The following is a 55,346-nucleotide window of genomic DNA, read 5'->3' as shown; positions in this document are numbered from 1 at the left end:
CGCCTGCACGCGCTGCGCCTTGCTGGCGTCGTCCAGCGACTCGTCGGCCTCAACCGCAGCGACCATCTTTTCCAGGTTGCCACCGAGCACGATGTCGGTGCCGCGGCCAGCCATGTTGGTGGCAATGGTGATGGCGCCAGGGCGCCCCGCCTGGACGATGATGTCCGCTTCTCGGGCGTGCTGCTTGGCGTTGAGCACCTCGTGCGGCAGCTTTTCGGCAGTCAGCAGACCGGAGATGATTTCCGAGTTCTCGATCGAGGACGTGCCCACCAGCACCGGCTGGCCACGCTCGTGGCACTCGCGGATGTCCTGAATCGCCGCAACGTACTTTTCCTTGGTGGTCTTGTACACGCGGTCGAGCTGATCGACGCGCTGGCTGGGGCGGTTCGGCGGGATCACCACGGTCTCCAGACCGTAAATTTCCTGGAATTCGTAGGCCTCCGTGTCGGCGGTACCGGTCATGCCCGACAGCTTGCCGTACAGACGGAAGTAGTTCTGAAAGGTGATCGAAGCCAGCGTCTGGTTCTCGGGCTGGATCGCGACGCCTTCCTTGGCCTCCACCGCCTGGTGCAGGCCGTCGCTCCAGCGGCGACCGGACATCAGCCGGCCGGTGAACTCGTCCACGATGACGATCTCGCCGTTCTGCACCACATAGTGCTGGTCACGGTGGTAGAGGTGATGAGCCTTGAGCGACGTCACCAGGTGGTGCATCAAAGCGATGTTCGCAGGGTCGTACAGCGAAGCGCCCTCTGGCAACAGACCCGCCTGGCTGAGCAGGCGCTCGGCATTTTCGTGCCCCTGTTCGGTCATGTGGATGGAGTGTGCTTTCTCGTCCACCGTGAAGTCGCCCGGCTTGATCACGCCTTCGCCGGTGCGGGGATCGGCCTCGCCTTCCTGGCGGGTCAGGTGCGGCACCAATTGCTTGATGGCGGTATAGACCGGCGTCTGATCCTCGGCCTGGCCACTGATGATCAGCGGCGTACGGGCTTCGTCGATCAGGATCGAGTCCACCTCGTCGACGATCGCAAAATTCAGTCCCCGCTGCACGCGGTCCTTGGCCTCGTGCACCATGTTGTCGCGCAAGTAGTCAAAGCCGTACTCATTGTTGGTGCCGTAGGTGATGTCGGCGCCGTACGCGGCTTGCTTTTCCTCACGCGGTGCCTGGGGCAGGTTGATGCCGACCGACAGCCCGAGAAAGTTGTAAAGCCGCCCCATCCACTGGGCATCGCGGCTCGCCAGGTAATCGTTCACGGTCACGACGTGAACGCCTTTGCCCGACAGCGCATTGAGGTAGACCGGCAGCGTGGCGGTCAGTGTCTTGCCTTCACCGGTTCGCATCTCGGCGATTTTCCCGGAGTGCAGCGCAATACCACCAACCAGTTGCACATCGAAGTGACGCATCTTCATCACGCGCTTGCTTGCCTCGCGCACCACAGCGAATGCCTCGGGAAGGATCGCATCGAGGGTGGCGCCGTCGGCCAGGCGGCGCTTGAACACCTCCGTCTGCGCTGTCAACTCGTCGTCGCTGAGCTTCTCGAATTGAGGCTCCAGACCGTTGATGCGTTCCACCGTTTTGCGGTAGGTCTTGAGCAGACGGTCGTTGCGGCTACCGAACAGTTTGGTGAGGAAATTTGTGGCCATAAGTGCGGACCGGCAGCAGGCATGGAAATGCCAGGCAGGCGAAATGATCGAACAACTCCTGCCAGCCGTATCGGCTTGCACGGGCACGCGGAAGGTGCCGGCAAACGCTGCTGTTTCAAGAGCAAAGCCGCAATTTTACCCGGCGGTTTCGGAGGCTGATCAGGGCCTTCGCGGGTTGCCTGGAACCAGTTGAGCCGCCGCGAGTGTCTCTCCTGCAGCCAGGAACCGGGATGGGTCCTGTGGTACGCCCGACACCCACACCTCGAAGTGCAGATGCGGACCCGTCGATCGCCCCGTGGAGCCCACCGCGGCGATGACCTGACCACGCTTGACGATATCCCCCTTCTTGACGAGCACCCGAGACGCATGGGCGTAGCGGGTGATCAGGTCATTGCCATGATCCACTTCTACCATGTTGCCGTAGGCAGGGTGCATGTCCTGAACCACCACCACGCCTCCTGCGGCAGCCAAGATGGGTGTTCCGGTGTCTGCGGGGAAATCCAGTCCCGTGTGCAGGGCTGAGCGCCCGGTGATGGGGTCAATTCGGAACCCAAATGGCGAGCCAATGCGGCCACCCGCTACCGGCTCTTCGGTAGGGACAAGCGTGCGCTGTATCTTCTGGTCGAACAGTCGCGACTCGATCACCGTCAGCCAATCCACGCCCGCGCCACTGACTCTGTCTAGTTGGTTCATCGCAGACATCAGCTCAGGCAGCGTGATATCCCGCCCGGACACCAGGGCTCCGCCGGATCCCGGTTGTACCTTGAGTTCTTCGGGCTTCAGCCCAGCGAGTCCGGCCACACGCTCCCCCAGCGACTCGATCTGGAGCATGCGTGCCTGCATTTCGCCGAGCTTGCGCGCCATGGCGTCCAGGTTCTCTCGCATGTACAGCTCTTTGGAGTCGACATCTCCCTGAGTCACCAGACGGGCAACCGAGTTGAAGCCGGGCCACTCCTGACGCACCCCATGCAGGAACACCCAGTGGTATGCGGCCACAGAGCCCAGCATGACCAGTATCGACAAGAGAATGCCAGAAAAGGCCAGCTTGAGGCCGCTCAAATGGAGCGCTTGGCTTTTGGCCAGCCAGGCATCCGTGATAATGATGTGCACTGTCAGACCACCTCTTTCAACGGCAGCGAAGTGTTGCCAAACCTGCCAAGCATGAGCACCGCCTACCGGTACAACAGACGCGTGTTCAGCCTCGAACAGGCTGTTGGCGAAGAACCCACATTGGCACTTCTGCAGGAGCGCATTCGCGCGTCCCGGAACTGCTTGGTAGCGGTTACGGCATTGATACCAGCACCGCTGCGTTCACAGGTTCAACCTGGCCCGCTGGCGGACGGTGAGTGGTGTTTGCTGGTCAGCAGCGCCGCCGCATCAACCAAACTTCGCCAACTCCTGCCATCCATGCGGCAGCGTCTGGCCCAAAACGGAATGGAGATTACCTCCATTCGTTTGAAAATCCAAACACCAAGACACTGAAGTCCCCGGATGGTGCCGCTTGTCTGACTCGAACAGACGACCTATCGCTTACAAGGCGAGTGCTCTACCAACTGAGCTAAAGCGGCTTCTGGATGAAAATTCTACTTGACGCGCTTGAGTTGAGGCCGACCACCACTGCGACCCGCTCCATCTGGTGGAAGCTCCGTTCCGCCGTCTTCGGATCCAACAGGCATCGGAACCGACCGGAGTAAAGACACGCGATCAGCCGCCGCCTGCTCACCAGGATCCGGCGTCATCTGCAAAGGATCCTCGGTGGCCGCTTGCAGCTCATCCGGCGGAGGAAAAGCCATGCCCTGACCGTTCTCTCGCGCGTAAATCGCGATCACATGGGTCGTCGGCACCACCACGTCTCGTGGAACGCCACCAAACCGCGCCTTGAACTCGATGAACTCATTGCCCAAGCGCAAACCATTGGTCGCGTCAAAGCTCACGTTGAGCACGATCTCGCGGTTGCGAACGTACTCCATCGGAACATTCACTGACCCATCCACACGCACGGCGATATGGGGCGAATACCCGTTGTCAGTGCACCACTCGTGCAAGGCACGTATGAGGTAGGGACGGGTCGAGGTTGATTCCATGTCGTCACGAATCATCGCTGAAGGCTCGCCTCAAGCGAGGCAGAACCTCATCACTTGCGCATGACCTTCTCGGATGGCGTCAGTGCCTCAATGTAGGCAGGACGAGAAAAAATCCGCTCGGCGTATTTCAGCAGAGGCGCAGCGTTCTTGCTCAACTCGATGCCGTAGAAATCCAGACGCCAGAGCAACGGGGCGATCGCCACATCCAGCATCGAGAAGTTGTCCCCCAGCATGAACTTGTTCTTGAGGAACACCGGCGCAAGCTGCGTCAGACGATCGCGAATGTGGGCACGTGCTTTTTCGAGCGCCTTCTCGTTGCCCTTGCTGCTCCGAGACTCGAGCACGGACACGTGGGTGAACAGCTCCTTTTCGAAGTTCAGCAGAAACAGCCGAACACGGGCGCGATCCACCGGATCGCCGGGCATCAGCTGGGGATGCGGGAATCGTTCATCAATGTATTCATTGATGATGTTCGATTCATACAGAATCAGGTCGCGCTCCACCAGGATCGGCACCTGTCCATAGGGATTCATGACACTGATGTCTTCTGGCTTGTTGTAGAGGTCCACATCGCGGATCTCGAAATCCATGCCCTTCTCGAAAAGCACGAAGCGGCAGCGGTGAGAATAGGGGCAGGTGGTGCCCGAGTACAAAACCATCATGTGGGAGTCTCCTAAGACAAAACAGTGGTTTGCTAGCCCGCGAACCCGCGGAACCGCAAACCACTGCAAATTTCATGGGTGACCCCGATACAGCTTCGGGGCCCCTGCATGCTCGATTTACTTGACGTCTTTCCAGAACGAAGCGTTCAGTCGCCAAGCCACGATGGTAAATGCCGCCAGGAAAAGAAGCACCCAGACGCCAATGCGCACCCGGCTGTTCTGTGCCGGTTCAGCCATCCACTGCAGGTAGGCCACCAGGTCACCGACGTTTTGATCGTACTGCTCTTGTGACATGGTGCCGGCCTTGCCGGGCTCCCAACTCTTGAACAGCTCGACTTGCTGACCGTGGCTCTCGTGTTTTTCGAAGACAGGCTTGCGTTCGCCCTGCAGCTCCCACAGCGGGTGTGGCATGCCGATGTTCGGGAACACCAGGTTGTTCCAGCCCGTGGGCTTGGTTTCGTCGCGGTAATAGCTGCGCAGCAGGGTGTAGATGTAGTCGGCACCAGTGCCGGCGCCGCTGGAGCGCGAGCGCGCCACCAAGGTCAGGTCGGGTGGATTGGCGCCGAACCAAGCCTTCGCCTGCTTGGGATCGATGGCCGCCTTCATCGTGTCACCGATCTTGTCGGTCGTGAAGGTCAGATTTTCGGCAATCTGCTTGTCGGTCAGGCCGATATCGCGCAGACGGTTGTAACGCATGAACGAGGCCGAATGGCAGCTCAGGCAGTAGTTGACGAACAGCTTGGCACCGTTTTGCAGCGCCGCCATGTCGTTCGTACGGGCTGGCGCCTTGTCCAGCGGAAAGCCAGAGCCAGCGGCCATGGCGACCCCGCTCAGACCGAAGGCCAGCATCAGGCCCAGAAACATCTTTTTCATGTTGGTGATTCTCCGGATCGCACTCAGTGGGGCTTGAAAGTGACGCGGCTGGGCACTTGCTTGAACTCGCCCAGGCGACTCCACCACGGCATCAGAAGGAAGAAGCCGAAGTAGAACAGCGTGCCAACCTGAGAAACACGCTCACCCACGGGGGACGGAGGCTGCACACCCAGGTATCCCAGAATGAGGAAGTTGATCACGAAGACGGTGTAGAGCCACTTGTTCCAGCTCGGGCGGTAACGTATCGACTTGACCGGGCTGTTGTCCAGCCACGGCAGGAAGAACAGGATGATCACAGCGCCACCCATGGTCACGACGCCCCAGAACTTGGCATCGATGGCCAGCATCAGCACCACGGTGACCGCAGCGGCACCCAGCACCACCAACTTGAACATCGCCGCAAGCTTGGACTTGAGCACGGCGAACAGGGCGGCAGCCAGCACGCAGGCGATCAGCGCATACATCATCTCGCTGGTGATAGCGCGCAGCATCGAGTAGAAGGGCGTGAAATACCAGACCGGCGCAATGTGCAGCGGCGTGACCAGCGGGTCCGCGGGGATGAAGTTGTTGAACTCCAGAAAGTAGCCGCCAAACTCCGGCGCGAAGAACACAATGGCCGAGAACACCATCAGGAACATCGACACACCGAAGATGTCGTGCACCGTGTAGTACGGATGGAACGGAACACCATCGGCCGGAGCGGACACCGACCAGCGATTGCCCTTGGGGCCCGCCTTGATTTCCACACCGTCGGGATTGTTGGAACCCACATCGTGGAGCGCCATCAAGTGGGCGACCACAAGGCCCAGCAGCACCAGCGGCACGGCGATCACATGGAAGCTGAAGAAGCGGTTGAGCGTGGCGTCACCGACCACATAGTCTCCACGGATCAGCAGCGCCAGATCGGGGCCCACAAACGGAATGGCAGAGAACAGGTTCACGATCACCTGCGCACCCCAGTAAGACATCTGACCCCACGGCAGCAGGTAGCCCATGAAAGCCTCAGCCATCAGCACCAGGAAGATGCCGCAGCCGAACAGCCACACCAGCTCGCGCGGCTTGCGGTAGGACCCGTAGATCAGGCCTCGGAACATGTGCAGGTACACGACCACAAAGAAGGCGGAAGCCCCCGTGGAGTGCATGTAACGGATCAGCCAGCCCCATGGCACGTCGCGCATGATGTATTCGACCGAGGCGAACGCCACCGGCACACCAGCCGCATTGAGGTTGGCGTCGGGCTTGTAGTGCATCACCAGGAAGATGCCCGTGACGATCTGGATCACCAGCACAAGCATTGCCAGCGAGCCGAAGATATACCACCAGTTGAAGTTCTTCGGCGCGTAGTACTCGGCCATGTCGCGCTTGTAGATGTAGAAGGCGGACGGGAGCCGGTTCTCGAACCAGTTCGTGACCTTCTGGACAACGGGCGCGTCGGGGGAAATTTCTTTGAATTCAGCCATGGATGCCTCTGTGGGGTCGTGTTGCCTGCTGAGCGCAGGTCAGGCCTTTTTCTCTTCGCCGATCAACAGCGTGGTGTCGGACGTGTAGTAGTGCGGAGGCACTTCAAGGTTGTCCGGTGCCGGCTTGTTCTTGAACACGCGCCCCGCAAGGTCGAACGTCGAGCCGTGGCAGGCACAGAGGAAACCACCCACCCAGTCATCGGGCAGCGAGGGCTGAGGGCCAGGCGTGAACTTGTCGCCAGGCGAACATCCCAGGTGCGTGCAGATACCCACACCGACGAAGACCTCCGGCTTGATTGAACGGTGGCGGTTCTTGGCGTATTCAGGCGTCGGGTAGGCCTTGCGTTCAGAAGTCGGGTCGGCCAGCTGAGGCTCGACCTTCTCGAGAGCCGCCAGTTGCTCGGGACTGCGACGCATGATCCACACAGGCTTGCCGCGCCATTCGACCACGCGCTTCTCACCTGGCTGCAAGGTGGAGATGTCCACTTCGACCGCAGCACCCGCAGCCTTTGCGCGCTCGGACGGCTGAAAACTGCTGACAAAGGGGACGGCGACGGCGGCTGCTCCCACGCCACCCATGGCGGCGGAGGTGATCAGCCAGGTACGGCGGCTGTTGTCCACAGACGCAGCGACGGTTGCTTCACTCATGGGGATCTTTCAAGGAAGTTCAAGACGTGGCCCACTAGGGTCAACCCTGCATTGTACCGGAGCGTTACAAGCCGATTTTTCACTGGTCCAGACACGACAAGTCAACCACCTTGCGAGCATCGGGCCTCACTGCCGCCGTCAGCAAAAGGTAATACAAATGTGTTCTGTGCGAGAATTATTTTTCTTGGTCCAAGGGGCCATCGTTTTGTGGAACGACCATTGAAGGAGTTCATCGAATGGCCATGTTGCAAGAGTTCAAAGAATTCGCCCTCAAAGGCAACGTCATGGATCTGGCTGTAGGCGTGATCATTGGTGGCGCCTTCGGAAAGATCGTGGACTCGATCGTGGGCGACCTGATCATGCCCATCGTCAGCAAGGTTTTCGGGGGCCTTGACTTCTCCAACTACTACATTGCCCTGGCGGGCCAGGCCGCAGGCCTTCCGCTGGCAGAGGCAAAAAAAGCGGGGGCGGTGCTCGCCTACGGCAACTTCATCACCATCGCGCTGAACTTCGTGATTCTGGCGTTCATCATTTTCATGATGGTCAAGCAGATGAACCGCATGCGCAAAGAGGCGCCTCCGGCGGCACCGGCCCCGACGCCGGAAGAAGTGGTTCTGCTGAGGGAAATCAGGGACAGCCTGCGCAAGTGAGCCAGCAGCCCAACCCGGGGCGGCCGACGACCCGAACCCAAGACATCCGCAGCCGTTAGGACGGGCTCAAACGGCTCATCTCGATGGCCGCATCCACCGCCTCCAGCAGGCTTGCGGCACTCGCCCGTCCGGTACCGGCCAAATCGAAGGCGGTGCCATGGTCGGGGCTGGTACGAACCATGGGCAAGCCCAGGGTGGTGTTGACACCATGCTCCAGGCCCAGAAGCTTGACCGGAATCAGCCCTTGGTCGTGGTACATCGCCACCACCACATCGAACTCACCTTGGCGAGCCCTCATGAACACGGTGTCGGGCGCGTGCGGGCCGCTGACCTTCAATCCATCGGCACGGGCACGATCCACAGCCGGCTGCAGGATCTCGATTTCTTCCCGACCGAACAGGCCGCCCTCGCCGGCATGAGGATTCAATCCCGCAACGGCGATGCGAACATCTGGCATACCGCAGCGGCGATAGTGCGCTGCCGTGATGCGGATGGTGTCCATCACGCGTTCGGTGGTGACAGCCTCAAGCGCCTGCCGCAACGACATATGGATGCTCACCAGCACGGTGGCCAGCCCAGGCGCACTGAGCATCATGCGCACCGGCATCTCGCTCACAGGCACACCCGCGTGTTCGGCCGCCAGGGCTTGAAGGAACTCTGTGTGCCCCGGGTGCGGCAACCCTGCGACGGCCAGAGACTCCTTGTGCACAGGTGCGGTGACCAATGCCCTCGCCTGACCCGTCAACACCCACCGTGCGGCAGCAGCAATGCTGTCAGCTGCGGCACGGCCGGCTTCGGCGCTGATTCGACCCCATTGCACCAAGGCGCCCGGCGCACAGGTCTGTATCAGTGCAAGCCCCTGGCGAGAAGCATGAGCCCATTCCCCGGGGCCACCGAGCACCACCACGTCCAGCGGCGCCCCCCCACACTGCGGCCGGACCACATCCGCTGCGCGCCGCAGGGTGGCCTCGTCACCGGCCACCACCACCTGCCCCCGGAGATCGGGGCGTTCCAGAAGGGCACGAACCACGATCTCGGGCCCGATCCCAGCGGGGTCTCCCATGGTGATCACAAGCGGGCGGTGACGCCCGGGACTCTCGAAAACAGGAGTGGTCACAGTGTTACGCGGGGTTGGGAATGTCGATGAACTGATGCTCAATGCCGAGCAGCTCCGCCACGTGACCAGCCACCGCTGGCGCGCCGTAGCGCTCCGACGCGTGGTGACCACAGGCGATATAGGCCACACCAGCCTCCCGCGCGTAGTGCGTCTGGGGCTCGGATATCTCCCCCGTGATAAACACGTCGGCGCCAGCAGCGATGGCCGCCTCGAAATAGCCTTGGGCACCGCCCGTGCAGATCGCCACGCGCTCCACACGGCGCCCCGGATCGCCGACCAGCAGCGCGGCGCGTCCCAAGGCACTCTCGATGTCCTTGAGCAGTTCGGCAGCCGGCGCTGGCGCGCGCAACCCCAGGAAACCCAGCGACTGGTCGCCAAAGCGCCCTTCCCCTGCATCCAGCACGCGCACACCGATTCGGCGTGCCAGCTGCGCGTTGTTGCCCAGCTCGGCATGTGCATCCAGCGGCAGGTGATACGCCAGCAGGTTGATGTCGTGCGACAGCAGGCGCGCCAGACGCTGCTTCATCCAGCCCGTCACCCGCCCGTCCTGACCACGCCAGAACAGTCCATGGTGCACGAACAGGGCATCTGCACTGGCGTCGATGGCTGCATCGATGAACGCCAGGCTGGCGGTCACCCCGCTGACCAGCTTGCGCACCCGCACCCGGCCCTCCACCTGAAGACCGTTGGGTCCGTAGTCCTTGAAAAGCGCAGGTTGCAGGAGGCGGTCGCAGGCTGCGAGCAGTTCGTCGCGCGAGACGCCTTGACCGGGAGATGTATCGGGTGGCATGGAGGCAGTGATATCAGAACCGGCCGCCAGGGACATCCTGGCGACCGTGTCCTATTCTGTCATCGCCCACCCGGGGACGCTGCCGCGACAGGCGCTGCTCAGCCGCGCTTGCGCTCGGCCCGCTCGGACTCCACCATCTTGCGGTTGAAGAACCGGTAGAACCAGATCGCCATGCCGATCATGAAAGCGATGCCTGCGATACTGAAAAGACCATAGTCGGTGGAAAAAAGATCTGCAATGGCTTTCATCGTGTGCTCCAGTCCTCTGTGACAACAGACGGCCATTGCATCCCCAAGCCACGCCATACGCATTGATCTGCATCAATCGGCTTGAACCGGCGAGCCACGTGGTCATATACGTGACAATGTCAGCAGGGATGCCGCGAAACGCTCCCGAGCGCCCGTTCCTTTTGCACCCGTTCACCATGAAACGCATCTGGCTCCTCTTTGCCCAAACCGTCACTGTTGCGGTGGCTGTCCTTTTTGTCGTGGGCACGCTCAAACCCCACTGGCTGGACCGACGCAATGTGCTGCCTGCGGTGGTGCCGGTGATTGAATCGCCCGGAACTCTCTCTGGCGAACCGTCGCCCAACAGCTTCAGGGAAGCGGCCAAGCGGGCCTCCCCTGCGGTCGTGAGCATCAACACCAGCAAGGCCCCCGATCAGGCGCAGATGGCCGACCCCTGGTTCCGATTCTTCTTTGGAGAGCAGGGACAGGGACAACCTCAGGCCGGACTGGGCTCCGGAGTGATCGTGAGCGAAGCGGGTTACATCCTCACCAACAACCACGTGATCGAAGAAGCAGACCAGATTGAGGTGGTGCTCAACGATGGCCGGCGAAGCACCGCCCAGGTCATCGGCACCGACCCGGAAACCGATCTGGCCATCCTGAAGATCAATCTCGGTGGCCTGCCCGTGATCACCCTGGGCAATTCCGAGGCGCTGTTCATCGGCGACCAGGTGCTGGCCATCGGCAACCCCTTCGGGGTCGGTCAGACCGTGACGAGCGGCATCGTCAGTGCCCTGGGACGCACCCAGCTGGGCATCAACACGTTCGAGAACTTCATCCAGACCGATGCAGCCATCAACCCGGGCAATTCGGGCGGTGCGCTGGTGGATATCCACGGACACCTGATGGGCATCAATACCGCGATCTATTCGCGTTCGGGCGGGTCGATGGGCATCGGTTTTGCCATCCCCACCTCCACCGCGCGCAGCGTGATGGACGCCATCGTGCGCGATGGCAAGGTCACCCGGGGCTGGATCGGTGTGGAGCCGCAGGATTTGACCCCTGAGTTGGCCGAGAGCTTCTCGATCCCCTCGGGCACGGGTGTCATCATCACTGGCGTGCTGCAGAACGGGCCGGCCGCCCAGGCTGGCATCCGTCCTGGCGATGTGGTGACCCAGGTGGGAGACAAACCGGTCAGCAACGTGTCCCAGTTGCTGTCTGCCGTGGCGGCTCTCGCGCCGGGCGAACCCTCCAGCCTGGAGATCGTGAGGAAGGACGGAAAACAGCGCATCCAGATCACGCCGGGCAAGCGCAACCTGCCCAGGCCCCAGCCCAACCGCTGATCAGGACGCCGCGCTGTCCTTCACGGATTCCTCGGGGGCCTTGGTATTGCGCACAAACCACTGCGAGCCCCAGATGCCCAGCTCGTACAGCAGGCACATGGGCACCGCCAGTGCGAGCTGTGAAATCACGTCCGGCGGGGTCACGACGGCGGCGATCACGAACGCCACCACGATGAAGTAACCCCGGAACTCCTTCAGCTGCTTGACGCTGACCATGTTCATCTTCACCAGCAGCACCACCACGATCGGCACCTGGAACGCCAGGCCAAAAGCAAGATAGAGCGACAGGATGGCTTCCACATACGAGGCAATGTCGGGGGTCGCTGCCACGCTTTGGGGGGTGAACTGCTGGATGAAGCCAAACATCTTGTCCAGCACGAAGAACTGGACAAAAGCGATGCCCACGTACGCAAGCAAGCTGCCCAGGATGATCAGCGGAACCGCAAAACGCTTTTCATGGCTGTAAAGCCCCGGCGCCACAAACGCCCAGATCTGGTACATCCACCAGGGCAGCGAGAGCAGCAATGCTCCCATGGCCAACACCTTGAGCGGCACAAAGAACGGCGAAAACACCCCCACGGCGATCAGCTTGGCATCGGGAGGCATGTGCGCCCGGATGGGCACCGCAATCAGATCAATCAGTCCGCTGGGCCCGGGCCAGATGGCCAGCAGCGCCATGCAGACCCCCAGACCAGCAATGCCATAGAGCAGCCGGTCGCGCAGCTCCATGAGGTGCTGGACAAACGGCTGCTCTGAACCGGCGAGCTCGTCGGTGGATTTGTCAGGATCGGACATCAGCGAGAAGCGGAAGAGGGGCGCGGGCGGAATCGGGCCACGCGGGCCGCACCGGACTGGGCACGCGTGCGCACGCCCGTGCGGGCCTTGTACCACTGGGGCATCGCTTTCTGCTTGATGCGCCAGTTCTTCCGGGGGTGTTTGTAAGACGGGAAACCATCGGTCCCGAGCCGAGAAAGCGCCTCCGAGGTGTCGGAGGAAAACGCCGATCCATCCAGACCCGAGGTGGCTTCGGACCACGACTTCTCGAAATCGCTGGCACCGGAGGCGACCGACGACTCCACGTCGCGCGCCGCCGTCTCCACCGACTCTTTCATTTTCTTGAGCTCTTCAAGCTCCATGGAGCGGCTGACCTCAGCCTTCACGTCGGCCACGTAGCGCTGGGCCTTGCCCAACAGGGTCCCGACCGTCCGAGCCACGCGCGGAAGCTTCTCGGGGCCGATGACAACGAGCGCCACAGCGCCAATCAGCGCAAGCTTGGAGATACCGAGATCAATCATGGACCGGTGTGCGGCAGGACGTCATAAGTGGTTGGCGCCGCAGTGAGCATGCGCCAGCTTGAGTCAGCTTTTTTGCTTGGCTTCAACGTCGATGGTGGTCTTTTCGCTCCGAGCGTCCTGGCCCACCTGAGCGGCCGGTGTTGCATCGGCGGCCTGGCCACCGTCCTTCATACCGTCCTTGAAACCTTTGACGGCGCCACCGAGGTCGGAGCCGATGTTCTTCAGTTTTTTGGTGCCGAACACCATCACCACGATCAGCAGCACGATCAGCCAATGCCAAATCGAGAATGAGCCCATGAGTATCTCCAAAACGTTGTGTGAAAGCGCGACCGGCGCCAATACTGGGATTCTACGACCGCGGATTTGGTTCAGCCGCGCGCCCAGGGACGAGGACCGCCCATCACGTGCCAGTGCAGGTGCTGAACCTCCTGGCCACCTTCGATGCCGGTGTTGCACACCATACGAAAGCCACCTTCGGGATACGGATTGCAGCCCTGTTCCAGTGCCAGCTTCGGCGCCAGCACCATCAAACGCCCCATCCAGCCCTCGTCGGCGGGCGCCAACTGCGCCATGGAGGCAATGTGCCGCTTGGGAATCAGCAGGAAATGCACCGGCGCCCAGGGATGGATGTCGTGAAACGCGTACAGCTCCTCATCCTCATACACCTTCCGGGACGGGATCTGGCCAGCAACGATCTTGCAGAAAATGCAATCGGGGTCTTGATGACTCATGGAGTTTCGGGCAGCGTCAGGAAGGCATGGCCTGGCTGGCATTCATGCGCACCATGCCCCGGACAATGCGGTAGAGGAACCAGATGGAAATGATGGCCCAGGCGATCATGCCCGGCAGCAACAACAGCAGCCACAGAGGCCAGGTGACGACATACAGGATGCCGGCCCAGATCACGGAGCGGATGCGCCAGGAGAAATGACTGGCCTGCCAGGTACCTTCGGCGTCGCCCTTTTTCACCAGATCAATGATCAGTGCCACCAGCAGGATGCCGACGCCCACCTGCGCGCCCGGCAACACCGCCGCTACCGCCACGATCAGGTGCAGCAGATAGCTGATCCAGCCGACCGTCTTGAGGGATTCTGCCTTTTCGCTGTCCACCGCCTTGACGTCGATGATGTCGCTCATGTCGGCTCCTTTCAGGATTTGGGTTCCGCCTCGCGCGCCACCGCCTTGCGCAGGGCTTTTTCTTCCAGACCACTCAACCCCTCGCGGCGCGCCAGCTCGGCCACCACGTCGGCCGGTGTCTTGCCGTAGTGGGCCAGCGCGATCATGCTGTGGAACCAGAGATCGGCCACCTCGTTGACCAGCTTCTGCACGTCGCCACCATGGTCACAGTCCTTGGCGGCCATCACCGCCTCGGTGGCTTCTTCACCGATCTTCTTGAGGAAGGCGTCCGGCCCCTTGTGCAGCAGTCGCGCAACATAGCTCTTCTCGGGATCGCCGCCGTTGGCTGGCTTGCGGCTTTCGATGACCGCGGCCAGGCGCGCGAGCGAATCGGTGTCGGACATGGCACTCACTTGTAAATCGATTCCGGGTCCTTGAGCACCGGATCGACCGGCACCCACTGTCCATTCTGGTGGCTCTGGAAGAAGCAGCTGTGACGCCCGGTATGGCAAGCGATACCGGGCTCGTGGCCCAACTGGGTCACCTTGAGCAGCACCACGTCGTTGTCGCAGTCCAGCCGGATGTCGTGCACCGTCTGCACGTGACCGGACTCCTCGCCCTTGAACCAGAGCTTGTTGCGCGAACGGCTGAAATACACCGCACGCCCCAGCTCGGCCGTCTTCCGCAGCGCTTCCCGGTTCATCCAGGCGAACATCAGCACGTCGCCGGTGGCCGCTTCCTGCGCGATCACGGGAACCAAGCCCTGCGCATCCCACTTGATGGCGTCGAGCCAGTCCATCACAACCTCACCGGAATGCCGCGTTCGGCCATCCGCTGCTTGGCCTGGGCCACGGTGTACTCGCCGTAGTGGAAGATACTGGCAGCCAGCACCGCATCCACCCCACCCTGCTGCACACCGTCGGCCAGGTGGTCGAGATTGCCCACGCCGCCGGACGCGATGACGGGCACGCTGACCGCGTCGGCGACAGCGCGCGTGAGCTCCAGGTCGAAGCCGCTTTTGGTACCGTCGCGGTCCATGCTGGTCAGCAGGATCTCGCCAGCACCGTAGTCGGCCATCTGGCGTGCCCAGGTCACCGCATCCAGCCCGGTGTTCTTGCGGCCGCCGTGGCTGTAGACGTCCCAGCCCTCGCCGCGCGCAGCAGCGTCGTCCCCGTGGCGGCGCTTGGCGTCGATGGCGACCACGATGCACTGCGAGCCGTATTTGTCGGACGCGTCGCGGATTACCTGCGGATTGGCGATGGCCGCCGAATTGAAGCTGGTTTTGTCAGCACCGGCATTTAGCAGTCGGCGCACGTCTTCGACCGTGCGCACGCCGCCACCAACCGTGAGCGGGATGAATACCTGCGAAGCCACCGCCTCGATGATGTGCAGGATCAGGTCGCGCCCGTCGCTGGTGGCGGTGATGTCCAGGAACGTCAACTCGTCGGCACCCTGCTCGTTGTAGCGGGCTGCGATCTCCACCGGGTCACCAGCGTCGCGCAGTTCCACGAAATTGACGCCCTTGACCACGCGACCACCGGTCACGTCCAGGCAGGGGATGATGCGTTTGGCGAGCATCTCGGCCTTATCCGTTCAACTCGTCGGCCAGCGCCTGCGCCGCCTCGAAGTCCAGGTCACCGCTGTAAATCGAACGACCGCAGATCACGCCCTCGACGCCCTCATCTTCCACAGCACACAGCTTGCGGATGTCTTCCAGGTTCGACAGGCCGCCCGAGGCGATCACCGGAATCGACAGCGACTGCGCCAGCTTGACCGTCGCCTCAATGTTGATGCCGCTGAGCATGCCGTCGCGGCCGATGTCGGTGTAGATGATGGATTCGACCCCGTAGTCCTCGAACTTCTTGCCCAGGTCCACCACCTCGTGGCCGGTGAGCTTGCTCCAGCCGTCGGTGGCGACCTTGCCGTCCTTGGCGTCGAGGCCAACGATGATGTGACCGCCGAACGCGGTGCAGGCGTCCTGCAGAAAACCGGGGTTCTTGACCGCGGCGGTGCCGATGATCACGTAGCGCAGACCGGCGTCCAGGTAGCGTTCGATGGTGTCCAGGTCGCGGATGCCACCCCCCAGCTGCACGTCCACCTCGGCGCCGACCTCCTTGAGCACCGCGCGGATCGCCTGTTCGTTCTTGGGCTTGCCCGCGAAGGCGCCGTTGAGATCGACCAGGTGGATGCGCCGCGCACCCTTGTCGACCCAGCTGCGGGCCATGGCTGCCGGGTCCTCTCCGAACACCGTGGTCTGGTCCATGTCCCCCTGCTTGAGGCGAACACACTGGCCGTCTTTCATGTCAATGGCGGGAATCAGCAGCATGATGGTCGAAAAAGTGAGGGCACTCAGGGTTTCCAGGACAGGAAGTTCCGGTACAGCGCCAGGCCCTGATCGGCGCTTTTTTCCGGGTGAAACTGGGTTGCAAAAATGTTATCGCGCGCGATCGCCGACGCAAAGCGGCCGCCAAAGTCGGTCTCGCCCACCACATGCGCCGGATCGGCAGGACGCGCGAAGTAGCTGTGCACAAAGTAGAAATAGGCGCCATCGGCGATGCCGGACCACATCGGGTGCTCTGGCCGGCCAGCCAGGCGGTGGAACACCTGGTTCCAGCCCATCTGGGGCACCTTGAACCGGCTGCCGTCTTCCTGCAGCCGGTTCTGCAACTGGAACCGGACGACCTCGCCGGGCATGAGGCCCAGCCCGTCGGTCGGTCCCTCCTCGCTGCGCTCCAGAAGCATCTGCATGCCCACGCAGACACCAAACAGCGGCTTGTGAGCCGCAGCGTGCAACACGGCCTCTTTCAGACCCGAAGAGGCGAGTTCGTTCATGCAATCGGCCATGTGACCCTGCCCGGGCAGCACCACACGGTCGGCATCGAACACGGCCTGCGCATCGGAGGTGACGATCACTTCCACCCCCGAACCGATGGCGGCGTGCATCACCGCCTGCGAGACGGAACGCAGGTTGCCGCTGCCGTAGTCCACCACGGCGACTGTCTTGGATTTCATCAGGACCCTGAAGAGGAAAGACTCAGAGCGAACCTTTGGTCGAGGGGATCACATCGCCCAGGCGTTCGTCACGCTCCAGCGCCATGCGCAGCGCACGGGCGAAGGCCTTGAACACGGTTTCGGCCTGGTGATGGGCATTTTCGCCGTGCAGGTTGTCGATGTGCAGCGTCACACCGGCATGGTTGACAAAGCCCTGGAAGAACTCGAAGGCCAGTTGGGTGTCGAACGCGCCGACCATGCCGGCCTTGAAGGGCACACGCATGTGCAGGCCGGGACGGCCGGAGAAGTCGATCACGACGCGCGAGAGCGCCTCGTCCAGCGGCACGTAGGCGTGGCCGTAGCGGCGGATGCCTTTCTTGTCGCCCACGGCCTTGGCAAAGGCCTGGCCCAGAGTGATGCCCACGTCTTCCACCGTGTGGTGGCCATCGATGTGCAGGTCGCCCTTGGCCTCGATCTCCAGGTCGATCAGCCCGTGGCGGGCGATCTGGTCGAGCATGTGGTCGAAAAAGCCGATGCCGGTGGACAGTTGGGCCTTGCCCGAGCCGTCTAGGTTGATACGCACGCGGATCTGCGTCTCGGACGTGTTGCGCTGGACGTCGGCCACGCGGGGGCTGGCGGCAAAAGAAGGGGTGGTCATAGGCTGGCTTGCAGGGCAGCGATCATCTGCGTGTTCTCGTCGGGGGTGCCGACCGTCAGGCGCAGGCAGTTGCCGAGCAATGAGTGCATTTTAGAAACATTCTTGACCAGCACGCCGCGCGCCTTCAGGCCTTCGAAGGCCTTCTGCGCATCCGGCACCCGCACCAGCACCATGTTGGCCTGGCTCGGGAAGGGCTGCACGCCCGGCATGGCCGCCAGCGCGGCGATCAGGCGCTCGCGCTCGGCGCGGATGGTAGCCGCCTGTTGCGCGAACACGTCGGCATGTTCCAGCGCGAACAGCGCGCATTCGGCGTTGAGCACGCTCACGTTGTAGGGTGGGCGCAGCTTGTCGATCTCATGCACCAGCGCCTGCGGGCCGAGCATGTAACCGAGCCGCACGCCCGCCAGGCCGAACTTGGACAGGGTGCGCATGAGCAGCACATTGGCGTTGGCCGCCGGGTGGGCGCGTATCTCGTCCAGCCAACTGCGGCTTGAAAACGGCTGGTAGGCCTCGTCCATCACCACCAGGCCGCCGAAACTGCCGGCCTCGGCGATCAGGCGCCGGATCACGCCCGCATCCCACAGGTTGGCGGTGGGGTTGTTCGGGTAGGCGATGTAGGTGATGGTGGGCTGGTGCTGGCGCAGCGCGGCCAGCATGGCGTCTTCTTCGAGCTCGAAATCGGCCGTGAGCTGGACGCCGTGGAAGGCCAGACCCTGCAGCTGGGCGCTCATGGCGTACATCACGAAGCCCGGCAGCGGCGCGAGGATGGAGGCACCGGGCACGTCGCAGCCCATGGCCAGCAGCGAGATCAGCTCGTCCGAGCCGTTGCCCAGCATCAGGGCGCAGCCCTCGGGCAGATTCACGTAGCGCGCCAGCGCCTGCTTCAAGTCCTCGATGCGCGCGCCAGGGTAGCGGTTGACGGCCACGGCCCCCAGGCGCTCGCCCAGGGCGGCCTGCAGTTCGGGCGGCAGCGCAAACGGGTTTTCCATCGCATCCAGCTTGACCATGCCGGTCGAGTCCTGGATGGCATAGGCGTGCATGGACTGGATGTCCTGCCGGATGTTCTGCAACGGGTTCGGGGTGGTCATCGCGTTCACTTCGTGCCCCGCATCGGTGGCACGGTGGACAGGCGCAGCTCGGCGGCGCGGGCGTGGGCTTGCAGGCCTTCGCCGTAGGCCAGCTCGGCGGCGATGGCACCCAGCGGCTGGGCTCCGGCCTGGCTGACCTCGATCAGGCTGCTGCGCTTCTGGAAGTCGTACACGCCCAGCGGCGACGAGAAGCGGGCCGTGCCGCTGGTGGGCAGCACGTGGTTGGGGCCGGCGCAGTAGTCACCCAGGCTCTCACTGGTGTAGGCGCCAAGGAAGATGGCCCCCGCGTGCTTGAGCAGCGGCTCCCAGCGGTGCGGGTCGCTGCTGCTCACTTCAAGGTGCTCGGGTGCGATGCGGTTGCTGATGGCGCAGGCCTCCTCCATGTCGCGTGTGAGGATCAGCGCGCCGCGGTCGTTCAGGCTCTTGGCGATGATGGCCGCGCGCGGCATGGTGGGCAACAGGCGGTCGATCTCGCGCTGCACCGCGTCGAGGTAGGCGGCGTCGGGGCACAGCAGGATGCTCTGGGCCAGTTCGTCGTGCTCGGCCTGGCTGAACAGGTCCATCGCCACCCACTCGGCCGGCGTGCTGCCGTCGGCGAGCACCAGGATTTCGCTTGGGCCGGCGATCATGTCGATGCCCACGGTGCCGAACACGCGGCGTTTGGCGCTGGCCACGTAGGCGTTGCCGGGGCCGGTGATCTTGTCGACCTTGGGCACGGTGGCGGTGCCGTAGGCCAGCGCGGCCACCGCCTGGGCGCCGCCAATGGTGAAGGCGCGCGTGACGCCGGCCACATAGGCGGCGGCCAGCACCAGCTCGTTGCGCTCGCCACGCGCGGCGGTGGCCGCGCCCGTGCCGCCGGTGGCGACACTGCCGCGAACCGGGGTTGGCACCACCATGATGATTTCGCCCACGCCGGCCACGTGCGCCGGCACCGCGTTCATGATCAGGCTCGACGGGTAGGCCGCCTTGCCGCCGGGCACATAGATGCCCACCCGGTCCAGCGGCGTGACCTTCTGGCCCAGCAGCGTGCCGTCCTCGTCGCGGTAGGTCCAGCTCTCGCCGGAGGCCTTTTTCTGCGCCTCGTGGTAGCTGCGCACGCGACGCGCCGCGCTCTGCAGCGCCTCGCGCTGGGCGGCTGGCAAGCCGTCGAACGCGGCCTTGAAGTCGGCCTGCGTCAGCTCCAGCTCGGCCATCGAGGCGGCCTGCAGGCCGTCGAAGCGCGCCGTGTATTCCAGCACCGCGGCATCACCGCGCTGCTTCACGTCCCCCAGGATGTCCGCCACGCGCTGCTCGATCGCATGGTCCGTGTCCGCCGACCAGTGCAGCCGGGCTGCAAACTGCGCCTCGAAATCGGACGCGGTGGTGTTCAGGCGGGCGGGCTGGGCGGACAGACTCATGATGGAACGGACTGTTTGGAAATGGCTTGTGAGAAAGCGTCAAGGATGGGGCGGATGGCGGCCTGCTTGAGCTTGAGCGCGGCCTGGTTGACCACCAGGCGCGAACTGATGTCCATGATCTGCTCGACCTCGACCAGGTTGTTGGCCTTGAGCGTCTTGCCGGTGGACACCAGGTCGACGATCGCGTCGGCCATGCCGGTCAGCGGCGCCAGTTCCATGCTGCCGTAGAGCTTGATCAGGTCCACGTGCACACCCTTGCTGGCGAAGAACTCGCGCGCGATGGTGGTGTACTTGGTCGCGACCTTCAGGCGCGAGCCCTGGCGCACGGCCGAGGCGTAGTCGAAATCGGCCGGAACCGCCACGCTCATGCGGCACTTGGCGATCTGCAGGTCCAGCGGCTGGTACAGGCCCTGGCCGCCGTGCTCGATCAGGGTGTCCTTGCCCGTCACGCCGAGGTCGGCGCCACCGTATTCCACATAGGTCGGCACGTCGGACGCGCGCACCAGCACCACCCGCACGTCCGGCTGGTTCGTCGGCAGGATCAGCTTGCGGGAGGTTTCCGGGTCTTCCAGCACCTCGATGCCCGCGGCCGCGAGCAGCGGCAGGGTTTCGTCGAAGATGCGGCCTTTGGACAGCGCCAGGGTGATCATTTGATTCTTTCGATATCGGCACCGATGCCACGCAGCTTGGCTTCCATCTGGTCGTAGCCCCGGTCCAGGTGGTAGATGCGGTCGACGATGGTTTCGCCCTCGGCCACCAGGCCGGCGATCACCAGGCTGGCCGAAGCCCGCAGGTCGGTGGCCATGACGGTGGCGCCCTGCAGGCGGTCGATGCCCTCGATCACGGCCACCTTGCCGTCGGTCTGGATCTTGGCGCCCAGACGGACCAGTTCGTTGACGTGCATGAAGCGGTTTTCGAAGATGGTCTCAGTGACCTTGCTGGTGCCGGTGGCGATGCAGTTGAGCGCCATGAATTGCGCCTGCATGTCGGTCGGAAAGCCGGGGTACTCGGTGGTGCGGAAGCTCTGTGCCTTCAGACGTCCCGAGGCGCGCACACGGATGAAGCCCTCACCGACCTCAATTTCAGCGCCCGCGTCGCGCAGCTTGTCGATGACCGCGTCGAGATGGTTGGCACGGCCGTAGCGCAGCACCACATCGCCCCCGGTGGCGGCCACCGCGCACAGGAAGGTGCCGGCCTCGATGCGGTCGGCCACCACCTGGTGGGTGCAGCCGTGCAACCGGTCCACGCCCTGGATGTGGATGCGGCTGGTGCCATGGCCTTCGATCTTCGCGCCCATGGCGATCAGCATTTCGGCCAGATCGGGAATCTCGGGTTCCTGCGCCGCGTTCTCCAGCACCGTTTCGCCCTCGGCCAGCGCGGCGGCCATCAGGAAGTTCTCGGTGCCGGTGACGGTCACCATGTCGGTGGCGATGCGTGCGCCCTTGAGGCGGCTGCGACCCTGAGGCAGCTGGGCCACCATGTATCCGTGTTCGACCACGATCTCGGCGCCCATGGCCTGCAGGCCCTTGATGTGCTGATCCACCGGGCGCGAGCCGATGGCGCAGCCACCCGGCAGCGACACCTTGGCGCGGCCGAACCGAGCCAGCAGTGGGCCCAGCACCAGCACCGAGGCGCGCATGGTTTTCACCAGCTCATAAGGCGCTTCCGGGTTGAGGCTGTCGGGCGCCACGAAACTCATGCCACCGCGCTCGCCGTGCGTTTCGGTCTGCACACCCATGTTGTCGAGCAGCAGGCGCATGGTGGCCACGTCGCGCAGACGCGGCACATTGTTCAGGTACACCGGATCAGCGGTGAGCAAGGAGGCACAGATCTCGGGCAGCGCCGCGTTCTTGGCGCCCGAAATGGTGACCTCGCCGTTGAGGGGACGTCCACCGGTGATTCGCAGTTTGTCCATGGTGTCGGGGCGCTCAGTTCTGGGCCGCCCATTCGGCGGGGGTGAAGGTCTTCAAGGACAGGGCGTGCACCTCGTCCGTCTTGATGCGTTCGCCCAATGTGGCATAGACGCGCTGGTGGCGCGCGATCGGCCGCTTGCCCTCGAACTCGGGCGAGACGATCACGGCGGCCCAGTGGCGGCCATCACCGGTGACTTCGATGTGCTCGCAGGACAGGCCGGCGGCGATGAGTTGTTGCAGCTGTTCAGCAGTCATGGAAGGAATCGCTCAGTGACGGATTTTGTAGCCGGTGCGCAGCAGGTGCAGGGCCAGGGCACTGACGGCCACCAGCGCGCCGCCCACCAGACCCAGACTCATCCAGGGCGACACATCGCTCACCCCGAAGAAGCCGTAGCGAAAGCCGTCGATCATGTAGAAGAACGGATTGAGATGGCTCACCGTCTGCCAGAAGTCGGGCAAGGAATGGATGGAATAGAACACGCCCGAGAGAAAGGTCATGGGCATGATGATGAAGTTCTGGAACGCCGCCATCTGGTCGAACTTCTCGGCCCAGAGCCCCGCGATCAAGCCCAGCGCGCCCAGCAAGGCTGCACCCATGAAACCGAACACCAGAATCCACAGCGGCGCCACCAGACTGGGCTGGGCATACCACCAGGTCACCGCCATCACGCCCGCGCCCACCGCGAGGCCACGCACCACCGAGGAGCCGACGTAGGCAAAGAACCAGGCGCGGTGAGACAGCGGCGTGAGCAGCAGGAACACAAGATTGCCCATGATCTTGCTCTGGATCAGCGAAGAGCTGCTGTTGGCAAACGCGTTCTGCAGCACGCTCATCATCACCAGGCCGGGCAGCAGGAAGGCGGTGTAGTTCACCTGGCCGTAGACCTTGGCGCTGCCTTCGAGCACGTGCCCGAAGATCATCATGTACAGGATGGCCGTGATGACCGGCGCCGCCACGGTCTGGAAGCCGACCTTCCAGAAGCGCAGCACCTCCTTGTAGAACAGGGTCTGCCAGCCGTTCATGGGGTGGCCTCCTGTACCTGACCGGAGGCTCGCTCCATCACCTCGATGAACACATCCTCAAGGTCGGCCTTGCGGATTTCCACGTCCTCGGCGACCACGCCGGCCTCCCGAGCGCGCGCCAGCCACTGCTCGACCTCGATCGCGTTGTGCGCCGGCAGCTGCACCACCCGACCCGTGACGCGCGCCTGCGCCGCCAGCTCCGGCGGCAGCGCCTGGTCGGTCTTGAACCGCAGCACGTTGGACGAGGCCTGGCGCAGCAGATCGGACGTCTTCTCCAGCGCCACCACCCGGCCCAGCTGCAGCATGGCGATGCGGCCGCACAGGGCCTCCGCCTCTTCCAGATAGTGGGTCGTCAGCAGCACCGTGCTGCCCTGCTTGTTGAGCTGGCTTATGAACTGCCAGAGGGTCTGGCGCAGTTCCACGTCCACACCCGCCGTGGGCTCGTCGAGCACGATCACTGGCGGTTTGTGCACCAGGGCCTGCGCCACAAGCACCCGGCGCTTCATGCCACCCGAGAGCTGGCGCATGTTGGCGCCCGCCTTGTCGGTCAGCCCCAGCCCTTGCAGCAGTTCGTCGATCCAGTCGTCGTTGTGGTGGATGCCGAAGTAGCCGGACTGGAAGCGGAGCGCCTCACGAACGTTGAAGAACGGGTCGAACACCAGCTCCTGGGGCACCACACCGAGCGCACGCCGCGCGGCCGCGTAGTCGGACTGGACATCGTGCCCCTGCACCAGCACACGACCACCGCTGGCCCGCACCAGTCCGGCCAGCACGCTGATCAGTGTGGTCTTGCCGGCGCCATTGGGACCCAGCAGGCCAAAAAACTCGCCGGGCTGGATGTCAAAGGACACGCCTTTGAGCGCCTGCAGCTCGCCACGGGCCGAAGCGTAGGTCTTGGAAACGTTCTGAAAGGAAACTGCGGGCATTGCGGAAGCGGGCCAGGTCACCGGACGCTGGCAGGACATCTGCTGACCGCGGGTGAGCCGTCGATTTTATGTCGCGGCGCGCAATGCCGCTGGCGAGCGGCTCAGGCGGGCAGCAGCTCGGCCACGCCGTAGAGTGTGACCAGCGCCTGCAGGCGCTGCGGCATGCGGGCCACCTGCAAGGTCTTGCCCTGGGTCAGCAGCGCGTTGCGCAGCTCCAGCAACACCGCCACCGCCGAGGTGTCGAACACCTTTAGCGGGTCGGCGTTCAGCACCACGGTCGGGCCTGCCTGGCGGACCAGCGCGTCCCGGAGCCTTTCCAGCGTCTGGGCGGCACCGGACAGGGTCAGTTGTTCCGGCATGGGGATGGCGGCGGTTTCAGACACGCTCATCTGCCCTCAGCTGGTCTTACCGGCTGCGCTCTTGTTGCGCTGGACCAGGTTGGCAATCAGCCCGTCGATGCCCTTGGTGTTGATCTCCTGGGCAAACTGGGACTTGTAGGTCTCCACCAGCCAGACGCCCAGCACGTTCAGGTCGTAGATCTTCCAGCCGCTGTCCACCTTTTCGAGGCGGTAATCGAGCTGGATCGGCTCGCCCTTGCCACGCACTTCGCTGCGCACCACAACCTCGGTGTCTTCCGGCTTCGAGCGCATTGGCTTGAAGCTCAGGGTCTGGTCGCGGACTTCGCCGAGGGCACCGGCATAGGTCCGGACCAGCAGGGTCTTGAACTCGTCCTGGAGCTGTTTCTGCTGCTCGGGCGTCGCCTGGCGCCAGGCGCGGCCGACGGCCATGGACGTCATGCGGGAGAAGTTGACGTTCGGCATGATCTTGGCGTCCACCAGTGCAACGATGCGGCTGATGTCCCCCTTCTGGATCGCCGGATCGGCTTTCACGGAGGCGAGCACATCGCTGGAAATGCGCTTGACGAGCGCATCCGGTGCTTCCACCTCTGCCATGGCCAGCGGGCTTGCGAAAACAGCGGCGGCGGTGATGAGGCTGAATATCCAATGACGGCGTTGCATGTGCGATGTCCTTTCAGAAGCGGTGTGTGACCCGGCGCAGTGCCGGATCTTCGGTCCGCATGGGACAGGGACTGTACGGCACCGGTTCCGGGTGAATGTGTCGGAACTGTAATTCAGAGGTATCGGTTTGTGGGTCAGTCGGACCCGTCCTTGAGCCCGATGCCCTTGTCTTTCAGGTCCTCGATCTGGCTTTCCCGGCGCTGCAGATAGAGGTCGCGGGTGAAGCTGTACTTGTCGAGCGCAGCGCCCTCCAGCAAGGTCGTTGCGCGCAACAGGTTGGCCCTGGTTTCCACCGCTCGCAACACATACAGGGAGTTGCGGGTCGGGATATCGGAGATGCCTTGCACCAGGTCGCCACTGGACTCGATGCTGAAGCCCGCCGCGTCGCGCACGGTGGAGGGGCCGAAGATCGGCAGCACGAGGTACGGCCCCGAGGGGACGCCCCATCGGCCCAGCGTCTGACCGAAGTCCAGGCGGGTGCGCTCGATCCCCATTTCAGAGGCCACATCGAAGAGGCCGGCAACGCCAAAGAAGGTGTTGACGTTGAAGCGGAGGAAGTTCTCGGCGGCCTCACGGGGCCGCAGCTGCAGCGAGGCGTTGATGAACGACCAAACGTCGCGCAGATTCTCAAAGAAGTTGTTGACACCTGTGCGGACCGGGTCGGGCGTGACGTCGCGGTACACGGTGGCAACAGGTTTGAGCACCGCCCCATCCACCGCATCATTGAACGCTGTCACCTGCCGGTTCAGGGGTTCCAGCGGGTCGCGTGGGCTTGCGTTCGGACCGCTGGCACAACCCGTCAGCACGCCGACGAGCAGCAGCGATGCCAGCCAGCGCAAGAGACGGCGGCCATCGAATCTCATGTCAATCTCCTGGGCACGCACCATGGCGCACTCACTGCGGTTTTTGTTCACCGCCATCGGCGGCCTTGTTGAACAGGAACTGGCCGATCAGGTTTTCCAGCACCACCGCAGACTGGGTTTGCGTGATCACGTCACCCGCTTGCAGATTCTTCTCGTCTCCGCCGGGTTCGATGCCGATGTACTGGTCACCCAGCAGCCCCGAAGTCAGGATCTTGGCCGACGAATCCTTGGGAAAAGCCACCCCCTTGTTGACTTCCATGGTCACCACCCCGAGGTAGGTCTGGGGATCCAGTGTCACGCTGGTCACCCGCCCGACATGGACGCCCGCCGAGCGCACCGGCGCGCGCGCCTTCAGCCCGCCGATGTTGTCGAAGCGCGCCTGCAGCGTGTAGGTGTCGCCACCGTTGGTGAAGCTGGCCAGGTTGGCCGCCTTGAGTGCGAGGAACAGCAGCGACAGAGCGCCGAGCACGACAAACAGACCAACAAAAATTTCAATGCTTTTCTTGTTCATAGGTTCTCCCGAATCAGGGGGTCGAGAACATCAGGGCGGTCAGGATGAAGTCCATCGCCAGCACACCCAGCGAGGCGGTGACCACCGTTCTTGTGGTTGCATAGGCCACACCCTCCGGGGTGGCTTCGGTTTCATAGCCCTGGTAGAGCGCCACGGCGGTGCAGATGACACCGAACACTGCACTCTTGACGACACCGTTGCCAACGTCCCGCCAGACATCTACGCCGTTCTGTTGGATCGACCAGAAGTTGCCCGAGTCGATGCCGATCAGCAGCACGGCGACCACATAGGCGCCGAGAATACCGACGGTGGAAAACAGGGCGGCAAGCAAGGGCATCGACAGGATGCCGCCCAGGAAGCGCGGTGCCAGCACCCGGGCCTTGGGGTCGATGGCCATCAGCTCCATCGCCGCGATCTGTTCGCCGGCCTTCATCAGTCCGATCTCGGCCGTCAGCGAGGTGCCGGCGCGCCCTGCAAACAGCAGCGCCGTCACAACCGGTCCCAGCTCCCGCACCAGCGCCAGATTGACGATCAGGCCTAGCGACTCGGCGGCACCATAGGTGGTCAGCGCGTAGTACATCTGCAGTGCCAGCACGAAGCCGACGGACAGGCCTGAGGCAACGATGATCACCAGAGAACGGTTGCCGATCGCATGGATCTGCCCGACCACCAGACCGAAACGTCGCAGCGCCGCCGGCATTGCACGCAACAGGTCCAGAAAAAACAACGCGCCGTGACCCCAACGCGCCAGCAAGGCCAGCACCAGCTGGCCAATCTTCTGTAACAGGTTCATGCGGCAGCCCTCGGACCATAGTCTTCGGCGACAGACCGGGCCGGGTAGTGGAACTTGACCGGACCGTCCGGTTCGCCACGCACGAACTGGCGCACCTCGGGATCGGTGCTGGCCATGAGTTCGGCGGGCGTGCCCTGCGCCACCACACGACCGCCCGCTGCGAGCAGCACCACATGGTCGCTGATCGCCATGCACTGCGGGATGTCGTGGGAAATCAGCAGCGAGGTGGCACCAGTCACATCGGTCAGGGTGCGGATGAGCTTCGCGGCCACGCCCATGGACACCAAATCGAGGCCAGCAAAGGGTTCGTCGTACATGATCAGCTCCGGATCGAGCGCGATCGCCCGGGCGAGCGCCACGCGACGGGCCATGCCACCGGAGACTTCGCTGATCTTGAGATGGGCCGCGCCCCGCAAGCCCACCGCATCGAGCTTCATCAGCACGATGTGGCGGATCAGCGGCTCGGGCAGGTCGCTCATCTCGCGCAGGGGAAACGCGACGTTGTCGAACACGTTCAGGTCGGTGAACAGGGCACCGAACTGGAACAGCATGCCCAGGCGGCGGCGCAGCCGGAACAGCTGCGCCTTGTCGGCGGTGTTCACCACCTCACCGTCGAACACCACGCGGCCGCTGTTCGGCGCATGCACGCCGCCGATCAGGCGCAGCAGAGTGGTTTTTCCGCAGCCGGAACCGCCCAGCACGGCCGTGATCTTGCCGCGGGCGAACTGGAGGGAGATGTCGTTGAGGATGGTCCTTCGGCTGTCGTAGCCGAAGGTGACATGGTCGATGTCGATAAAAGGGGTATCGCTCATGAGGCCAGATGTGTGACCGGGCATTGTCGCATGGGCGTCGAAAACGCCCGGCCCGCCTCCGGCAATCCCCCAGGACTCATCGCGGCAGGTCGGACTGCCCCATCAGGAACTCGTCCACCGCCCGCGCCGCCTGGCGTCCTTCGCGGATGGCCCACACCACCAGGGACTGGCCGCGGCGCATGTCACCGGCCGCAAACACCTTGGGCACGTTGGTGACGTAACCACCGGTAAAGTCCGTCGAGGCCTTGGCGTTGCCACGGGCATCCTTGTCGACACCGAAGGCGTCCAGCACGGTGGACACCGGGTTCACGAAGCCCATGGCCAGCAGCACCAGGTCGGCCTTGTATTCCTTTTCGGTGCCGGCCACCTCGACCATCTTCCCGTCCTTGAACTCCACGTTCACGGTCTTGAGGCCGGTGAGCTTGCCGTTCTTGCCGATGAACTCCTTGGTGGAGATGGCGAATTCGCGCGCGAGGATGCCTTTCTCGGCGCTCTCGTCGTGGCTGGAACTGGTGCGCAGCTTCAGCGGCCAGTACGGCCACACCAGCGGCTTGTTCTCCTGCTCGGGCGGCTGCGGCATCACCTCGAACTGGGTCACGCTCACGGCGCCGTGGCGGGTGCTGGTGCCCACGCAGTCGGAGCCGGTGTCGCCGCCACCGATCACGATGACGTGCTTGCCGTCGGCGCGCAGCTGGTTCTTCAGCTTGTCGCCGGCGTTGACTTTGTTCTGCTGCGGCAGGAACTCCATCGCGAAGTGCACGCCGTCCAGGTCACGCCCCGGAACTGGCAGGTCACGGCTCTGCTCGGAACCGCCGGTCAGCAACACGGCGTCGAACTGGGCCTTGAGGTCTTCGGCGCTGATCATGGTCTTGGCGTCGTTGGTGACCTTGCTGCCCTCGGGCATGGTGCCGATCAGGGTACTGGTCTTGAACACCACGCCTTCGGCTTCCATCTGCGCGACACGGCGGTCGATGTGCGACTTCTCCATCTTGAAGTCGGGGATGCCGTAGCGCAGCAGACCACCGATGCGGCTGTTCTTCTCGAACACCGTCACGTCGTGACCGGCGCGCGCCAGCTGCTGGGCCGCGGCCAGGCCGGCCGGGCCGGAGCCGACCACGGCCACCTTCTTGCCGGTCTTGTGCCGGGCGGGCTGCGGCTGGACCCAGCCGTTCTCCCAGGCCTTGTCGATGATCGCGTGCTCGATGGACTTGATGCCCACCGCGTCGCCATTCACGTTGATGGTGCAGGCCGCCTCGCAGGGTGCGGGGCAGATGCGGCCGGTGAACTCGGGAAAGTTGTTGGTGCTGTGCAGCACGGTGATGGCGTTCTGCCAGTCGCCCTGGTACACGAGGTCGTTGAAGTCCGGAATGATGTTGTTGACCGGGCAACCGTTGTTGCAGAACGGCGTGCCGCAGTCCATGCAGCGCGCGCCCTGGATCTTGGCCTGGCTGTCGTCCAGCGCAACCACGAATTCCTTGTAGTGCTTCAGGCGTTCGGCAACGGGCTTGTAGCCCTCTTCCAGACGCTCATATTCCATGAAGCCGGTGACTTTTCCCATGATGTTGGTCCTGCGTGGGGTGGTTGCTTCTTACTTGGCGGGGGCCGTCTGCTTTTTGGCGCTGCCCTGGGCCTTGCCGGTGGCGGCCACGGCCGCCTTCTTGGCGTTGATCTCGGCCAGGGCGCGCTTGTATTCGGTCGGGAAGACCTTCACGAACTTGGCGCGGGCTTCGGCCCAGTTGTCCAGCAGCTCGCGGGCACGCTTGCTGCCGGTCCAGCGGTTGTGATCCTGCAGCAGCTTCTTGAGCTGGGCTTCGTCGGTCTGGTCGCGGTGCCAGATCGCCTTGTCCGTAGTGGCTTCCTGTTCGGTGGCGGACAGCACCTTCTCCAGCGCGACCTGGGCGGTGTTGCAGCGCTGGGCGAACAGGCCGTCCTCGTCGTAGACGTAGGCGATGCCGCCGCTCATGCCGGCCGCGAAGTTGCGGCCTGTCTTGCCCAGCACCACCACGGTCCCGCCGGTCATGTACTCGCAACCGTGGTCGCCCGTGCCTTCGACGACCGCCGTGGCGCCCGAGAGGCGCACGGCGAAGCGCTCGCCTGCCACGCCGCTGAAGAAGGCTTCACCGGAGGTGGCGCCGTACATCACCGTGTTGCCGACGATGATGTTGCGGGTGGACTCGCCTCGGAAGTCGATGCTCGGACGCACCACCACACGGCCGCCCGACAGGCCCTTGCCGGTGTAGTCGTTGGCGTCGCCGATCAGGTACAGCGTGATGCCGTTGGTCAGGAACGCGCCGAAGGACTGACCGCCCGTGCCTTCGAGCTGGATGCGGATGGTGTCGTCCGGCAGTCCCTCGGGGTGCACCTTGGTGACCGCACCCGAAAGCATGGCGCCCACGGAGCGGTTCACGTTGCGCGCCACCTCGATGAACTGGACCTTCTCGCCCTTCTCGATGGCGGCCTTGCTCTTGGCGATCAGCACGTTGTCGAGCGATTTTTCAAGACCATGGTCCTGCTTCTCGACATGCAGGCGCGGCACATCGGCCGGCACCGCCGGCGTGGCCAGCAGACGGCTGAAGTCCAGGCCGCGGGCCTTCCAGTGCTCGATGCCCTTCTTCATGTCCAGCAGGTCGGCGCGACCGATCAGCTCGTCGAACTTGCGGATGCCCAGCTGCGCCATGATCTGGCGCGCTTCTTCGGCGATGAAGAAGAAGTAGTTGACGACGTGCTCGGGCTTGCCCGAGAACTTCTTGCGCAGCTCCGGGTCCTGCGTGGCCACGCCCACCGGGCAGGTGTTCAGGTGGCACTTGCGCATCATGATGCAGCCCTCGACCACCAGCGGCGCGGTGGCGAAACCGAACTCGTCGGCGCCCAGCAGCGCGCCGATGACCACGTCGCGGCCGGTCTTCATCTGCCCGTCGGCCTGCACGCGAATGCGGCTGCGCAGGCGGTTGAGCACCAGGGTCTGCTGGGTTTCGGCCAGGCCGATTTCCCAGGGCGAACCGGCATGCTTGATCGACGACCAGGGCGAAGCGCCCGTGCCACCGTCGTGACCTGCGATCACCACGTGGTCGGCCTTGCACTTGGCCACGCCCGCGGCGATGGTGCCCACGCCCACTTCGGACACCAGCTTGACGCTGATGTCGCTGTGCGGCGCCACGTTCTTGAGGTCGTGGATCAGCTGGGCCAGGTCTTCAATCGAGTAGATGTCGTGGTGCGGCGGCGGGCTGATGAGGCCCACGCCCGGCACGCTGTGGCGCAGCTTGCCGATGTATTCCGACACCTTGCCGCCGGGCAGCTGGCCACCCTCGCCCGGCTTGGCGCCCTGGGCCATCTTGATCTGGATCTGGTCGGCGCTGGCCAGGTACTCGGCCGTGACACCGAAGCGGCCCGAGGCGACCTGCTTGATCTTGGAACGCAGCGAGTCGCCGGCTTCGAGCGGGTAGTCCACCTCGAAGATGTTGCCCAGCAGGTCGGACATGGTCTGACCCTGCTTGATCGGGATGCCCTTGAGCTCGTTGCGGTAGCGCAGCGCGTCCTCGCCGCCTTCGCCGGTGTTGCTCTTGCCACCGATGCGGTTCATCGCCACGGCCAGCGTGGCGTGTGCTTCGGTGGAAATGGAACCCAGCGACATGGCGCCGGTGGCAAAGCGCTTGACGATCTCCTTGGCCGGCTCCACCTCGTCGATGGAGATGGCCTTGGACGGGTCGATCTTGAACTCGAACAGGCCGCGCAGCGTCATGTGGCGCCGGCTCTGGTCGTTGATGATCTGGGCGTATTCCTTGTACGTGTTCCAGTTGTTGGCGCGCGTGCTGTGCTGCAGCTTGGCAATCGCGTCGGGCGTCCACATGTGCTCTTCGCCACGGGCGCGCCAGGCGTACTCACCGCCGGTTTCCAGCATGCTGGCCAGCACCGGGTCGTCACCATACGCCGCCTTATGCATGCGGATGGCTTCTTCGGCGATCTCGAACACGCCAATGCCTTCCACGCGGCTGGCGGTGCCGGTGAAGTACTTGGACACGGTCTCGCTGTTCAGGCCGATGGCCTCGAACAGCTGGGCGCCGCAGTAGGACATGTAGGTCGACACGCCCATCTTGGACATGATCTTGGACAGCCCCTTGCCGATCGCCTTGATGTAGTTGTAGATCGCCTTCTCGGCGCTCAGCTCGCCCGGCAGGTCTGCGGCGATCGCCTGCAGGGTTTCCATGGCCAGGTAGGGGTGCACGGCTTCGGCGCCATAGCCCGCCAGCACGGCGAAGTGGTGCACCTCGCGCGCGGTGCCGGTTTCGACCACCAGACCGGCGGTCGTGCGCAGGCCTTCGCGCACCAGGTGCTGGTGCACGGCCGACAGCGCCAGCAGCGCCGGCACGGCCACCTGGGTGCGGCTCACGCCACGGTCGCTGATGATCAGGATGTTCTTGCCACCCTTGATCGCGTCCACGGCTTCGGCACACAGCGAGGCCAGCTTGGCTTCCACGCCTTCCTTGCCCCAGCTGACCGGGTAGGTGATGTCCAGCGTGGCGCTCTTGAACTTGCCCTGCGTCACCGACTCGATGTTGCGCAGCTTGGCCATGTCGGCAGCGTCCAGCACCGGCTGGCTCACCTCCAGCCGCATCGGCGGGTTGACCTGGTTGATGTCCAGCAGGTTGGGCTTGGGACCGACGAAGGACACCAGCGACATCACGATCGCTTCGCGGATCGGGTCGATGGGCGGGTTCGTCACCTGGGCGAACAGCTGCTTGAAGTAGTTGTACAGCGGCTTGTTCTTGCCAGAGAGCACGGCCAGCGGGCTGTCGTTGCCCATGGAGCCGATGCCCTCTTCGCCGTTGGCGGCCATGGGGCTGAGCAGGAACTTGATGTCTTCCTGCGTGAAGCCAAACGCCTGCTGCTGGTCCAGCAGCTCGGGCGACACGCGCTCAGCGCCCGTGGACTGGGGCTCGGTTTTGGTGATCGGCAGTTCGACGGCGTCTTCGCCGGCCACCGGATGCTCCACATCGTCCAGGCGGATGCGCAGGTTCTCGATCCACTGCTTGTAGGGCTTGCTGTTGGCGAGGTTGGCCTTCAGCTCCTCGTCGTCGATCATGCGGCCCTGCTCCAGGTCGATCAGGAACATCTTGCCGGGCTGCAGGCGCCACTTGCGCACGATCTTGTTTTCCGGGATCGGCAGCACGCCCGACTCGGACCCCATGATCACCAGATCGTCGTCGGTGATGCAGTAACGCGAGGGGCGCAGGCCGTTGCGGTCCAGCGTGGCGCCGATCTGGCGGCCGTCTGTGAACACGATGGAGGCCGGGCCATCCCAGGGCTCCAGCATGGCGGCGTGGTACTCGTAGAACGCGCGGCGGCGCGGGTCCATCATGGTGTGCTGTTCCCAGGGCTCGGGAATCATCATCATCACGGCCTGGCTGATGGGGTAGCCGGCCATGGTCAGCAGTTCGAGGCAGTTGTCGAACGTGGCGGTGTCGGACTGGCTGGCGAAGCTGATCGGGTAGAGCTTCTGCAGGTCGGCGCCGAGCACGGGCGAGGACATCACGCCTTCGCGCGCCTTCATCCAGTTGTAGTTGCCCTTGACGGTGTTGATCTCGCCGTTGTGCGCCACGTAGCGGTAGGGGTGCGACAGCGGCCACTCGGGGAAGGTGTTGGTGGAGAAGCGCTGGTGCACCAGGCCCAGGGCGGAGACGCAGCGAGGGTCCTGCAGGTCCAGGAAATAGGTGCCCACCTGGTCGGCCAGCAGCAGGCCCTTGTAGACCACGGTGCGGCTGCTCATGCTGGGCACGTAATACTCTTTGCTGTGCTTGAGCTTGAGCGCCTGGATGTGGGCGCTGGCGGTCTTGCGGATGACGTACAGCTTGCGCTCCAGCGCGTCCTGCACGATCACGTCGTTGCCGCGACCGATGAAGACCTGCCGCATGATCGGCTCTTTCTCGCGCACCGTCGGGGACATGGGCATGTCCTTGTTGACGGGCACATCGCGCCAACCCAGCAGCACCTGGCCTTCGGCCTTGATGGCGCGCTCCATTTCCTGCTCGCAGGCCAGGCGGGACGCGTGCTCCTTGGGCAGGAAGATCATGCCCACGCCGTACTCGCCGGCCGGCGGCAGCGTCACGCCCTGCTTGGCCATTTCTTCGCGGTACAGCGCGTCCGGCAACTGGATCAGGATGCCAGCGCCGTCACCCATCAGGGCATCGGCCCCCACGGCGCCGCGGTGGTCGATGTTTTCCAGGATCTTGAGCGCCTGGGTCACGATGTCGTGACGCTTCTCGCCCTTGATGTGCGCCACGAAACCGACGCCGCAGGCATCGTGCTCGTTGGCCGGGTCGTACAGACCCTGTTGCTGGAACTGCTGTTGTTCGGCTGCCGTGGTCATGGCGCTTCCTTTTCTGGACAAGGGCTTGGCAAAAATGCGCGGGACGCGAAGCTTAATGCACTGCAACATCGGTGCCAAGGAAAATAATTAGGGTCAGATTCTTATAAATTACAATCAAAGCACTCAAACAATAAATAAGGGTCAGATTAATTTCAGCAAAACAACGCTGATTCCAAAGGATTTTTTCTGAACGCCATCAGGGCGGTGTCTTTTTTGGTCGTCCGGCACGTGCAGGAATCAGCCGACGATCGGTGTCCTTGCTGAGCGAGGCGAGGTAGTCCGGGTCGCCCAGCGCCCAGCCATGCCACAGCGAATTGGCGATGGCGCCCATCTGTTGCGCATTCAGTCCGGCACGCACCAAATCGGCGTATGCGGCTTCGCGCGCAAACGGCGTGTTGCCCAGCGCCCAGTACATCGAATGGGGCGTGATGTGACGGTCCTGCGCCTGGCCCGCGTGGTGGCGGTGACTGGACCAGGGATAGGACTGCGCATCGGCGCACAACCCCTCCCGCACCGGGTCCAGATCGATGAAGACCATGCAGGACAGCAGATGACGCTCCGCCTGGATCAGCGTGGATCGGTAGCGCCCCTCCCAGAGCGTGCCGCTGCGGCCGTGACGCCGGTTGAAGCAGCGCACATAGTCCCGGCCCACGCCCTGCATCAGGCGGGGCACGCCGTCGGCGGTCGAGGGCGTGCACAGCAGCTGGAAGTGGTCCGGCATCAGCACATAGGCGTGCACCGCCACCTTCAGCTGTTCGGCCCGAGCCCAGAGCAGGTCCAGCAGGGTGTCGCGGTCGGTGTCGTCCAGCACGATGGCCTGCCGGTTGTTGCCACGGTGCATCACGTGATGGACCTGACCGGGCAGGGTCAGGCGGGCCAGTCGAGCCAAGGCAGTCTCCGTTGAAATCTGTCCCCGATTATGTCCCCGAGGTGTTCAACCGCCTCACAGGAACTGGCTGGGCTCTCCCACAATCAGGCGCGCCAGTTCGTCCAGCCGGGCCGGGTTCACCTGGCCCACCGGCAGTTCGGTCGTCACAACCTCCATGCCGCCGACGCAGGCCAGCCGGAACCTCAGCAGCGCGGCGTCGTGGTCGGCTGTGACCATCACGCTCGCCCGCGCCGCCATGTCGAACTCGAAGACGATGGCCAGAAGGGCATTGGACTCTGGGTGCCGCTGCTCAACGCGCTCGTGCACCACATGGCCCGCGGCCAGGCGCTTCTGCACCCGCTCCAGGTCCGGCGGGAAGTTCACACTCACCCGGCCCCGGCGCACCTCGCCCTCACGGGGGCCCAGCTTCCAGCCCAGAGCCAGGTAGTCGAACACCTCGCGATCGCGCAGGCGCTTCTTCCGGGCATCGAAACGGAAGTCGTGTTGCCGCATATCGGGCCAGAGATGCTTGTGATCGAGCCCAAGCCGCTGCGCCGGCGGCTGGATGACGCTCAACTGGCGGGCGAGTTCGGACAGGTAGTTCCAGACCACCTGACAGGCCGCTTCCGTCGCCGCCGTGCGGGCTTCCAGCCCGTGCTGCTGCTCGCCCTGCTCGGCCTGCCGGGCCTGCGCCTGTCGTTTGAGCTGCTGGAGATAGCTCATGGGATGCGTTCCGTCCTGTTGGTCCTGCCCTGGGCTGCTAGTCGCGAGCGCCCTCGTCGGCGGCAGTGTATCGCCCCTCAATTGGCCGGGGTTCCAGGCCGTGCAGTCCACTCCCGCTGCAGCCGCACCGCCAACAGCAGGCCCAGCAGAGAGCACGCCCCCGTCAGCACCCAGGTCCAGTGCCAGCCACCGACACGCGTCACCCACCAGGCCACTGCAGGCGGGCCGATGAACTGACCCAAAGCGGAGAACTGCTGCATCCAGCCGACGGTGGTGGAGACCGTATCCCGGCCCGGGGCCAGCACCACGGCCACGCCAAAGAGCGTGCCCGGGATCAGCCCACCGACCGCCGAAAACAGCAGCACGGCCAGGTACTGCAGCACCGGGTAACCAACAGCACCAAACGCAACCACCGCTCCCGCCGCCATCGCCCCGTACCCCAGCGCCACCAGCACCCCGGGCCGCGCCCCCCTGGCCAGCCACCGCCCGGCGGCCACATTGCCCACCATGTTCACCGCGGCGGCCAGTGCGCTCAGCACCGCCACGTTGGCAGCCCCCAGGCCCGCCTGCACATAGATCGTGGGCAGGAAGCCCACCACCGCCAGCCACTGGCCCGAATACAAAAGAAAGCCCAGCGCCACCAGCCAGGGCCCTGGCGCGCGCAAGGTTCGCTTCAATCGCGGCCAGAGGGACGAAGAAGTGGCCGGTCCGGCATCGCCGGCGACTGTTGCCGGCACCCGCAGCGCCAACCAGGCCGCCGCCGCCAGACTGCACAGCGCCAGCAGCCACCAGGTGGCGCGCCAGCCCGACCAGGCCATCAGCGGCACACCCAGCAACAGCGCCAGCGAGGTGCCCATCGGCATGTAGGTGCCCCACCAGCCCAGCGCACGGGATAGGCGCACCGGGTCGCGCAGGTGCAGCCTCAGCAGCCCTGGCGCCGGCAACACCGTCAGAAGGAACCCGGCGCCCTCCACCACCCGGAACACCAGCAACCGGTTCACGTCGGGCGCCAGTGCGCCCCCTGCACTGCCTGCGGCCAGCACACACAGCCCCACAAGCATCACCCGGCGCGGGCCCAGCCGATCGGCCAGCAGACCGACGAGCAACCCTAGCGAGAGGCCTGCCAGTTGCACCAGCGACAGCAGAAAACCGGCCTGCACCAGGTTCAGCGCCAGCTCGGCCTGGAGGTGCGGGATTGCCACGGGCAGCTTGCCTACATGCAGCGCGGAGCACACGCCCACACCGACCACCACCGGGGCCAGACCCTGGCCATCGGTGGAGCGCGGGGGGGCTGACGGAGGGTTCATGGACACTCAGGGAAACAGCACACGGCCGCTGAGGCGCTGGTGTTCGCGGATGGCAAAGCGGTCCGTCATGCCGGCGATGTAGTCGGCCACTGCCCGCGCGGGTTGGCGGTCCTTGAGCGGCGAATGCGGCCATTCGTCCAGGCGCTCGAGGTACATCGAAAACAGCTCTGTGACCACCTGTGCCGCCCGCTCTGTGGTGTCCATCACCTGGGGATGGCGGTAGAGGTTGCGCAACAGGAAGTGCTTGAGCTTCTGCGATTCGGCTTTCATCTCGTCGGAGAAACCCACCAGCGGAAGCGCCTGCACGCGCACCTGATCAATGGTCTCCACCCCCGAGGCCGCGATGCGTGCCTGTGTCGTGTCGATCACGTCGTAGACCTGGTCGCTGAGCATCAGGCGGATCGACTCGAACAGCAACCGGCGCCCCCCCAGGTCGGGGTGTGCGTCCAGGGCCTGGCGGCGATAGCGGTCGAACAGGGGCACCTCGGAGATCTGTTCCAGCGTCAGCAGCCCGGAACGCACGCCATCGTCGATGTCGTGGGCGTTGTAGGCGATCTCGTCGGCCAGGTTGCACAGCTGCGCCTCCAGCGACGGGCAGCCGCCCGACACAAACCGCTGGGCCACGCCACCCGGTTCGGCTTTCAGCAGGCGTTCCGCATGCATTCTTGAACAGTGCTTGAGGATGCCCTCCCGGGTCTCGAAGGTCAGGTTCAGGCCATCAAATGCCGGGTAGCGCTCTTCCAGCGCATCGACCACCCGCAGGCTCTGCAGGTTGTGCTCGAAGCCCCAGTCCACCTCGTCGGTCAATGGCGCATTCGGGCGCGCGGCTTTCATCGACGCGTTGAGCGCATCCTGGCCGGCATGGCCGAAGGGCGTGTGGCCCAGATCGTGGGCCAGGGCAACCGCCTCGACCAGGTCTTCGTTCAGACCCAGCGTGCGGGCGATGCTGCGCCCCAACTGCGCCACCTCCAGGGAATGCGTCAGACGGGTGCGGAACAGATCGCCCTCGTGGTTCAGGAAGACCTGCGTCTTGTAGACGAGGCGCCGGAACGCGGTGGAGTGAATGATCCGGTCGCGGTCGCGCTGGAACACTGAGCGTGTGGGCGCCTCTGGCTCGGCAAACCGGCGGCCTCGGCTGCTCGCCGGATCGGCCGCGTAGGACGCCAGCAGCATCCGTCCAGGCATTGGCGGAATGACCATCCGGGGCGTCAGCACGAAGACCAGGACCTCACGCGACGCAGCTTTCGGCAATCACCTCGCCCACCACCGCATCGGGCGCCCCCTGCAGCAGGGCCTTCCCGCCTCCGTCCACCAGCACGAACCGGATCTCGCCCGCCTCTGACTTTTTGTCCAGTCGCATCAAAGAGAGGTAGCGCGCCACGTTGTCACCTTCGTCCAGCACAGGCGCGCGAACCGGCAATCCGGCCGCCTCAACCACCGCCTTGATGCGCTCGACAAACGCGTTGTCGACCAGCCCCATGCGCGCGGACAGCCGGGTGGCCATCACCATGCCACAGCCCACCGCCTCACCATGCAACCAGGCGCCGTACCCCATGCCCGCCTCGATCGCATGGCCGAAGGTGTGGCCGAAGTTCAGGATCGCCCTCAAGCCCGACTCGCGTTCGTCCTGGCCCACCACCTCCGCCTTGATCTGGCAACTGCGCTTGACGGCATGCGCCATGGCCCGGGGATCCCGCGCGCGCAGCGCCCCCATGTTGCGTTCGATCCAGTCCAGAAACGCCATGTCGGCGATCGGCCCGTACTTGATCACCTCGGCCAACCCCGCGCTGAGCTCGCGCTCCGGCAAGGTATCGAGTGTCGCCAGATCGCACAACACCCGCTGAGGCTGGTAGAACGCACCAATCATGTTCTTGCCCAGCGGGTGGTTGATCGCCGTCTTGCCCCCCACCGAAGAATCCACCTGAGCCAACAGCGTGGTGGGCACCTGTACAAAGGGCACGCCTCTCATGAACGCAGCGGCGGCAAAGCCGGTCATGTCACCCACCACCCCCCCCCCGAGAGCAAACAACACCGTTTTGCGGTCACACGCCGCACCCAGCAGGGCATCGAAGATCCGGTTCAGCGTCTCCCAAGTCTTGAAAGCCTCGCCGTCCGGCAACACCACATGCAACACGGTGCGGTAGTGCGGTGCCAGCGAACTCCGGAGGCGCTCCAGGTAGATGGGCGCCACGGTGTCGTTCGTCACGATCATGGCAACGGATGCCGACGGCAATCCCGAGAAGGCGTCGGCCCGATCAAGCAAGCCTGCCGCGATGTCGATGCAATAGCTGCGTTCGCCCAGGTCGATGATCACCTGTTCGCCGCCAACGGGGGAAAGATCTCTGCGCATGGCCCAAGTGTAGGGCCAGGAATTGCCCGCCCGAAAGACAGGCGAAGTCAAACCGGGCCGGGCCCACCTCGTGCGACAGCTCCAGGCGCCAACTCCAGTTGCATGACGATCATGTTCACCAGCGTGGCCACCGAAGGCCGGCCCGTGTCGATGACGTAATGCGCAGCCTCCCGGTACAGGGGGTCGCGCGCTGAATACAGGTCCTTGAGCCGCTGAAGGGGATCGGCTACCTGCAGCAACGGCCGGTTGCGGTCATGGCGCAAACGCCGAAAAACCTCTTCTGGCGAAGACCGAAGGTAAACCACCTGGCAACGGTCATGAAGCCGCTGCCGGTTGGCTGGGCGCAACACTGCCCCCCCACCCGTGGAGAGCACACGGCCCTGCCCTTGGGACAACTCATCAATCACCGACTCTTCGATGTCCCTGAACCGGTCTTCACCCTCGCGCTCGAAGAACTCTCGAATCGAACATCCCAAGCGATGCTCAATCACATGATCGGAGTCCGAAAAAGACAGAGAAAGCCGGCGCGCCAGTTGCCGGCCGATGGTCGACTTGCCGGAGCCTGGCAAACCGATCAGTGCGATGGAGGACAAATGATCAACTCATTAAGGACATTGGCGCTTGCCGTCACCAAGGACAGCAAGCGCCGCTCGATATTCAGGCAGACCCGCTGCCCAGACGATCACTCGGCTGGAGTGGTTTCCTCTTCAGGCTTCTCTGCCTCTACAGTGAACTCGACTGTCGCGGTCCTAGAGTGGTAATCCAGAACAGTAATCACAAATGGATCGCCACATTGCCCAGTCGGTCGGACCGTGAATTTCGGGTCTTTCCCTGTGGCCTCGGTCTTGTCAACGATCAAGCCTCCAGGGTTTGCATTGACGATGCGAAAAGGCGCCTGCCCACCAATGATCGTGAACACGGTCGGATCCGCATTTGCAGCACCAGCGCAACTACCTGTCGCAGACACCACTGTCAACTTAGCCTCGTCAGGACTGACCGAGAATTCAGTCGAATCCCCTGCAATGTCACCCCCACCTCCGCAAGACGCCAACGCCAACGCCACCACCAGACTTCCCGCAACTTGCGCCGTTTTTTTCAGCATGCGTAACTCCTAATTCCAGTAATTTCAACGACGCGCCATGGCGCCTTCAGTGATCGAACGCGGCGTAATGAAGATCAGCAATTCCTGCTTACGCGACGACTTGTTCTTGTTCTTGAACAGATTGCCGACAATCGGCAGATCCCCAAACAGAGGCACCTTGGCGACGTCTTCCGTTTCCTCTTCCGTAAAAATGCCGCCAATCACCACGGTGCCGCCGTTTTCCACCAGAACCTGCGTCTGCACATGCTTGGTATTGATGGCAATGCCGGCCGCCGTCGTTTCGCCACGGCTGTCTTTGTTGATATCCACATCAAGAATGATGTTGCCTTCCGGGGTGATCTGGGGAGTCACCTCTAGCTTGAGATTGGCCTTGCGGAAAGCCACCGCAGTAGCACCGCTGGATGTGGCGGTCTGGTAGGGGAATTCAGTTCCCTGCTCAATCAGCGCCTTCACCTGATCGGCAGTCACAACACGCGGGCTGGAGACGATCTTTCCTCTGCCATCCGCCTCAAGTGCCGAGATTTCGAGGTTGAGGAAGCGATTGGCAGCCGAACTGAACAGCGACACCGCGAAAGCAGCAGGCAGGAAGCCACCTGCACCCGTCGATGGCAGATTGACAAAGCTTGTATTGACGGTATCCAGGGTATTTTCTGACTCCACAGTAGTGCTGGAAACCGCGTTATAGCTGCCACCAATGGCCACTCTGTTGGGCCCGCTGACAGGGTACCCCGCCTCACCTCCACGGACACCACGCAAGTCGCTGCCCCCCAGCCGCACGCCCAGCGACCGGCCAAAACGGTCGTCGGCTTCCACAATGCGCGCCTCGATCAACACTTGGCGAACAGGGATATCCAGTTTGGCGATCAGTTGCTGAACTTGCTCAAGCTTGGAAGGAATATCCGTCACGAATAACTGATTCGTTCGAGGCTCAGCGATGACACTTCCTCGCGGGGAAAGGATGCGGGCACTGGCTCCACCAGCAGCACCAGCACCGGTGATTTGCCCGGCAATGTCACTGGCTTTGGCGTAATTCATCTGGAAACCCTGCGTGCGCAAAGTTTCCAAACTCTCGACAGATGCTTTGGACTCAAGCTCCTGCTTCTCACGCGCGGCAATTTCATCCTTCGGTGCAATCCAGAGCACGTTCCCGCTCTTGCGCATTCCCAGACCCTTGGCTTGGAGAATGATGTCCAAAGCCTGATCCCAAGGCACATCTTTGAGACGCAAGGTCACGGCACCAGAAACGGAGTCGGACGTCACCACGTTGAAGTTGGTGAAATCGGCGATCACCTGCAACAGAGAACGAACCTCGATGTTTTGGAAGTTCAGAGACAACTTTTCCCCGTTGTAACCCGGCCCCTGAGTCAGCTTGGACGGATCCAGTTTCTGTTCCCGAATTTCCAGCACAAACTGGTTGTCACTCTGATAAGCGGAGTGCTCCCACAGCCCCGTGGGGGTCACCAGCATGCGCACCCTGTCGCCCACCTGGCTCGTCACAACCGACTGAACCGGGGTGCCAAAATCGGTCACATCCAGTTTCCTCCGCAATCCTTCCGGAAGTGTGGTCTTTAGGAAATCGACCACCAGATCTTTGCCCTGTTGCCGGATATCCACGCCGGTTTGATTGTTTGCAAGCTCAACCACCACCCGACCGGAGTTGCCCACTCCACGACGAAAGTCGATGTCCTTGAGCGCCGCGGGATCCACGTTCCCTGACGGGGAAAATGCCGCCGCAGGAGCCGCCTGCGCCACTGAAGTAGGCGAAGCGGACGATGAACCATCCAGAACCAGCAACAATGTCTTGCCATCCAGCTTGGCTTGGTATGTCGATGGCTGTTTGAGATTGATGACTACCCTGGTCCGGTCTCCCGCTTGCACAACATTGGCAGAGCGGATGTTACCTTGGCCGATATCCAGTGCACTGCGTCCGATCCCATTGACGACACCTGGGAAATCCAGCGCGATCCGCGCCGGGGACTGAATCGTGAACCCCGAGGGAACCGCGCTCAGCGGTTCAGCGGTTTCAATGCGAATCACTTCAGCGCCCGACTGAACACTGCCTGTCAGCGACTGAATGGAGTTTTGCGCAAAAGCAAAAGTGCAGGCTAGCAAAGAGCCAGCAAACAATGACAAACCACGCAGAACGATCTGACGCCCACCAAGCAACTCTACCTGATGCATTTTTTTCATTTGGTCGATTCCTCTTGTAACTGCAATGCCGCAGGTCGCTCAATCCACTCGCCGGCCGCGTCCTGCACGATTTCGCGCAAAACGATCTGGTTCTCTTCAATCTTCAGGATGCGTCCGTAGTTTTGACCCAGATAACTCCCCGGAGTTACCTGATACAACAGAGCACCGACCTTCAAAAGCCCCACAAGTTGACCGCTTCGATTCAAGCTGCCGACCATCTTCATGGTATCAAGAGGAAACGCCTCAAGCGGCTGCTTCCTCCGGTTGAGTTCCGGCTCAATAAGAGCAGATTGCCCAGAAGGCAATGCCTGCCCGCTTTTCAGGATACTGGCGAGTTTTTCATTGCTGAAAGGCTCAACAAAGCGCTCACCACCATAAGCGTACGGCTCAAATTTGGTCGGCTCGGGAATCGGCTTGACATCCGGCTTTATGGAATTTCGTTCACGCTGCATCCATGCACTCAACTCCTCCTGATCAGAGTCAGCACAGCCCGCAACCCCCAATGTCAACGCCAAAATCAAGCACCCTCCGGCGAAGTATCTGATATTCATTTGGCCGCCCCAGTCGCCTTCTTACCCGCAGGCTTCTTCCCCGGGGTCGCTTTTTGTTGCATAGCGACTTCCTCCGGATCAAGGTACCTGAAAGTCTTGGCTACACAGTCCAGAGTCAAAAAGCCATCCCTGTCTTTCACGGGAACGATCGCCAAGTTGTTCAGTGTCACGATGCGGGACAAATTGGCAATATCCGCGGCAAAGAGTCCGATGTCGTGATAACCACCAGTGACCCTGACAGTGATCGGTAACTCTGCGTAGTACTCCTTGACAGAAACCTGGCCGGGGCGGAACAGCTCAAACTGAAGACTTCGTCCCAATCCCGCCTGGTTGATGTCGGACAGCAGCGCATCCATTTCGGCCTTGCTCGGAAGCTGTTTCTCCAGCTGCGCGACATATTGCTGCACCTGCTCAAGCTGCTTCTTCAATGCATCCAGATTGACGGCCTGTACCAGCTTCTTTCGATAGTCATCACGAAGCGTCTGTTCGCGGGCCTGTTCGGTCAGAAGCTCTTCATCAACCGTCTTGAGCCAAGTAAACCAGAGCGCGATAATGACCGCCACACAAACCACAATGAAGAGCAGGTTCCTCGGCAGCGCTGGCCATTGAGACGGATCGTTGGGATCCAAGCCAGAGAACTGAGCACGCAGCTTTTCCTGGGCCGATTTGAGGTCAAGCGAGATTTTGGAGGGTTTTGCCATTTTGGAGAACCCTTCAGACTTTGCTCGAGGCAGCAGAACGCGCGGCCGGTTTAGACGGTTTCACCACAGTCGATTCAGCCGCCTTGGAGGTACTGGACGGGCGATTCAGCATGGCGCGGATGGTGAAGTTGGACACCCTGCGCTGCTCTTTGCTGGATACAGAGGCATTGGCTGCAACGATTTCAACAAGCTCCGGCTTGATCAACCATTTGGTCTTGGTTGAAAGACTGCGCAGGAAATCGGATACCCGCTCCTGTGATTGCGCCGTCCCCGTCAGCAATACACTCTGACTCTCTTGCTTCATGCTTCGCAAATAAATGCCATCAGGCAACTCACCGACCAACTCTTCCAGCAGATGGACCGGCATGTTACGGTCCGCTTGAAGATCTTCAACTGCTGTCTGACGGGCGCGAAGCGAGGCGATCTGGGCTTGCAAAGTCGCAATATCCTTGATTTCCGCGTCAAGGCGTGCGGTTTCCTGCTTCAAAAATGAGTTACGAGCCTGCTGATCGGCAATGCGTCCCTGGTACCAAGTGTACACAGCCCCACAAATGATGCCCCCAAGCAGAGCAGACAAGCCCAATTGGGTGAAAAACTGCTCTTTCCGCCGCTTCCGTGTTGCTTCACGGTGCGGTAGCAAGTTGATGAGAATCATTGATGAAACCTCCGCAAGGCCAGACCGGTGGAGGTGAGATAGGAGGGAGCCTCCCTGGCGATCTTTCTTGCTTGGACCGAGGACGCCATTTCCATGCCATCAAACGGATTGATCACCATGCACGCAAAGGAGGTTTGATGGGTCACTGCTTCGGTCAATCCGGGCAGTGCGGCGCTTCCACCAGCCAGCAAGATGTGATCAACCTTGTTGTGCGGCGTGCTGGTAAAGAAAAACTGGAGCGCCCTGCCAACCTCTTGGGCCATGCTCTCGATAAATGGCTCCAAAACGGCAGATCGGTAGTCGTCCGGCAAATCCCCCGAGCGCTTTTTCGCCTCCGCCTCGTCAGCAGAGAACCCGTACTGCCGAACGATCAGCTGCGTCAGCTGTGCACCACCAAAGGCCTGGTCACGCTCGTACAGAACGTCATCATTGCGCATCACCTGCATGCTCGTGGTCATCGCACCCACTTCAAACAACGCCACCAGCGAGTCGACACCTTGATTGGGCAGAGTCTCGATCACGCGCCCCGCGGCCATTCGAGAGGCAAAGGGTTCCACGTCCATGATCACCGGCTTCAGCCCCGCGGCTTCAGCGAGACCTTGGCGGTCGGACACCTTTTCCTTGCGAGATGCAGCAATCAGCACCTCGGCATCCCCGACGGAATTGGCACTGGGACCAATCACACAGAAGTCCAGGCTCACTTCGTCAAGTGAAAACGGAATGTACTGGTTGGCTTCGGACTCAACCTGCGCCTCCAGCTCCTTGTCCGACAGGCCTCCAGGAAGAACAATCTTCTTGGTGATAACGGCCGATGCCGGCAAAGCCATGGCGACGTTTTTTGTCTTGCTACCGCTCTTGCGAACCACCCGACGAACCGCCTCCGCCACTTCGTCAAACTTCTCGATGTTGCCATCGGTGATCCAGCCCCGCTCCAGCGGCTCGATGGCACACCGCTCCAGAACCAGATCTCCCGAGCGGTTGCGGCCCAGTTCAACCAGCTTGACGCTCGACGAGCTCACATCAATGCCCAGCAGCGGCGCCGGATCCCGGCTGAAAAACGACCCCAATGAGATCAAGGTGGCCCCCAGAAATGGTGGCGCCAGAGGGCGCCGGACTTAAGAAATCACTTCAATGCTAGCAGCAAGCCCTTTGTGCAGCAAAGAATTTACATGTTTGGCACAAACAGAAACGTTGTCAAAAGCATACGCAAAAAGACAGGGGCTGACCGGGTAACACCCCCCCAGGACCGCGGCAAGCCCTGACCGCCGACAATATGGGGCCAGTGTTCCGGGTCGTCACTCAGGGGCCTGAGTTTTGATGTCCCAACCCAGCTTTCAACCCCACGCATGGCCCAAGAAACCGACGCATCACGACCAGAACATCCGACTGGTGCGCCCCTCGTGCTTCGATGGATTGGCAAGGGGCTGGCCACCCTCGCCGGGCTTGCGGTCGCTTCAACGCTGGCTTTGCTGATGGGCGTCGGATTGGCGCTGGCGGTGGCCTATCCCAATCTCCCCGACGTGGCCGACCTGGCCGACTACCGCCCGAAGTTGCCACTGCGCGTACTCACCGCAGATGGCCAACTGATCGGGGAATTCGGAGAGGAGCGGCGCAATCTGCTGTCCATCAAGGACATTCCTGATGTGATGAAGAACGCGGTGCTGGCCATCGAAGACTCCCGGTTCTTCGAGCACAGCGGGGTTGACTACCGAGGCATGCTAAGGGCTGCTCTTGCCAATCTGGGACAGGCCAAAAGCCAAGGCGCTTCCACCATCACGATGCAGGTGGCCCGCAACGTCTACCTGTCAGCAGAAAAGAGCTACACCCGCAAGATCTACGAGGTGTTGCTGACGTTCAAGCTTGAGCATCTGCTGACCAAGGAGCAGATCCTCGAGATCTACATGAACCAGATCTTCCTGGGCCAGCGCGCTTACGGGTTTTCCACCGCCGCGCAAACCTATTTTGGCAAGCAGCTCAAGGATGTCACCATTGCCGAAGCGGCAATGCTGGCTGGCCTGCCCAAGGCGCCATCAGCCTACAACCCGATCAGCAATCCGAAGCGGGCCCGCACCCGGCAGCTATACATCATTGACCGGATGCTGGAAAACGGCTTCATCACGGCCGACGAGGCGCAGCAGGCCAAGGCTGAGGAGCTCAAGCTTCGCCCGATGCACGTCCAGCTGAAGGTCCATGCCGAATACGTGGCCGAGATGGTCCGCCAGGCCATGGTGCAGCAATACGGGGAAGAGGCCTATACCCGAGGTCTGGTGGTCACCACCAGCCTGAAGGCCAACGAACAGGAGGCGGCCTATCGGGCATTGCGCCAGGGCATCCTGGACTACGAGCGTCGCCAGGCGTACCGGGGCCCAGAACAGTTCATCAACCTTCCCGAAGACAAAGCCGCGCAGGCGGATGCAATCGACGATGCTCTCAACGAGCGCCCTGACAACGATGACCTGCTGTCAGCCGTGGTGCTGTCCGCCAGTCCGCGCAAGGTGGTGGCCATCCGGCAGGACGGTGACCCCTTTGAAATCACGGGAGAGGGTTTGCGCCCCGCCGCGTCGGGCCTGAGCGAGCGCGCCGCGCCGAATATCCGTATCCGACCCGGGGCGGTCATTCGAGTGGTCAAGGGGTCGAACAACTCCTGGCGGATTTCCCAGTTGCCCGAAGTCGAGTCTGCGTTTGTGGCGCTGGACCCTCGCAACGGAGCGATTCGGGCCTTGGTGGGTGGCTTCGATTTCCAGAAAAACAAGTTCAACCACGTGACACAGGCCTGGCGCCAACCGGGCTCCAGCTTCAAGCCATTCGTGTATTCGGCGGCCCTGGAGAAGGGGGTGACGCCAGCGACCGTCGTGAACGACGCACCGCTGTTCTATTCCGCAGCCGAGACCGGCGGCAAGCCCTGGGAACCCAAGAACTACGACGGTCAGTTTGAAGGACCGATGTCGGTCCGGCGTGCGCTGGCACGCTCCAAGAACATGGTGTCCATCCGTGTGCTGCAGCTCGTGGGCACACAAAGCGCCCAGGAATGGGTGACCCGCTTTGGCTTCGAGGCTGACAAGCACCCACCGTATCTCACCATGGCCCTGGGCGCCGGAGCAGTCACCCCTTTGCAGATGGCGGCAGGATACGCCGTGTTCGCCAATGGCGGCTATCGGGTGGCGCCTTCGCTGATCACCAAGGTGGTCGAGCACAAGGGGCGGGTGCTGTACGAAAGCCAGTCCGAGGCACCGGCCGAATCCCAGCGCGCCATCGAGCCGCGCAACGCCTTTGTCATGAGTAATCTGCTGCAGGAGATCACCCGCTCTGGCACGGCAGCGCGTGCTCAGGCGGTGCTCAAGCGCCCCGACCTGTATGGAAAGACCGGCACCACCAACGATTCGATGGATGCCTGGTTCGTCGGCTACCAGCCCACCGTGGTGGCGGCCGCCTGGGTCGGCTACGACACGCCTCGCAACCTTGGCAGCCGCGAAACCGGCGGTGGCCTCAGCCTGCCGATCTGGATTTCCTATATGACAGAGGCACTCAAGGGTGTGCCGGTGGCTGAGATCGAGGCTCCGCCCGGGGTGATTCACGTTGGCAACGAGTGGTACTACGAAGAATACGGACCAGGCCGTGGCGTGCGCGGATTGGGATTGAACGATCCCTGGCCAGGATCGCCGTCGGCCGGAGACCCCGCTTCCGGCGATCAGGACACCGGAGATGCCGGCAAGCCGCCCGCAGAAGGGGAGGACCGGCGCAGCATCCTGGACCTGTTCAGGAACTGAAGCTCAGCGGTTGCCCCGCCTGTTCGCTGGCGCAGCGCGACAGGTGGTCGAAGAACTCGCCATGTCCTTTGGTGTCCATCCACTGGGCCCCATCCCACCGGTAGTGGAAGCCGCCCGCGCGCGCCGCCATCCAGACTTCATGCAGCGGCTTCTGCAGGTTGATGATGATCTGGCTGCGGTTGGAAAACGTGAGTGTGACCATGCCGCCCACCCGCTGGTTGTCCAGATCGGCATCGCTCTCATCGTTGATGCGGTCACAGCCGCGCTCCACAGCCTTGAGGAGCGCTTCGGCCAGGTCCATGTACTCGGAATCGGTCATTACAATGCCACCACTATGTCGAACAAAACCATTGTAGGTGGCCGTATGTTCCGTTGCAGTGCCTGGTCTGCGGTGGCCTTGCTGGTCGCGTCGACAGCAATCACGGGCTGCGGCCAAAAGGGCCCGCTCTACATGCCTGCCCCGAAAGCCTCGGCACCAGCCACGGCAAAACCAGCCCCCACAAATCCTGCCAACAATGCGGCCCCGGCCCAACCAGCCGAAGCCACTACCCCTCCCGCACGCTGACTCTTCCCAGGGTACTGCCTCGCACGGGGCGCTTGAGCCGGCGCCACAGACGCCAACCCAGCAGGCCGCCAAGAATAGCGGTGTAAACCGCGACCTCCGCAAAGTCCTGCTTGCCAGCCCGCATCCAGAAGAAGTGAAGCACTGCCAGTGCGGCGACGGCATAGACGGAGCGGTGCAGGGCTTGCCAGCGGGCAGCACCGAGCCAGCGGATGGCCCGGTTGAACGACGTGGCCGCCAGCACCAGCAACAGCAGCCAGCCCAGTGTCCCGACCAGGATGAACGGGCGCTTGGGCACGTCGGCCACGATGTCCGGCCACACGAAGCCCATGTCGAACCAGGCGTAGGCCAGCCAGTGCAGGCTGGCGTAGAAGAACACGAACAGCCCCAGCATGCGCCGCAACCGCGCCAGTTGCGGCCAGCCCATCCCCACGCGCAGCGGTGTGACCAGCAACACCAGCACCAGCGCGCGCAGGCTCCAGTCGCCCAGCGAACGGATCAGCGCCTCGGCCGGATTGGCACCGAGCCGGTCATTGAAAGCCGCCCACACCAGCCATGCCGCAGGCAACAGCCACAACACAAACACCACCGGCTTGACCGTCGGATGGCCCAGCCAGCGCATCAGTAGAACTTCTTGAGGTCCATGCCCGCGTACATCGAGCCGACCTGCGCTTCATAGCCGTTGAAACGCTCGGTTTTCCGTCGTTTGGCCAGGAGGCCGCCCTCATCGCCGATGCGGCGCTCGGTGGCTTGGCTCCAGCGGGGATGCGGCACGTCGGGGTTCACGTTCGAATAGAAGCCGTACTCCTGCGGCGCGGCAATGTTCCAAGCCGTCTTCGGCTCTTTTTCCACAAACCGGATCTTCACCAGCGACTTGCCGCTCTTGAAACCGTATTTCCACGGCACGACCAACCGCACCGGCGCGCCGTTCTGATTCGGCAACACCTCGCCATACATGCCAAAAGCCAGGAGGGTCAGCGGGTGGCGGGCCTCGTCCATGCGCAGGCCCTCCACATAGGGCCAGAGCAGCACATTCGAGGTGACTCCGGGCATCGTGTTGCGATCGGCCAAGGTCACGAACTCGACGTACTTGGCGCTGCCTTGGGGCTCCACTTGGCGGATCAGCTCGGCCAGCGAAAAGCCCACCCAGGGAATCACCATCGACCAGCCCTCGACGCAGCGCAGACGGTAGACACGCTCCTCCATCGGTGACAGCTTCATCAGATCGTCGATACCGAACGTCCGCGGTTTGTTGACCAGCCCCTCGACCGACACCGTCCAGGGCCGTGGTTTCAGCGTCTTTGCATACGCCGCAGGGTCGGATTTGTCTGTGCCGAACTCGTAAAAATTGTTGTAGGTGCTCGCGTGCTCGTAGCTGGTTAGCTTGTCGGGGGCTTGGGCACCCGCCACCGTGGACCGCACCGACGGCAGAGGCAGCAGCTTGCCGGGCCGAGTCACCGCCGCCTGCGCGAGCGCATCGCGCGATGCCCACGCAGCGAGGGCTGCGCCGCCGGCACCGAGCGCCATGCGCCGCATCCATTCACGGCGCCCAAGGTATGCGTCGCGTGGCGTGATCTCGCTGGAAAGGGGGTGCTGGAAACCGTTGTCGGTGGACCGGATGATCATGGCGTGCTCCTGAGGATGGACATCCGTCGTGGGAGCCGCCAGTTTCTTACAAGTTCGGCAATCAGAGTTCGCCGTAGCTGTGAAGCCCCGACAGGAACATGTTCACACCCAGGAACGCGAACGTCGTCACGGCCAGGCCGACCAGGGCCCACCAGGCCGCGACCGTGCCGCGCAGGCCCTTCATCAGGCGCATGTGCAGCCACGCCGCGTAGTTCAGCCAGACGATCAGGGCCCAGGTTTCCTTGGGGTCCCAGCTCCAGTAGCCACCCCAGGCCTCGGCGGCCCAGAAGGCGCCAAGCACCGTGGCGATGGTGAAGAAGGCGAAGCCGACTGCGATCGCCTTGTACATCACGTCGTCCAGCACCTCGAAGCTGGGCAGGCGCGCTGCAATGCGACCACGCACCGCCAGAATGCCACCGACGATCAGGGCCGAAATGCCGAAATAGATGAACCAGTAGCTGCCGCCCTTCTCGGTCGCCCCCTGGCGGAACACGATGGGTTCAAAACACAGCACCACGCCGAGGATGAACAGCGGTGCCAGCTTGTACCAGCGGGTTTCGCTGGCGCTCTGCTTGATCAGGTAGGCAAAGGCCAGCATGGCCGAAATCGCGAAGGTGCCGTAGCCGATGAAGTTGGCCGGCACATGCAGTTTCATCCACCAGCTCTTGAGCGCCGGAACGAGGGGCTGGATCTGGTGGGCTTCGCGCACCACCGTGTACCAGAGCAGGAAACCGACCGCGGCACTGACCACCAGCATCACGAAGGCGCCCATCGCGCGCGTCTTGTACTGGTCTTCGTAGTACAGATAAAAGGCTGCGGTCATCCAGCAGAACAGCACAAACACCTCGTAGAGGTTGCTGACCGGGATGTGACCGATGTCCGGGCCAATCTGGTGGCTCTCGAACCAGCGCACCATGGTGCCGACCAGGGCCAGCGTCACCGCCACCCAGGCCAGGCGCGAGCCCAGAGTCTCGAAAGTGCTGCCGTCGCGCGAGAACATGCCCACCCAGTAGAACGCCGTGCTCATGAAGAACAGCATGCTCATCCACAGGATCGCCGACTGGCTGGAGATGAAGTACTTCAGCAGGAACACCGTGTCGGCGCGCGCCAGCACGGCGGCACCTCCCTCGGGCGGCAAGTACAGCCAGATCGCCAGCAAGGACAGGGCCGCAACCACCGCCATCAGCCGGCTCATCGGGCGCCAGAACCAGCCCAGCCAGATCAGCACCGGGGCGGCCCCCACCAGGATCCACTTTTCGTAGATGTCCATCGCGGCGTCGTAGCGCACAAAAGCCCAGGCGGCGCCACCGATCACCAGGGCGGCGAACAGCCAGTCCCACGCCGTGCGGCTCGCCAGAAAACCCGGACCAAGGCCCGTGCCCTGCCGGTTGTTCTTCAGTTCAAAGGTCTGGGTTGCGGTGTTCATGCATTCACCTTCAGCAATTGGGTCTTCAACTGGTCGAACTCCTGGTCCGACTCCATCGTCTTGCGGTTGGACGACAGGGCCATGGACGCCTGGCTGTGGCCATCCGCACGCGGTGCGAGCCAGATCCAGACGCGCCGTTCACGCACATACAGCATCGCAAACACGCCGAGGATCAGCAACACGCAGCCCAGGTAGACGATGGTCTGGCCGGGTGCACGGGCCACCTGGAACACGCTGGCCTGCACATGCTGGAAATCCTTGAGCTGGAAGGTCATCGGCGCCGGGTAGTAGAAGCTGTCGCTCAAGCTCAGCACCGCGCGCGACATGAACTGTTGGGTGGCGTCGTCCCGGGGCAACGGCGCCAGGCCCGCCTGCTCACGGCCCAGCTGGGCCAGCTCGAACAGCGTGCCGTTGAGGATGCGCACCAGCACCTCGCTGGCGCGTTCGCGCTCGGCCTCGGGCACATTGGATTCAAGGAATGCAGAAACCGCCGGGAGGCCGCCACGGATCTCGGCGTCCGTCCCGGGGGGCATGTCCTTGGCAGGCGGCAACTTCTCGGCACCGGAAAACAGGCTGATGGCCCGTTGCGCAGAAGCCTCCAGCGCCTGGCTGAGCTCCGGCTTGTCGGGCTCGACGGCCAGCGCGGCATAGCGCTTGACCGCCTGGGCCCGCATCGCCGGATCGGCCAGCGCCGAGCGCAGGCGCACAAAGCCTTCGATGCCGTCCTTGTCGTCCACCGGAACGCGCAAATAGCGCATCGGCTCGGACGGGGTTTCGCGGGCCCCCATCAGATAGACCCGGGCGCCGTCCAGCTCCATGGGCAGCATGTAGTTGTGGAATTCGACCGCCTGTCCCGCGGCGTCGCGCAGCTTGTAGGTGATGCTGGGGCCGACATTGCGCAGCTTCTTTTCAGTGACCGTCTTGTGGCCCGAACCCAGCCGGCTCTCGATCGACTCGCGCAGGTCGACCTTCCGCACATCGGTGGCAGCGCTGTCGTCCTGGCTGAAGTTCTCGACGTTGATGACCCGGAGCCCGGTGTATTCCAGGGTCAGCTTGCTGTCGCCATTGGTGAGCGAGGACGAACCGCCGATCACGCCCGAAATCTCGAACGGAGCGACCACCGCCCCCATCGGGTAGGCCTGCAGGCTCACCTTCGATCCACCGTCGTCAAAGCTGGACTGGTAGATGTTGATGCCGCGGTGACTGGCCGGGTGGTTGACCTCGACACGCGCGGGTTTCTTCTCGCCCGTCTCGTGGTCGTGGATCACGATGTCGCTGGCAAACAGCTTGGGCATGCCGGTGTCGTAGTACTCGACGATGAACTTCTTGAGCTCGACCGAGAACGGGAGATCCTGCAGCAGCACACCGTCGGACTGGCTGAGGATGGCGGTGGACGAACTCGTACCTTCGGTCACCAGCAGGTTGCCCCGGAAGGTCGGGTTGGACGGCGAGAGGCGGTGCTGTGCGGGCACGTCGGCGATCATGCCGCCGCCACTGAACGAGCTCTTGCCGTTGAACCACATCTGGGCACGGACGATCAAGTCACCGTCCAGCAGGCCGCCGATGCACACCAGGACAATGGCGCTGTGCGCGGCCAGATAGCCGATCTTGTTGGCCACACCCTTCTTGGCGGCGACCATCCAGCCCTGCCCTTCCGACAGCGCGCGCGACTGCAACTTCACCCGCCACCCGGAAGCCAGCAGCGTCTGACCAACCCGGTGCGCAGCCGCTTCCGGCGGTTCGGCCAGCGTGCTCTCCGCTCGGTGCGGAAAGGACTTCAGGCTCTGCTCGCGGATGTTCTCCTTGAATGCCTTGAAGTCGGCAAAGATCTTGGGAGTGTTGCGAAAGATGCACAGGGAGGTGCTGATCACCAGAAACGCCAGGATCAGCAGGAACCACCAGACGCTGTAGACCGTGAACAGACCGGCCTTGCCAAACACCTCGGCCCAGAACGGACCGAACTGGTTGACATAGTTGTTCAGCGGTTCGTGCTGCTTGACCACGGTGCCAATCACCGAAGCGATGCAGATGACCGTCAGCAGCGAGATCGCGAACCGCATCGACGACAGCAGCTCCACCATGTTGCCAAGCACACGGGAACCGGATCGGAGCTGGAAACCTTGGGTGGAAGCGGTCATGAAGGCGTCGAAAACAGAAACAGGGCGGTTCCGGAACAGCCAGAACACACCCTGTTGTGAGTCGTCAGTGGGCTGGCGGTTCAACCGGCATGCAATCGCACCCGCATTTTCTCGCCAAATATTATTGGTCGCTTATATCACCCCCGAGACCTCGGGGGTGTTCCTGTCAACGCAGGCCGGCGATGTAATCCGACACGGCCTTGATTTCCATGTCGTTCATCTTGGCAGCGACGCCGGTCATCTGGGCGTTGTTGTTGCGGGCACCAGCGCGGAACGCGTTGAGCTGGGTGCGGGTGTACTCGGCGTGCTGACCCGACAGGCGCGGGTACTGAGCGGGGATGCCGGACCCGGTGGGGCCGTGGCAGCCGGCACAGGCGGCGATCTGGCGGTCGGGGATGCCGCCGCGGTAGATGCGTTCACCGGCGCGGACCAGGTCCTTTTCAGTGGCGAACCCGGTAGTCGCCTTCTGGTCGGCCAGCCAGTAGGCGATGTTGCGCATGTCCTCATCGGACAGGGCAGAAGCAAACCCCTTCATCACCGCGTTGTCGCGCTTGCCCGACTTGAACTCCTGCAGCTGCTTGACCAGGTACTCGGGATGCTGGCGGGCGATCTTGGGGTTGGCGGGCGTGGTCGAGTTGCCATCGGCCGCGTGACAGGCGACGCACACCTGGCCGTACAGGGCAGCGCCCTTGGCAAGGTCGGGCTTGGCGGTCTGAGCATGAGCGCTGAACGACAGGACGGCCGCTGCGGCGGCGCAAAGAAGTGATGCAGGCAATTTCATGTCTGGGGCTGTCGTCGCAGGGACGGCGTCGGGTTGATTGGAATTCGCAGGGAAACAGAAGACAACCGAGGGATTTTACAATGGCCCATTGGTAATACCCCTGATGACCCACACCCCCACCACCTCCTCCACCGCCCCGCGCCCCACACGCCCGGACCCCAAGATCGCACACAGCTGGCTGCACACGGCGCGATTCCTGACCACCGCGCCACAGCTGGAGCACCTGCCGGCCCTGGATCTGCCGGAAATCGCCTTCGTCGGCCGCTCCAACGCCGGCAAGTCGACTTCGATCAACACGCTGACCCAGCAAAAGCGCCTGGCCTTCGCATCCAAGA

The 55,346-nt window shown here is 63.1% G+C and carries 60 protein-coding genes and 1 tRNA gene (2 of these 61 running past the window's edge); 6 read left to right on the top strand and 55 right to left on the bottom strand.

Translation table 11 applies throughout. The features are described from left to right. On the bottom strand, positions 1-1,641 hold the 5' portion of the coding sequence (gene secA, locus BC358_RS17335; RefSeq protein WP_079366780.1) for a preprotein translocase subunit SecA. Its footprint begins 1,104 nt before the window's first position; only the first 1,641 of its 2,745 coding nucleotides appear in the window; its start codon is at positions 1,639-1,641; its stop codon lies beyond the left edge, outside the window. A 159-nt stretch (positions 1,642-1,800) separates the two neighbouring features. Next, positions 1,801-2,751: a M23 family metallopeptidase gene (locus tag BC358_RS17330; RefSeq protein ID WP_079366779.1), complete on the bottom strand. Its 951-nt coding sequence runs from the start codon at positions 2,749-2,751 to the stop codon at positions 1,801-1,803. 51 nt (positions 2,752-2,802) lie between these two features. On the opposite strand from BC358_RS17330, the gene BC358_RS17325 reads away from it, so the two are divergent. Beyond that, complete coding sequence (locus BC358_RS17325) at positions 2,803-3,123, top strand: DciA family protein (RefSeq protein ID WP_079366778.1); 321 nt, start codon at positions 2,803-2,805, stop codon at positions 3,121-3,123. Between the two features lie 10 nt (positions 3,124-3,133). Here BC358_RS17325 and BC358_RS17320 read toward each other — a convergent pair. The 6 genes from BC358_RS17320 to petA form a co-directional block, all read right to left on the bottom strand. Continuing rightward, positions 3,134-3,209 (bottom strand) — tRNA-Thr (locus BC358_RS17320). A gap of 15 nt (positions 3,210-3,224) precedes the next feature. After that, complete coding sequence (locus BC358_RS17315; RefSeq protein ID WP_179130098.1) at positions 3,225-3,740, bottom strand: ClpXP protease specificity-enhancing factor; 516 nt, start codon at positions 3,738-3,740, stop codon at positions 3,225-3,227. A gap of 35 nt (positions 3,741-3,775) precedes the next feature. Continuing rightward, the gene (locus BC358_RS17310; RefSeq protein WP_066152914.1) at positions 3,776-4,387 is read right to left on the bottom strand and encodes a glutathione S-transferase N-terminal domain-containing protein; all 612 of its coding nucleotides are present in this window, start codon (positions 4,385-4,387) and stop codon (positions 3,776-3,778) included. 117 nt (positions 4,388-4,504) lie between these two features. Next, the gene (locus tag BC358_RS17305; RefSeq protein ID WP_066152911.1) at positions 4,505-5,260 is read right to left on the bottom strand and encodes a cytochrome c1; all 756 of its coding nucleotides are present in this window, start codon (positions 5,258-5,260) and stop codon (positions 4,505-4,507) included. A 23-nt stretch (positions 5,261-5,283) separates the two neighbouring features. After that, on the bottom strand, positions 5,284-6,720 hold the full coding sequence (locus BC358_RS17300) for a cytochrome bc complex cytochrome b subunit (protein ID WP_079366777.1): 1,437 nt from the start codon (positions 6,718-6,720) through the stop codon (positions 5,284-5,286). A gap of 39 nt (positions 6,721-6,759) precedes the next feature. Then, positions 6,760-7,368, bottom strand: a complete 609-nt coding sequence (gene petA, locus BC358_RS17295; protein WP_066152901.1) for a ubiquinol-cytochrome c reductase iron-sulfur subunit — start codon at positions 7,366-7,368, stop codon at positions 6,760-6,762. A 236-nt stretch (positions 7,369-7,604) separates the two neighbouring features. On the opposite strand from petA, the gene mscL reads away from it, so the two are divergent. Further along, a complete protein-coding gene (gene mscL, locus BC358_RS17290) occupies positions 7,605-8,018 on the top strand; it encodes a large conductance mechanosensitive channel protein MscL (protein WP_066152898.1) in 414 nt (137 codons plus the stop codon). Between the two features lie 55 nt (positions 8,019-8,073). Here the strand turns inward: mscL and pdxA are convergent, their stop codons facing one another. The 3 genes from pdxA to BC358_RS17275 all read right to left on the bottom strand — a co-directional run bounded on the left by pdxA (position 8,074) and on the right by BC358_RS17275 (position 10,173). Then, positions 8,074-9,135, bottom strand: a complete 1,062-nt coding sequence (gene pdxA, locus BC358_RS17285) for a 4-hydroxythreonine-4-phosphate dehydrogenase PdxA (protein WP_256861567.1) — start codon at positions 9,133-9,135, stop codon at positions 8,074-8,076. A gap of 4 nt (positions 9,136-9,139) precedes the next feature. Then, positions 9,140-9,925: a Nif3-like dinuclear metal center hexameric protein gene (locus BC358_RS17280; RefSeq protein ID WP_079366846.1), complete on the bottom strand. Its 786-nt coding sequence runs from the start codon at positions 9,923-9,925 to the stop codon at positions 9,140-9,142. A 98-nt stretch (positions 9,926-10,023) separates the two neighbouring features. Further along, a complete protein-coding gene (locus BC358_RS17275; protein WP_079366775.1) occupies positions 10,024-10,173 on the bottom strand; it encodes a DUF3149 domain-containing protein in 150 nt (49 codons plus the stop codon). Between the two features lie 176 nt (positions 10,174-10,349). Between BC358_RS17275 and BC358_RS17270 the strand changes: the two genes are divergently transcribed. Continuing rightward, a complete protein-coding gene (locus tag BC358_RS17270) occupies positions 10,350-11,495 on the top strand; it encodes a trypsin-like peptidase domain-containing protein (RefSeq protein ID WP_079366774.1) in 1,146 nt (381 codons plus the stop codon). Here BC358_RS17270 and tatC read toward each other — a convergent pair whose 3' ends face one another. The 38 genes from tatC to BC358_RS17085 all read right to left on the bottom strand — a co-directional run bounded on the left by tatC (position 11,496) and on the right by BC358_RS17085 (position 45,787). Next, positions 11,496-12,290 (bottom strand): twin-arginine translocase subunit TatC, encoded by a 795-nt coding sequence (tatC, locus tag BC358_RS17265; RefSeq protein ID WP_066152889.1) that lies wholly within the window; start codon positions 12,288-12,290, stop codon positions 11,496-11,498. Beyond that, the gene (gene tatB, locus BC358_RS17260) at positions 12,290-12,790 is read right to left on the bottom strand and encodes a Sec-independent protein translocase protein TatB (RefSeq protein ID WP_066152886.1); all 501 of its coding nucleotides are present in this window, start codon (positions 12,788-12,790) and stop codon (positions 12,290-12,292) included. Before tatB ends, tatC begins: the two co-directional genes overlap by 1 nt. A 63-nt stretch (positions 12,791-12,853) precedes the next feature. Then, on the bottom strand, positions 12,854-13,087 hold the full coding sequence (gene tatA, locus BC358_RS17255; protein WP_066152883.1) for a Sec-independent protein translocase subunit TatA: 234 nt from the start codon (positions 13,085-13,087) through the stop codon (positions 12,854-12,856). 71 nt (positions 13,088-13,158) lie between these two features. Then, entirely contained in the window at positions 13,159-13,521 is a 363-nt protein-coding gene (locus BC358_RS17250; protein WP_079366773.1) for a histidine triad nucleotide-binding protein, read from the bottom strand. A 16-nt stretch (positions 13,522-13,537) separates the two neighbouring features. Next, positions 13,538-13,927: a hypothetical protein gene (locus tag BC358_RS17245; RefSeq protein ID WP_066152873.1), complete on the bottom strand. Its 390-nt coding sequence runs from the start codon at positions 13,925-13,927 to the stop codon at positions 13,538-13,540. Between the two features lie 11 nt (positions 13,928-13,938). After that, positions 13,939-14,310 carry a phosphoribosyl-ATP diphosphatase gene (locus tag BC358_RS17240; RefSeq protein WP_066152870.1) on the bottom strand — a complete coding sequence of 124 codons (372 nt, stop codon included), beginning with the start codon at positions 14,308-14,310 and terminating at the stop codon, positions 13,939-13,941. 5 nt (positions 14,311-14,315) lie between these two features. Continuing rightward, a complete protein-coding gene (gene hisI / locus BC358_RS17235) occupies positions 14,316-14,705 on the bottom strand; it encodes a phosphoribosyl-AMP cyclohydrolase (protein ID WP_066152866.1) in 390 nt (129 codons plus the stop codon). Next, on the bottom strand, positions 14,705-15,484 hold the full coding sequence (gene hisF, locus BC358_RS17230) for an imidazole glycerol phosphate synthase subunit HisF (protein ID WP_079366772.1): 780 nt from the start codon (positions 15,482-15,484) through the stop codon (positions 14,705-14,707). The genes hisI and hisF overlap by 1 nt, the downstream gene beginning before the upstream one ends. 7 nt (positions 15,485-15,491) lie before the next feature. Continuing rightward, entirely contained in the window at positions 15,492-16,232 is a 741-nt protein-coding gene (gene hisA, locus BC358_RS17225) for a 1-(5-phosphoribosyl)-5-[(5-phosphoribosylamino)methylideneamino]imidazole-4-carboxamide isomerase (RefSeq protein WP_066152860.1), read from the bottom strand. A 23-nt stretch (positions 16,233-16,255) separates the two neighbouring features. After that, a complete protein-coding gene (gene hisH, locus BC358_RS17220; RefSeq protein WP_079366771.1) occupies positions 16,256-16,918 on the bottom strand; it encodes an imidazole glycerol phosphate synthase subunit HisH in 663 nt (220 codons plus the stop codon). A 22-nt stretch (positions 16,919-16,940) separates the two neighbouring features. Continuing rightward, positions 16,941-17,555 carry an imidazoleglycerol-phosphate dehydratase HisB gene (gene hisB, locus BC358_RS17215; RefSeq protein ID WP_066152854.1) on the bottom strand — a complete coding sequence of 205 codons (615 nt, stop codon included), beginning with the start codon at positions 17,553-17,555 and terminating at the stop codon, positions 16,941-16,943. Next, on the bottom strand, positions 17,552-18,643 hold the full coding sequence (gene hisC, locus BC358_RS17210; RefSeq protein ID WP_079366845.1) for a histidinol-phosphate transaminase: 1,092 nt from the start codon (positions 18,641-18,643) through the stop codon (positions 17,552-17,554). The genes hisB and hisC overlap by 4 nt, the downstream gene beginning before the upstream one ends. Before the next feature lie 5 nt (positions 18,644-18,648). After that, on the bottom strand, positions 18,649-20,040 hold the full coding sequence (hisD, locus tag BC358_RS17205) for a histidinol dehydrogenase (protein WP_066152848.1): 1,392 nt from the start codon (positions 20,038-20,040) through the stop codon (positions 18,649-18,651). Beyond that, positions 20,037-20,690, bottom strand: coding sequence for an ATP phosphoribosyltransferase (gene hisG, locus BC358_RS17200; RefSeq protein ID WP_066152846.1), 654 nt, complete (start codon positions 20,688-20,690; stop codon positions 20,037-20,039). The genes hisD and hisG overlap by 4 nt, the downstream gene beginning before the upstream one ends. Then, the gene (gene murA / locus BC358_RS17195; protein WP_079366770.1) at positions 20,687-21,955 is read right to left on the bottom strand and encodes a UDP-N-acetylglucosamine 1-carboxyvinyltransferase; all 1,269 of its coding nucleotides are present in this window, start codon (positions 21,953-21,955) and stop codon (positions 20,687-20,689) included. Before murA ends, hisG begins: the two co-directional genes overlap by 4 nt. A 13-nt stretch (positions 21,956-21,968) precedes the next feature. After that, entirely contained in the window at positions 21,969-22,208 is a 240-nt protein-coding gene (locus BC358_RS17190; RefSeq protein ID WP_066152840.1) for a BolA family protein, read from the bottom strand. 12 nt (positions 22,209-22,220) lie between these two features. Then, positions 22,221-22,976 (bottom strand): ABC transporter permease, encoded by a 756-nt coding sequence (locus tag BC358_RS17185; RefSeq protein WP_079366769.1) that lies wholly within the window; start codon positions 22,974-22,976, stop codon positions 22,221-22,223. After that, positions 22,973-23,902, bottom strand: a complete 930-nt coding sequence (locus tag BC358_RS17180; RefSeq protein ID WP_066152834.1) for an ABC transporter ATP-binding protein — start codon at positions 23,900-23,902, stop codon at positions 22,973-22,975. Before BC358_RS17180 ends, BC358_RS17185 begins: the two co-directional genes overlap by 4 nt. A 101-nt stretch (positions 23,903-24,003) precedes the next feature. Further along, positions 24,004-24,291, bottom strand: coding sequence for a lipid asymmetry maintenance protein MlaB (locus BC358_RS17175; protein WP_066152831.1), 288 nt, complete (start codon positions 24,289-24,291; stop codon positions 24,004-24,006). Between the two features lie 6 nt (positions 24,292-24,297). Next, positions 24,298-24,921 carry a phospholipid-binding protein MlaC gene (locus BC358_RS17170; protein ID WP_079366768.1) on the bottom strand — a complete coding sequence of 208 codons (624 nt, stop codon included), beginning with the start codon at positions 24,919-24,921 and terminating at the stop codon, positions 24,298-24,300. Positions 24,922-25,055: 134 nt separating this feature from the next. After that, positions 25,056-25,784, bottom strand: coding sequence for a VacJ family lipoprotein (locus tag BC358_RS17165; RefSeq protein WP_066152825.1), 729 nt, complete (start codon positions 25,782-25,784; stop codon positions 25,056-25,058). Between the two features lie 31 nt (positions 25,785-25,815). Further along, a complete protein-coding gene (gene mlaD, locus BC358_RS17160; RefSeq protein WP_066152822.1) occupies positions 25,816-26,295 on the bottom strand; it encodes an outer membrane lipid asymmetry maintenance protein MlaD in 480 nt (159 codons plus the stop codon). Positions 26,296-26,308: 13 nt separating this feature from the next. Then, a complete protein-coding gene (mlaE, locus tag BC358_RS17155) occupies positions 26,309-27,088 on the bottom strand; it encodes a lipid asymmetry maintenance ABC transporter permease subunit MlaE (protein ID WP_079366767.1) in 780 nt (259 codons plus the stop codon). Further along, positions 27,085-27,900, bottom strand: coding sequence for an ABC transporter ATP-binding protein (locus tag BC358_RS17150; RefSeq protein WP_066152814.1), 816 nt, complete (start codon positions 27,898-27,900; stop codon positions 27,085-27,087). Before BC358_RS17150 ends, mlaE begins: the two co-directional genes overlap by 4 nt. A 76-nt stretch (positions 27,901-27,976) precedes the next feature. After that, entirely contained in the window at positions 27,977-29,458 is a 1,482-nt protein-coding gene (locus BC358_RS17145; RefSeq protein WP_066152811.1) for a glutamate synthase subunit beta, read from the bottom strand. A gap of 30 nt (positions 29,459-29,488) precedes the next feature. Further along, positions 29,489-34,264: a glutamate synthase-related protein gene (locus BC358_RS17140; RefSeq protein ID WP_079366766.1), complete on the bottom strand. Its 4,776-nt coding sequence runs from the start codon at positions 34,262-34,264 to the stop codon at positions 29,489-29,491. 196 nt (positions 34,265-34,460) lie between these two features. Continuing rightward, on the bottom strand, positions 34,461-35,153 hold the full coding sequence (locus tag BC358_RS17135) for a transposase (protein ID WP_079366765.1): 693 nt from the start codon (positions 35,151-35,153) through the stop codon (positions 34,461-34,463). 54 nt (positions 35,154-35,207) lie between these two features. After that, a complete protein-coding gene (locus BC358_RS17130) occupies positions 35,208-35,855 on the bottom strand; it encodes a hypothetical protein (protein WP_066152801.1) in 648 nt (215 codons plus the stop codon). 77 nt (positions 35,856-35,932) lie between these two features. After that, entirely contained in the window at positions 35,933-37,162 is a 1,230-nt protein-coding gene (locus BC358_RS17125) for a CynX/NimT family MFS transporter (RefSeq protein ID WP_079366764.1), read from the bottom strand. Between the two features lie 6 nt (positions 37,163-37,168). Then, complete coding sequence (locus BC358_RS17120; RefSeq protein ID WP_079366763.1) at positions 37,169-38,335, bottom strand: deoxyguanosinetriphosphate triphosphohydrolase; 1,167 nt, start codon at positions 38,333-38,335, stop codon at positions 37,169-37,171. Positions 38,336-38,390: 55 nt separating this feature from the next. Further along, positions 38,391-39,512, bottom strand: coding sequence for a 3-dehydroquinate synthase (gene aroB, locus BC358_RS17115; protein WP_079366762.1), 1,122 nt, complete (start codon positions 39,510-39,512; stop codon positions 38,391-38,393). Between the two features lie 47 nt (positions 39,513-39,559). After that, positions 39,560-40,105 carry a shikimate kinase gene (locus BC358_RS17110; RefSeq protein WP_256861565.1) on the bottom strand — a complete coding sequence of 182 codons (546 nt, stop codon included), beginning with the start codon at positions 40,103-40,105 and terminating at the stop codon, positions 39,560-39,562. An 89-nt stretch (positions 40,106-40,194) separates the two neighbouring features. After that, on the bottom strand, positions 40,195-40,614 hold the full coding sequence (locus tag BC358_RS21965) for a hypothetical protein (RefSeq protein ID WP_127804414.1): 420 nt from the start codon (positions 40,612-40,614) through the stop codon (positions 40,195-40,197). A 24-nt stretch (positions 40,615-40,638) separates the two neighbouring features. Next, complete coding sequence (pilQ, locus tag BC358_RS17105; RefSeq protein ID WP_079366843.1) at positions 40,639-42,795, bottom strand: type IV pilus secretin PilQ; 2,157 nt, start codon at positions 42,793-42,795, stop codon at positions 40,639-40,641. A 5-nt stretch (positions 42,796-42,800) separates the two neighbouring features. After that, complete coding sequence (locus BC358_RS17100) at positions 42,801-43,355, bottom strand: pilus assembly protein PilP (RefSeq protein ID WP_066152784.1); 555 nt, start codon at positions 43,353-43,355, stop codon at positions 42,801-42,803. Then, positions 43,352-44,056, bottom strand: coding sequence for a type 4a pilus biogenesis protein PilO (locus tag BC358_RS17095; protein ID WP_079366761.1), 705 nt, complete (start codon positions 44,054-44,056; stop codon positions 43,352-43,354). The genes BC358_RS17100 and BC358_RS17095 overlap by 4 nt, the downstream gene beginning before the upstream one ends. A gap of 13 nt (positions 44,057-44,069) precedes the next feature. Then, on the bottom strand, positions 44,070-44,711 hold the full coding sequence (locus BC358_RS17090; protein WP_079366760.1) for a PilN domain-containing protein: 642 nt from the start codon (positions 44,709-44,711) through the stop codon (positions 44,070-44,072). Next, the gene (locus tag BC358_RS17085) at positions 44,708-45,787 is read right to left on the bottom strand and encodes a pilus assembly protein PilM (protein WP_066152775.1); all 1,080 of its coding nucleotides are present in this window, start codon (positions 45,785-45,787) and stop codon (positions 44,708-44,710) included. Before BC358_RS17085 ends, BC358_RS17090 begins: the two co-directional genes overlap by 4 nt. A gap of 270 nt (positions 45,788-46,057) precedes the next feature. Between BC358_RS17085 and BC358_RS17080 the strand changes: the two genes are divergently transcribed. Then, a complete protein-coding gene (locus tag BC358_RS17080) occupies positions 46,058-48,478 on the top strand; it encodes a penicillin-binding protein 1A (protein WP_079366759.1) in 2,421 nt (806 codons plus the stop codon). Here BC358_RS17080 and cyaY read toward each other — a convergent pair. After that, positions 48,468-48,797: an iron donor protein CyaY gene (cyaY, locus tag BC358_RS17075; RefSeq protein WP_066152769.1), complete on the bottom strand. Its 330-nt coding sequence runs from the start codon at positions 48,795-48,797 to the stop codon at positions 48,468-48,470. The genes BC358_RS17080 and cyaY overlap by 11 nt on opposite strands. Positions 48,798-48,812: 15 nt before the next feature. On the opposite strand from cyaY, the gene BC358_RS17070 reads away from it, so the two are divergent. After that, positions 48,813-49,043, top strand: a complete 231-nt coding sequence (locus BC358_RS17070; protein WP_079366758.1) for a lipoprotein — start codon at positions 48,813-48,815, stop codon at positions 49,041-49,043. Here BC358_RS17070 and BC358_RS17065 read toward each other — a convergent pair. From BC358_RS17065 to BC358_RS17045, 5 genes are all read right to left on the bottom strand, one after another. Further along, positions 49,024-49,662 (bottom strand): sulfite oxidase heme-binding subunit YedZ, encoded by a 639-nt coding sequence (locus BC358_RS17065; protein ID WP_079366757.1) that lies wholly within the window; start codon positions 49,660-49,662, stop codon positions 49,024-49,026. The two genes, BC358_RS17070 and BC358_RS17065, sit on opposite strands and share 20 nt — an antisense overlap. Continuing rightward, complete coding sequence (gene msrP, locus BC358_RS17060) at positions 49,662-50,666, bottom strand: protein-methionine-sulfoxide reductase catalytic subunit MsrP (protein ID WP_079366756.1); 1,005 nt, start codon at positions 50,664-50,666, stop codon at positions 49,662-49,664. Before msrP ends, BC358_RS17065 begins: the two co-directional genes overlap by 1 nt. A 61-nt stretch (positions 50,667-50,727) precedes the next feature. After that, positions 50,728-52,092, bottom strand: a complete 1,365-nt coding sequence (gene ccsB, locus BC358_RS17055) for a c-type cytochrome biogenesis protein CcsB (RefSeq protein ID WP_079366755.1) — start codon at positions 52,090-52,092, stop codon at positions 50,728-50,730. Continuing rightward, the gene (locus tag BC358_RS17050) at positions 52,089-54,230 is read right to left on the bottom strand and encodes a cytochrome c biogenesis protein ResB (RefSeq protein ID WP_079366842.1); all 2,142 of its coding nucleotides are present in this window, start codon (positions 54,228-54,230) and stop codon (positions 52,089-52,091) included. The genes ccsB and BC358_RS17050 overlap by 4 nt, the downstream gene beginning before the upstream one ends. Before the next feature lie 166 nt (positions 54,231-54,396). Continuing rightward, entirely contained in the window at positions 54,397-55,011 is a 615-nt protein-coding gene (locus BC358_RS17045) for a cytochrome c (protein ID WP_066152759.1), read from the bottom strand. Positions 55,012-55,114: 103 nt separating this feature from the next. Here BC358_RS17045 and yihA point away from each other — a divergent pair, with 103 nt between their 5' ends. Next, positions 55,115-55,346, top strand: partial view of a ribosome biogenesis GTP-binding protein YihA/YsxC gene (yihA, locus tag BC358_RS17040; protein ID WP_079366754.1) — the 5' end (the start) only. It continues 503 nt past the right edge of the window; the window shows 232 of its 735 coding nt (coding positions 1-232); its start codon is at positions 55,115-55,117; the stop codon falls past the right edge of the window.

The organism is Hydrogenophaga sp. H7 (assembly GCF_002025745.1).
GTDB lineage: Bacteria > Pseudomonadota > Gammaproteobacteria > Burkholderiales > Burkholderiaceae_C > Hydrogenophaga > Hydrogenophaga pseudoflava.
The sequence above is the reverse complement of the archived record's forward strand: the minus strand, read 5'-3'. Positions and strand labels throughout refer to the sequence as shown.

Coding starts and splice junctions, on each gene's coding strand:
- BC358_RS17050 (WP_079366842.1), bottom strand. CDS start 54,230: ATGACCGCTTCCACCCAAGGTTTCCAGCTCCGATCCGGTTCCCGTGTG.
- BC358_RS17170 (WP_079366768.1), bottom strand. CDS start 24,921: ATGCAACGCCGTCATTGGATATTCAGCCTCATCACCGCCGCCGCTGTT.
- BC358_RS17165 (WP_066152825.1), bottom strand. CDS start 25,784: ATGAGATTCGATGGCCGCCGTCTCTTGCGCTGGCTGGCATCGCTGCTG.
- BC358_RS17275 (WP_079366775.1), bottom strand. CDS start 10,173: ATGAAAGCCATTGCAGATCTTTTTTCCACCGACTATGGTCTTTTCAGT.
- BC358_RS17305 (WP_066152911.1), bottom strand. CDS start 5,260: ATGAAAAAGATGTTTCTGGGCCTGATGCTGGCCTTCGGTCTGAGCGGG.
- hisD (WP_066152848.1), bottom strand. CDS start 20,040: ATGAGTCTGTCCGCCCAGCCCGCCCGCCTGAACACCACCGCGTCCGAT.
- BC358_RS17245 (WP_066152873.1), bottom strand. CDS start 13,927: ATGAGCGACATCATCGACGTCAAGGCGGTGGACAGCGAAAAGGCAGAA.
- tatB (WP_066152886.1), bottom strand. CDS start 12,790: ATGATTGATCTCGGTATCTCCAAGCTTGCGCTGATTGGCGCTGTGGCG.
- BC358_RS21965 (WP_127804414.1), bottom strand. CDS start 40,614: ATGCTGAAAAAAACGGCGCAAGTTGCGGGAAGTCTGGTGGTGGCGTTG.
- BC358_RS17240 (WP_066152870.1), bottom strand. CDS start 14,310: ATGTCCGACACCGATTCGCTCGCGCGCCTGGCCGCGGTCATCGAAAGC.
- tatC (WP_066152889.1), bottom strand. CDS start 12,290: ATGTCCGATCCTGACAAATCCACCGACGAGCTCGCCGGTTCAGAGCAG.
- BC358_RS17315 (WP_179130098.1), bottom strand. CDS start 3,740: ATGATTCGTGACGACATGGAATCAACCTCGACCCGTCCCTACCTCATA.
- BC358_RS17140 (WP_079366766.1), bottom strand. CDS start 34,264: ATGACCACGGCAGCCGAACAACAGCAGTTCCAGCAACAGGGTCTGTAC.
- BC358_RS17270 (WP_079366774.1), top strand. CDS start 10,350: ATGAAACGCATCTGGCTCCTCTTTGCCCAAACCGTCACTGTTGCGGTG.
- BC358_RS17325 (WP_079366778.1), top strand. CDS start 2,803: ATGAGCACCGCCTACCGGTACAACAGACGCGTGTTCAGCCTCGAACAG.
- BC358_RS17130 (WP_066152801.1), bottom strand. CDS start 35,855: ATGAGCTATCTCCAGCAGCTCAAACGACAGGCGCAGGCCCGGCAGGCC.
- hisB (WP_066152854.1), bottom strand. CDS start 17,555: ATGACCACCCCTTCTTTTGCCGCCAGCCCCCGCGTGGCCGACGTCCAG.
- BC358_RS17310 (WP_066152914.1), bottom strand. CDS start 4,387: ATGATGGTTTTGTACTCGGGCACCACCTGCCCCTATTCTCACCGCTGC.
- msrP (WP_079366756.1), bottom strand. CDS start 50,666: ATGATCATCCGGTCCACCGACAACGGTTTCCAGCACCCCCTTTCCAGC.
- BC358_RS17070 (WP_079366758.1), top strand. CDS start 48,813: ATGTCGAACAAAACCATTGTAGGTGGCCGTATGTTCCGTTGCAGTGCC.
- cyaY (WP_066152769.1), bottom strand. CDS start 48,797: ATGACCGATTCCGAGTACATGGACCTGGCCGAAGCGCTCCTCAAGGCT.
- BC358_RS17250 (WP_079366773.1), bottom strand. CDS start 13,521: ATGAGTCATCAAGACCCCGATTGCATTTTCTGCAAGATCGTTGCTGGC.
- BC358_RS17045 (WP_066152759.1), bottom strand. CDS start 55,011: ATGAAATTGCCTGCATCACTTCTTTGCGCCGCCGCAGCGGCCGTCCTG.
- BC358_RS17185 (WP_079366769.1), bottom strand. CDS start 22,976: ATGAACGGCTGGCAGACCCTGTTCTACAAGGAGGTGCTGCGCTTCTGG.
- hisG (WP_066152846.1), bottom strand. CDS start 20,690: ATGATCACCCTGGCGCTGTCCAAAGGCCGCATCTTCGACGAAACCCTG.
- hisI (WP_066152866.1), bottom strand. CDS start 14,705: ATGGACTGGCTCGACGCCATCAAGTGGGATGCGCAGGGCTTGGTTCCC.
- tatA (WP_066152883.1), bottom strand. CDS start 13,087: ATGGGCTCATTCTCGATTTGGCATTGGCTGATCGTGCTGCTGATCGTG.
- BC358_RS17090 (WP_079366760.1), bottom strand. CDS start 44,711: ATGATTCTCATCAACTTGCTACCGCACCGTGAAGCAACACGGAAGCGG.
- petA (WP_066152901.1), bottom strand. CDS start 7,368: ATGAGTGAAGCAACCGTCGCTGCGTCTGTGGACAACAGCCGCCGTACC.
- BC358_RS17150 (WP_066152814.1), bottom strand. CDS start 27,900: ATGAGCGATACCCCTTTTATCGACATCGACCATGTCACCTTCGGCTAC.
- mlaD (WP_066152822.1), bottom strand. CDS start 26,295: ATGAACAAGAAAAGCATTGAAATTTTTGTTGGTCTGTTTGTCGTGCTC.
- BC358_RS17125 (WP_079366764.1), bottom strand. CDS start 37,162: ATGAACCCTCCGTCAGCCCCCCCGCGCTCCACCGATGGCCAGGGTCTG.
- BC358_RS17095 (WP_079366761.1), bottom strand. CDS start 44,056: ATGGCAAAACCCTCCAAAATCTCGCTTGACCTCAAATCGGCCCAGGAA.
- hisF (WP_079366772.1), bottom strand. CDS start 15,484: ATGCTCGCCAAACGCATCATCCCCTGCCTGGACGTGACCGGTGGTCGC.
- BC358_RS17180 (WP_066152834.1), bottom strand. CDS start 23,902: ATGCCCGCAGTTTCCTTTCAGAACGTTTCCAAGACCTACGCTTCGGCC.
- murA (WP_079366770.1), bottom strand. CDS start 21,955: ATGGACAAACTGCGAATCACCGGTGGACGTCCCCTCAACGGCGAGGTC.
- BC358_RS17100 (WP_066152784.1), bottom strand. CDS start 43,355: ATGAATATCAGATACTTCGCCGGAGGGTGCTTGATTTTGGCGTTGACA.
- pilQ (WP_079366843.1), bottom strand. CDS start 42,795: ATGCATCAGGTAGAGTTGCTTGGTGGGCGTCAGATCGTTCTGCGTGGT.
- mscL (WP_066152898.1), top strand. CDS start 7,605: ATGGCCATGTTGCAAGAGTTCAAAGAATTCGCCCTCAAAGGCAACGTC.
- mlaE (WP_079366767.1), bottom strand. CDS start 27,088: ATGAACCTGTTACAGAAGATTGGCCAGCTGGTGCTGGCCTTGCTGGCG.
- BC358_RS17300 (WP_079366777.1), bottom strand. CDS start 6,720: ATGGCTGAATTCAAAGAAATTTCCCCCGACGCGCCCGTTGTCCAGAAG.
- BC358_RS17175 (WP_066152831.1), bottom strand. CDS start 24,291: ATGAGCGTGTCTGAAACCGCCGCCATCCCCATGCCGGAACAACTGACC.
- BC358_RS17080 (WP_079366759.1), top strand. CDS start 46,058: ATGGCCCAAGAAACCGACGCATCACGACCAGAACATCCGACTGGTGCG.
- hisC (WP_079366845.1), bottom strand. CDS start 18,643: ATGACCACCCCGAACCCGTTGCAGAACATCCGGCAGGACATCCAGTCC.
- aroB (WP_079366762.1), bottom strand. CDS start 39,512: ATGCGCAGAGATCTTTCCCCCGTTGGCGGCGAACAGGTGATCATCGAC.
- BC358_RS17280 (WP_079366846.1), bottom strand. CDS start 9,925: ATGCCACCCGATACATCTCCCGGTCAAGGCGTCTCGCGCGACGAACTG.
- BC358_RS17145 (WP_066152811.1), bottom strand. CDS start 29,458: ATGGGAAAAGTCACCGGCTTCATGGAATATGAGCGTCTGGAAGAGGGC.
- hisH (WP_079366771.1), bottom strand. CDS start 16,918: ATGAAATCCAAGACAGTCGCCGTGGTGGACTACGGCAGCGGCAACCTG.
- ccsB (WP_079366755.1), bottom strand. CDS start 52,092: ATGAACACCGCAACCCAGACCTTTGAACTGAAGAACAACCGGCAGGGC.
- hisA (WP_066152860.1), bottom strand. CDS start 16,232: ATGCTGCTGATTCCCGCCATTGACATGAAAGACGGCCAGTGTGTTCGC.
- BC358_RS17190 (WP_066152840.1), bottom strand. CDS start 22,208: ATGACTGCTGAACAGCTGCAACAACTCATCGCCGCCGGCCTGTCCTGC.
- BC358_RS17065 (WP_079366757.1), bottom strand. CDS start 49,662: ATGCGCTGGCTGGGCCATCCGACGGTCAAGCCGGTGGTGTTTGTGTTG.
- BC358_RS17120 (WP_079366763.1), bottom strand. CDS start 38,335: ATGCTGCTGGCGTCCTACGCGGCCGATCCGGCGAGCAGCCGAGGCCGC.